General features: G+C 72.5%; 72 protein-coding genes, 4 tRNA genes and 1 pseudogene (1 of these 77 cut by a window edge). 35 read left to right on the top strand and 42 right to left on the bottom strand.

Features of this window, described 5'->3' with window-relative positions; all coding sequences use genetic code 11:
- Positions 1–1,334, bottom strand: the 5' portion of a protein-coding gene (locus CHB94_RS03580; protein ID WP_089335225.1) for a hypothetical protein. 268 nt of this gene lie to the left of the window's left edge; 1,334 of the gene's 1,602 nt are visible here — the first part of the coding sequence; it begins with the start codon at positions 1,332–1,334; its stop codon lies beyond the left edge, outside the window.
- A 375-nt stretch (positions 1,335–1,709) separates the two neighbouring features.
- Between CHB94_RS03580 and CHB94_RS24960 the strand changes: the two genes are divergently transcribed.
- Positions 1,710–1,877, top strand: a complete 168-nt coding sequence (locus CHB94_RS24960; protein ID WP_176445399.1) for a hypothetical protein — start codon at positions 1,710–1,712, stop codon at positions 1,875–1,877.
- A gap of 42 nt (positions 1,878–1,919) precedes the next feature.
- Here the strand turns inward: CHB94_RS24960 and CHB94_RS03575 are convergent, their stop codons facing one another.
- From CHB94_RS03575 to CHB94_RS03435, 32 genes and pseudogenes are all read right to left on the bottom strand, one after another.
- Positions 1,920–3,353: an SGNH/GDSL hydrolase family protein gene (locus CHB94_RS03575; RefSeq protein ID WP_089335224.1), complete on the bottom strand. Its 1,434-nt coding sequence runs from the start codon at positions 3,351–3,353 to the stop codon at positions 1,920–1,922.
- Between the two features lie 25 nt (positions 3,354–3,378).
- Positions 3,379–4,695 (bottom strand): PBSX family phage terminase large subunit, encoded by a 1,317-nt coding sequence (locus CHB94_RS03570; protein WP_089335223.1) that lies wholly within the window; start codon positions 4,693–4,695, stop codon positions 3,379–3,381.
- 16 nt (positions 4,696–4,711) lie between these two features.
- Positions 4,712–4,879 (bottom strand): hypothetical protein, encoded by a 168-nt coding sequence (locus CHB94_RS24955; RefSeq protein WP_176445398.1) that lies wholly within the window; start codon positions 4,877–4,879, stop codon positions 4,712–4,714.
- Between the two features lie 33 nt (positions 4,880–4,912).
- Positions 4,913–5,395 (bottom strand): hypothetical protein, encoded by a 483-nt coding sequence (locus CHB94_RS03565; protein WP_089335222.1) that lies wholly within the window; start codon positions 5,393–5,395, stop codon positions 4,913–4,915.
- Positions 5,395–5,631 (bottom strand): hypothetical protein, encoded by a 237-nt coding sequence (locus CHB94_RS03560; RefSeq protein WP_089335221.1) that lies wholly within the window; start codon positions 5,629–5,631, stop codon positions 5,395–5,397. Before CHB94_RS03560 ends, CHB94_RS03565 begins: the two co-directional genes overlap by 1 nt.
- Entirely contained in the window at positions 5,628–5,870 is a 243-nt protein-coding gene (locus tag CHB94_RS03555) for a hypothetical protein (RefSeq protein WP_089335220.1), read from the bottom strand. Before CHB94_RS03555 ends, CHB94_RS03560 begins: the two co-directional genes overlap by 4 nt.
- Positions 5,867–6,439, bottom strand: a complete 573-nt coding sequence (locus CHB94_RS03550) for a WhiB family transcriptional regulator (protein WP_176445397.1) — start codon at positions 6,437–6,439, stop codon at positions 5,867–5,869. The genes CHB94_RS03555 and CHB94_RS03550 overlap by 4 nt, the downstream gene beginning before the upstream one ends.
- A complete protein-coding gene (locus tag CHB94_RS24950; RefSeq protein WP_176445396.1) occupies positions 6,436–6,762 on the bottom strand; it encodes a hypothetical protein in 327 nt (108 codons plus the stop codon). The genes CHB94_RS03550 and CHB94_RS24950 overlap by 4 nt, the downstream gene beginning before the upstream one ends.
- Entirely contained in the window at positions 6,759–6,893 is a 135-nt protein-coding gene (locus tag CHB94_RS25965) for a hypothetical protein (RefSeq protein ID WP_254920374.1), read from the bottom strand. The genes CHB94_RS24950 and CHB94_RS25965 overlap by 4 nt, the downstream gene beginning before the upstream one ends.
- 56 nt (positions 6,894–6,949) lie before the next feature.
- Complete coding sequence (locus CHB94_RS24945; RefSeq protein ID WP_089335218.1) at positions 6,950–7,198, bottom strand: hypothetical protein; 249 nt, start codon at positions 7,196–7,198, stop codon at positions 6,950–6,952.
- Positions 7,195–7,908 (bottom strand): hypothetical protein, encoded by a 714-nt coding sequence (locus CHB94_RS03540; protein WP_089335217.1) that lies wholly within the window; start codon positions 7,906–7,908, stop codon positions 7,195–7,197. The genes CHB94_RS24945 and CHB94_RS03540 overlap by 4 nt, the downstream gene beginning before the upstream one ends.
- Positions 7,905–8,219 carry a hypothetical protein gene (locus CHB94_RS03535; protein WP_089335216.1) on the bottom strand — a complete coding sequence of 105 codons (315 nt, stop codon included), beginning with the start codon at positions 8,217–8,219 and terminating at the stop codon, positions 7,905–7,907. The genes CHB94_RS03540 and CHB94_RS03535 overlap by 4 nt, the downstream gene beginning before the upstream one ends.
- A 106-nt stretch (positions 8,220–8,325) precedes the next feature.
- Positions 8,326–8,724 (bottom strand): hypothetical protein, encoded by a 399-nt coding sequence (locus tag CHB94_RS03530; protein ID WP_089335215.1) that lies wholly within the window; start codon positions 8,722–8,724, stop codon positions 8,326–8,328.
- Positions 8,721–8,960, bottom strand: a complete 240-nt coding sequence (locus CHB94_RS03525; protein WP_089335214.1) for a hypothetical protein — start codon at positions 8,958–8,960, stop codon at positions 8,721–8,723. The genes CHB94_RS03530 and CHB94_RS03525 overlap by 4 nt, the downstream gene beginning before the upstream one ends.
- Positions 8,957–9,298: a hypothetical protein gene (locus CHB94_RS03520; protein ID WP_089335213.1), complete on the bottom strand. Its 342-nt coding sequence runs from the start codon at positions 9,296–9,298 to the stop codon at positions 8,957–8,959. Before CHB94_RS03520 ends, CHB94_RS03525 begins: the two co-directional genes overlap by 4 nt.
- On the bottom strand, positions 9,295–9,852 hold the full coding sequence (locus tag CHB94_RS03515) for a hypothetical protein (RefSeq protein WP_089335212.1): 558 nt from the start codon (positions 9,850–9,852) through the stop codon (positions 9,295–9,297). The genes CHB94_RS03520 and CHB94_RS03515 overlap by 4 nt, the downstream gene beginning before the upstream one ends.
- On the bottom strand, positions 9,849–10,337 hold the full coding sequence (locus tag CHB94_RS25960) for a WhiB family transcriptional regulator (protein ID WP_089335211.1): 489 nt from the start codon (positions 10,335–10,337) through the stop codon (positions 9,849–9,851). Before CHB94_RS25960 ends, CHB94_RS03515 begins: the two co-directional genes overlap by 4 nt.
- Positions 10,338–10,631: 294 nt before the next feature.
- A pseudogene (locus tag CHB94_RS26650) lies at positions 10,632–11,063 on the bottom strand (DNA cytosine methyltransferase); the annotation flags it as partial.
- Entirely contained in the window at positions 11,060–11,539 is a 480-nt protein-coding gene (locus CHB94_RS03500) for a hypothetical protein (protein WP_089335210.1), read from the bottom strand. The pseudogene CHB94_RS26650 and the gene CHB94_RS03500, both read right to left, overlap by 4 nt.
- Positions 11,536–11,811, bottom strand: coding sequence for a hypothetical protein (locus tag CHB94_RS03495; RefSeq protein WP_089335209.1), 276 nt, complete (start codon positions 11,809–11,811; stop codon positions 11,536–11,538). Before CHB94_RS03495 ends, CHB94_RS03500 begins: the two co-directional genes overlap by 4 nt.
- A gap of 154 nt (positions 11,812–11,965) precedes the next feature.
- Positions 11,966–12,373 (bottom strand): hypothetical protein, encoded by a 408-nt coding sequence (locus CHB94_RS03490; protein ID WP_089335208.1) that lies wholly within the window; start codon positions 12,371–12,373, stop codon positions 11,966–11,968.
- Entirely contained in the window at positions 12,373–12,708 is a 336-nt protein-coding gene (locus CHB94_RS03485; RefSeq protein WP_089335207.1) for a hypothetical protein, read from the bottom strand. The genes CHB94_RS03490 and CHB94_RS03485 overlap by 1 nt, the downstream gene beginning before the upstream one ends.
- The gene (locus tag CHB94_RS03480; RefSeq protein ID WP_089335206.1) at positions 12,705–13,058 is read right to left on the bottom strand and encodes a hypothetical protein; all 354 of its coding nucleotides are present in this window, start codon (positions 13,056–13,058) and stop codon (positions 12,705–12,707) included. Before CHB94_RS03480 ends, CHB94_RS03485 begins: the two co-directional genes overlap by 4 nt.
- Positions 13,055–13,573: a WhiB family transcriptional regulator gene (locus tag CHB94_RS26930; RefSeq protein WP_438264915.1), complete on the bottom strand. Its 519-nt coding sequence runs from the start codon at positions 13,571–13,573 to the stop codon at positions 13,055–13,057. Before CHB94_RS26930 ends, CHB94_RS03480 begins: the two co-directional genes overlap by 4 nt.
- A 176-nt stretch (positions 13,574–13,749) precedes the next feature.
- A complete protein-coding gene (locus CHB94_RS03470; protein WP_089335204.1) occupies positions 13,750–14,265 on the bottom strand; it encodes a hypothetical protein in 516 nt (171 codons plus the stop codon).
- On the bottom strand, positions 14,262–14,621 hold the full coding sequence (locus tag CHB94_RS03465) for a hypothetical protein (protein ID WP_089335203.1): 360 nt from the start codon (positions 14,619–14,621) through the stop codon (positions 14,262–14,264). The genes CHB94_RS03470 and CHB94_RS03465 overlap by 4 nt, the downstream gene beginning before the upstream one ends.
- Complete coding sequence (locus tag CHB94_RS03460) at positions 14,618–15,538, bottom strand: ATP-binding protein (protein ID WP_089335202.1); 921 nt, start codon at positions 15,536–15,538, stop codon at positions 14,618–14,620. The genes CHB94_RS03465 and CHB94_RS03460 overlap by 4 nt, the downstream gene beginning before the upstream one ends.
- Complete coding sequence (locus CHB94_RS03455) at positions 15,535–15,765, bottom strand: hypothetical protein (protein ID WP_089335201.1); 231 nt, start codon at positions 15,763–15,765, stop codon at positions 15,535–15,537. Before CHB94_RS03455 ends, CHB94_RS03460 begins: the two co-directional genes overlap by 4 nt.
- Positions 15,762–15,980 (bottom strand): hypothetical protein, encoded by a 219-nt coding sequence (locus tag CHB94_RS03450; RefSeq protein ID WP_089335200.1) that lies wholly within the window; start codon positions 15,978–15,980, stop codon positions 15,762–15,764. Before CHB94_RS03450 ends, CHB94_RS03455 begins: the two co-directional genes overlap by 4 nt.
- On the bottom strand, positions 15,977–16,450 hold the full coding sequence (locus tag CHB94_RS03445) for a DUF6197 family protein (RefSeq protein ID WP_089335199.1): 474 nt from the start codon (positions 16,448–16,450) through the stop codon (positions 15,977–15,979). Before CHB94_RS03445 ends, CHB94_RS03450 begins: the two co-directional genes overlap by 4 nt.
- 74 nt (positions 16,451–16,524) lie before the next feature.
- On the bottom strand, positions 16,525–16,884 hold the full coding sequence (locus CHB94_RS03440; RefSeq protein ID WP_089335198.1) for a hypothetical protein: 360 nt from the start codon (positions 16,882–16,884) through the stop codon (positions 16,525–16,527).
- Positions 16,881–17,084: a helix-turn-helix transcriptional regulator gene (locus CHB94_RS03435; protein WP_176445394.1), complete on the bottom strand. Its 204-nt coding sequence runs from the start codon at positions 17,082–17,084 to the stop codon at positions 16,881–16,883. Before CHB94_RS03435 ends, CHB94_RS03440 begins: the two co-directional genes overlap by 4 nt.
- A 308-nt stretch (positions 17,085–17,392) precedes the next feature.
- Between CHB94_RS03435 and CHB94_RS03430 the strand changes: the two genes are divergently transcribed.
- From CHB94_RS03430 to CHB94_RS03420, 3 genes are all read left to right on the top strand, one after another.
- Positions 17,393–17,788, top strand: a complete 396-nt coding sequence (locus CHB94_RS03430) for a hypothetical protein (protein ID WP_089335196.1) — start codon at positions 17,393–17,395, stop codon at positions 17,786–17,788.
- A gap of 128 nt (positions 17,789–17,916) precedes the next feature.
- Entirely contained in the window at positions 17,917–18,093 is a 177-nt protein-coding gene (locus tag CHB94_RS24940) for a hypothetical protein (protein WP_176445393.1), read from the top strand.
- A gap of 80 nt (positions 18,094–18,173) precedes the next feature.
- Complete coding sequence (locus CHB94_RS03420; protein WP_089335194.1) at positions 18,174–19,319, top strand: tyrosine-type recombinase/integrase; 1,146 nt, start codon at positions 18,174–18,176, stop codon at positions 19,317–19,319.
- Between the two features lie 16 nt (positions 19,320–19,335).
- Here the strand turns inward: CHB94_RS03420 and CHB94_RS03415 are convergent.
- From CHB94_RS03415 to CHB94_RS03400, 4 genes are all read right to left on the bottom strand, one after another.
- Positions 19,336–19,407 (bottom strand) — tRNA-Val (locus CHB94_RS03415).
- A 53-nt stretch (positions 19,408–19,460) separates the two neighbouring features.
- A tRNA-Cys gene (locus tag CHB94_RS03410) sits at positions 19,461–19,531 on the bottom strand.
- A gap of 41 nt (positions 19,532–19,572) precedes the next feature.
- Positions 19,573–19,644, bottom strand: a tRNA-Gly gene (locus tag CHB94_RS03405).
- 95 nt (positions 19,645–19,739) lie between these two features.
- On the bottom strand, positions 19,740–20,207 hold the full coding sequence (locus tag CHB94_RS03400) for an SsgA family sporulation/cell division regulator (protein WP_176445392.1): 468 nt from the start codon (positions 20,205–20,207) through the stop codon (positions 19,740–19,742).
- Between the two features lie 193 nt (positions 20,208–20,400).
- Here CHB94_RS03400 and CHB94_RS03395 point away from each other — a divergent pair, with 193 nt between their 5' ends.
- The 23 genes from CHB94_RS03395 to CHB94_RS03285 all read left to right on the top strand — a co-directional run bounded on the left by CHB94_RS03395 (position 20,401) and on the right by CHB94_RS03285 (position 41,520).
- Complete coding sequence (locus CHB94_RS03395) at positions 20,401–21,048, top strand: sigma-70 family RNA polymerase sigma factor (RefSeq protein WP_254920373.1); 648 nt, start codon at positions 20,401–20,403, stop codon at positions 21,046–21,048.
- Entirely contained in the window at positions 21,045–21,830 is a 786-nt protein-coding gene (locus tag CHB94_RS03390; RefSeq protein ID WP_089335192.1) for an anti-sigma factor, read from the top strand. Before CHB94_RS03395 ends, CHB94_RS03390 begins: the two co-directional genes overlap by 4 nt.
- Before the next feature lie 26 nt (positions 21,831–21,856).
- Positions 21,857–22,321 carry a TIGR02611 family protein gene (locus CHB94_RS03385; protein ID WP_254920372.1) on the top strand — a complete coding sequence of 155 codons (465 nt, stop codon included), beginning with the start codon at positions 21,857–21,859 and terminating at the stop codon, positions 22,319–22,321.
- A 56-nt stretch (positions 22,322–22,377) separates the two neighbouring features.
- Positions 22,378–22,449: transfer RNA gene (locus CHB94_RS03380), tRNA-Val, on the top strand.
- 143 nt (positions 22,450–22,592) lie between these two features.
- Positions 22,593–22,991: an HNH endonuclease gene (locus tag CHB94_RS03375; protein WP_176445391.1), complete on the top strand. Its 399-nt coding sequence runs from the start codon at positions 22,593–22,595 to the stop codon at positions 22,989–22,991.
- 10 nt (positions 22,992–23,001) lie between these two features.
- Complete coding sequence (locus CHB94_RS03370) at positions 23,002–23,553, top strand: MOSC N-terminal beta barrel domain-containing protein (protein ID WP_089335190.1); 552 nt, start codon at positions 23,002–23,004, stop codon at positions 23,551–23,553.
- Between the two features lie 167 nt (positions 23,554–23,720).
- A complete protein-coding gene (thrS, locus tag CHB94_RS03365; RefSeq protein WP_089335189.1) occupies positions 23,721–25,748 on the top strand; it encodes a threonine--tRNA ligase in 2,028 nt (675 codons plus the stop codon).
- Positions 25,749–25,762: 14 nt separating this feature from the next.
- Positions 25,763–26,335, top strand: coding sequence for an HIT family protein (locus CHB94_RS03360; RefSeq protein ID WP_254920371.1), 573 nt, complete (start codon positions 25,763–25,765; stop codon positions 26,333–26,335).
- The gene (gene pgsA, locus CHB94_RS03355) at positions 26,336–26,974 is read left to right on the top strand and encodes a phosphatidylinositol phosphate synthase (RefSeq protein WP_089335188.1); all 639 of its coding nucleotides are present in this window, start codon (positions 26,336–26,338) and stop codon (positions 26,972–26,974) included.
- Positions 26,971–27,906, top strand: coding sequence for a phosphatidylinositol mannoside acyltransferase (locus CHB94_RS03350; RefSeq protein ID WP_089335187.1), 936 nt, complete (start codon positions 26,971–26,973; stop codon positions 27,904–27,906). The genes pgsA and CHB94_RS03350 overlap by 4 nt, the downstream gene beginning before the upstream one ends.
- Complete coding sequence (locus CHB94_RS03345) at positions 27,906–29,114, top strand: glycosyltransferase family 4 protein (RefSeq protein WP_089335186.1); 1,209 nt, start codon at positions 27,906–27,908, stop codon at positions 29,112–29,114. The genes CHB94_RS03350 and CHB94_RS03345 overlap by 1 nt, the downstream gene beginning before the upstream one ends.
- A 14-nt stretch (positions 29,115–29,128) precedes the next feature.
- Positions 29,129–29,677: a LemA family protein gene (locus CHB94_RS03340; RefSeq protein ID WP_089335409.1), complete on the top strand. Its 549-nt coding sequence runs from the start codon at positions 29,129–29,131 to the stop codon at positions 29,675–29,677.
- 37 nt (positions 29,678–29,714) lie between these two features.
- Positions 29,715–30,617 carry a pyridoxal 5'-phosphate synthase lyase subunit PdxS gene (gene pdxS / locus CHB94_RS03335; protein WP_089335185.1) on the top strand — a complete coding sequence of 301 codons (903 nt, stop codon included), beginning with the start codon at positions 29,715–29,717 and terminating at the stop codon, positions 30,615–30,617.
- The gene (gene pdxT / locus CHB94_RS03330) at positions 30,614–31,264 is read left to right on the top strand and encodes a pyridoxal 5'-phosphate synthase glutaminase subunit PdxT (protein ID WP_217899151.1); all 651 of its coding nucleotides are present in this window, start codon (positions 30,614–30,616) and stop codon (positions 31,262–31,264) included. Before pdxS ends, pdxT begins: the two co-directional genes overlap by 4 nt.
- A 100-nt stretch (positions 31,265–31,364) precedes the next feature.
- On the top strand, positions 31,365–32,117 hold the full coding sequence (locus CHB94_RS03325) for a YebC/PmpR family DNA-binding transcriptional regulator (RefSeq protein WP_089335183.1): 753 nt from the start codon (positions 31,365–31,367) through the stop codon (positions 32,115–32,117).
- A 244-nt stretch (positions 32,118–32,361) separates the two neighbouring features.
- Complete coding sequence (gene ruvC / locus CHB94_RS03320) at positions 32,362–32,931, top strand: crossover junction endodeoxyribonuclease RuvC (protein ID WP_089335182.1); 570 nt, start codon at positions 32,362–32,364, stop codon at positions 32,929–32,931.
- Positions 32,928–33,566 (top strand): Holliday junction branch migration protein RuvA, encoded by a 639-nt coding sequence (gene ruvA, locus CHB94_RS03315; RefSeq protein WP_089335181.1) that lies wholly within the window; start codon positions 32,928–32,930, stop codon positions 33,564–33,566. The genes ruvC and ruvA overlap by 4 nt, the downstream gene beginning before the upstream one ends.
- Before the next feature lie 28 nt (positions 33,567–33,594).
- Positions 33,595–34,728 carry a Holliday junction branch migration DNA helicase RuvB gene (gene ruvB / locus CHB94_RS03310; protein ID WP_089335180.1) on the top strand — a complete coding sequence of 378 codons (1,134 nt, stop codon included), beginning with the start codon at positions 33,595–33,597 and terminating at the stop codon, positions 34,726–34,728.
- 160 nt (positions 34,729–34,888) lie between these two features.
- Complete coding sequence (yajC, locus tag CHB94_RS03305) at positions 34,889–35,227, top strand: preprotein translocase subunit YajC (protein WP_089335179.1); 339 nt, start codon at positions 34,889–34,891, stop codon at positions 35,225–35,227.
- A 28-nt stretch (positions 35,228–35,255) separates the two neighbouring features.
- Positions 35,256–36,983, top strand: coding sequence for a protein translocase subunit SecD (secD, locus tag CHB94_RS03300; RefSeq protein WP_089335408.1), 1,728 nt, complete (start codon positions 35,256–35,258; stop codon positions 36,981–36,983).
- The gene (gene secF, locus CHB94_RS03295) at positions 36,980–38,320 is read left to right on the top strand and encodes a protein translocase subunit SecF (protein ID WP_089335178.1); all 1,341 of its coding nucleotides are present in this window, start codon (positions 36,980–36,982) and stop codon (positions 38,318–38,320) included. Before secD ends, secF begins: the two co-directional genes overlap by 4 nt.
- Positions 38,317–38,931, top strand: a complete 615-nt coding sequence (locus CHB94_RS03290) for an adenine phosphoribosyltransferase (RefSeq protein ID WP_089335177.1) — start codon at positions 38,317–38,319, stop codon at positions 38,929–38,931. The genes secF and CHB94_RS03290 overlap by 4 nt, the downstream gene beginning before the upstream one ends.
- Positions 38,932–39,198: 267 nt before the next feature.
- Complete coding sequence (locus tag CHB94_RS03285) at positions 39,199–41,520, top strand: RelA/SpoT family protein (RefSeq protein ID WP_303395975.1); 2,322 nt, start codon at positions 39,199–39,201, stop codon at positions 41,518–41,520.
- Between the two features lie 303 nt (positions 41,521–41,823).
- Here CHB94_RS03285 and CHB94_RS03280 read toward each other — a convergent pair whose 3' ends face one another.
- Entirely contained in the window at positions 41,824–42,633 is an 810-nt protein-coding gene (locus tag CHB94_RS03280) for a peptidylprolyl isomerase (RefSeq protein ID WP_089335175.1), read from the bottom strand.
- Between the two features lie 154 nt (positions 42,634–42,787).
- On the opposite strand from CHB94_RS03280, the gene CHB94_RS03275 reads away from it, so the two are divergent.
- The 7 genes from CHB94_RS03275 to CHB94_RS03245 are packed head-to-tail and all read left to right on the top strand — an operon-like array spanning position 42,788 to position 51,078.
- Positions 42,788–43,471, top strand: a complete 684-nt coding sequence (locus tag CHB94_RS03275) for an MBL fold metallo-hydrolase (RefSeq protein WP_089335174.1) — start codon at positions 42,788–42,790, stop codon at positions 43,469–43,471.
- Positions 43,468–44,733 carry a histidine--tRNA ligase gene (gene hisS / locus CHB94_RS03270; protein ID WP_089335173.1) on the top strand — a complete coding sequence of 422 codons (1,266 nt, stop codon included), beginning with the start codon at positions 43,468–43,470 and terminating at the stop codon, positions 44,731–44,733. Before CHB94_RS03275 ends, hisS begins: the two co-directional genes overlap by 4 nt.
- Positions 44,733–45,716 (top strand): aldo/keto reductase, encoded by a 984-nt coding sequence (locus CHB94_RS03265; RefSeq protein ID WP_089335172.1) that lies wholly within the window; start codon positions 44,733–44,735, stop codon positions 45,714–45,716. Before hisS ends, CHB94_RS03265 begins: the two co-directional genes overlap by 1 nt.
- Positions 45,717–45,763: 47 nt before the next feature.
- Positions 45,764–47,539, top strand: coding sequence for an aspartate--tRNA ligase (aspS, locus tag CHB94_RS03260; RefSeq protein ID WP_089335171.1), 1,776 nt, complete (start codon positions 45,764–45,766; stop codon positions 47,537–47,539).
- Between the two features lie 58 nt (positions 47,540–47,597).
- Entirely contained in the window at positions 47,598–47,972 is a 375-nt protein-coding gene (locus CHB94_RS03255) for an effector-associated constant component EACC1 (RefSeq protein ID WP_217899149.1), read from the top strand.
- Positions 47,973–47,975: 3 nt separating this feature from the next.
- On the top strand, positions 47,976–49,979 hold the full coding sequence (locus CHB94_RS03250; protein WP_089335169.1) for a caspase family protein: 2,004 nt from the start codon (positions 47,976–47,978) through the stop codon (positions 49,977–49,979).
- A 10-nt stretch (positions 49,980–49,989) separates the two neighbouring features.
- Positions 49,990–51,078, top strand: a complete 1,089-nt coding sequence (locus tag CHB94_RS03245; RefSeq protein ID WP_089335168.1) for a pyridoxal-phosphate-dependent aminotransferase family protein — start codon at positions 49,990–49,992, stop codon at positions 51,076–51,078.
- A 99-nt stretch (positions 51,079–51,177) separates the two neighbouring features.
- Here CHB94_RS03245 and CHB94_RS03240 read toward each other — a convergent pair whose 3' ends face one another.
- The 4 genes from CHB94_RS03240 to CHB94_RS03230 all read right to left on the bottom strand — a co-directional run bounded on the left by CHB94_RS03240 (position 51,178) and on the right by CHB94_RS03230 (position 53,738).
- Entirely contained in the window at positions 51,178–51,798 is a 621-nt protein-coding gene (locus CHB94_RS03240) for an endonuclease domain-containing protein (protein ID WP_254920370.1), read from the bottom strand.
- Positions 51,795–52,046, bottom strand: a complete 252-nt coding sequence (locus CHB94_RS25945; protein WP_254920369.1) for a hypothetical protein — start codon at positions 52,044–52,046, stop codon at positions 51,795–51,797. Before CHB94_RS25945 ends, CHB94_RS03240 begins: the two co-directional genes overlap by 4 nt.
- Before the next feature lie 163 nt (positions 52,047–52,209).
- Positions 52,210–52,809 (bottom strand): TIGR03086 family metal-binding protein, encoded by a 600-nt coding sequence (locus CHB94_RS03235; RefSeq protein WP_089335167.1) that lies wholly within the window; start codon positions 52,807–52,809, stop codon positions 52,210–52,212.
- A 68-nt stretch (positions 52,810–52,877) separates the two neighbouring features.
- Complete coding sequence (locus CHB94_RS03230) at positions 52,878–53,738, bottom strand: aldo/keto reductase (RefSeq protein WP_089335166.1); 861 nt, start codon at positions 53,736–53,738, stop codon at positions 52,878–52,880.
- Between the two features lie 35 nt (positions 53,739–53,773).
- Between CHB94_RS03230 and CHB94_RS03225 the strand changes: the two genes are divergently transcribed.
- Positions 53,774–54,229: AAA family ATPase (locus tag CHB94_RS03225; RefSeq protein WP_141137408.1), on the top strand; the 456-nt coding region annotated here is incomplete at its 3' end.

The raw sequence follows: 54,229 nt of genomic DNA, 5'->3' as shown, positions 1-54,229 counted from the left end.
GTCTCGCACGACGCCGACAGCTCCGGCGCCCAATACCGCTGCTTACGGCCCTGGGTGCGCCACGTCTTGCCCTCCCGGATCCGCAGCGCGGTGCCGGACTCGGCGCGGCCCTCGATCTGCAGGCCGAACGTCTGCGGGGAGTAGCCGGCCGTGGAGATGATGTGCTCGGTGAGGGCGACCGTGGTGCGTTCGTGCTGCTCGACGCGAATGTCGAACTGCACCTGCGTGATCGCGTCCTTCCCGGTGAGGCCAGTGAGGTCGGCCATGTTGAGGCCGGTGAGCAGCTCCTGATCGACGTCGAACCCCCGCGCGGCACCGGTGGTCTGCCCGGGGCGGGCGCCGACGGGGGTGAGGAACTCGTCGGGCACCATCAGGCGGGCCTGGCCCAGGCGGAGGTCCCGCATCCACGACGTCCACGCCTCATCGAGGGCGTCGAGGAACGGTTCGCAGCCGGCGTAGTCGGATCGGCCGATCGGGTACTTGCGGTGCTTCCGGTTGGGCAGCACGTTCGGCACGAACCGGGGCATGATGCCGGGCTTCCCGCCGGTGACCTCCACCGGCAGGGCGACCTCGGGCATGAAGCCTTGGGTGGCGGGGTGGTCGGTCAACGCCACCTGCCGGCCCAGCGTCACCCCGGTGCCGACGTAGAGGCCGTGGAGGATGACGCCGGGCTCGTGGCGTTCGAGGTGCCGCCACACCTCCCCGCCTTCGCGGTGGACCTCTTCGACGAAGGTGACGGCGTGCAGGATCCCGTACCGGAAGTCGGGGATGGCCCGGTCGGGGTCGACGACGGTGAGGATCGGGTGGTCGGCGGCGGCCTTGTCCCACAGGGGCCGCAGGTACACGCCGCCGGTGGCGGCGCACACTTCGCCGGCTTCGAGGAGGCGGTTGGCGAGGCCCAACGTGTCGGCGAGCTCGTCGAGGCGGTCCTGCGCTGCCACGGTGTCGGCGGTGGTGAGCCGGGAGTCGGCGGGCCAGGCGGCCAACTCACCCTCCCCGCCGCTGCCCGCGGCGCGCCGCTCATACGCCCGCGCCAGGCCCACGTCAGGGATCAGCAGGTCCGGTGGCTCCCCGAACAGCAGATCCGCGGACGTGGACGCGATGTCGGCGGCCAGGGTGGCGTGCAGCTGCGCCGTCGCCCGGGTCGAGTCGGGGCCGATCTTCCGCCGGGACCAGAACGAGCGCCGTCCGGTCGTGCCCCCGCCCTGCGTGGTGTCGGCCAACTTCCCGGTGTCCCCGGACCACCAGGCCGCCCACGCGGCCTGGTCCTTGACGTAGGGGGCGATGTCCGCCGGGGGCCACGGAGTGGAGGCGGTGGACTGGGGCAGCGGCACCCGCCCAGCGTCAAGCGGCGGGTGTCAGCCGGGCGGGGCAGTAGCCCAGGGCGGCCCCCTCTGGGCGAGTGGGTGCGGGGTAGCGTCCCCTGGCGACACAGGGGGGTCCGTTGCTGCGAAGGGCGCTGCACACGTTGGCGGTACTACTGATAGCCGCCGGGGTGACCCTGGTGTTCCTGCCAGTTCACGCAGGCGCGGTGGACTGCGGGTCTGCCGCAGTCGATCTGGTCGAGGCCGCTTCGACCGGCGACTGCAACGCGCAGCTACACCATCGCCTGGGAGCCAGCTGGGGAGTGACCTGGGTTGGTGTAGCTATTGCGGTCGTACTGATCATGCTTCCGCAGTGGTTGAGGCCGTCGAGTAGCATCCCGCGCCGTGGAGGAACAGGCGCGGAAGCTGCTGGACTTGACGCTGGAGTACCAGGAGTCCGTGACGATTCGGCGTGACTGGCCGAGGCTGGCATCGCCTGCCGGCCGGGAGCCCTCTGAGGTGGCCGAGGAGTACGTCGCCACGCTGCGGGCGCTACTGAACGACCCGGCGTGAGCCGGGGGGCTCGCTGTTGTCACGCCGGATCAGGGCCGAAGGCTAGGCGGCGCCGAGCTTCGTCAGGTCGAGCACGGTGAGCTGGCCGACCTGGGAGGCGAGGCCGGTGCCGAGCGTGCCCGCGTTGTGAATCACGTTGACGCTCATGGCGGTGGTCCCGGCGGGGATCGTCTCCTCGACGTAGAAGACGCCGGTGCCGCCCGCGCTGAGAGCGGCGACAGGCCGAACGCTGTTGGGGGTGCCGCCGGTGAAGTTGAGCTGGATGCTCAGTGTCTTGGTCGAGGTGCCCTGCTCGTGCAGGAACCGGCCGCAGAAGGCGATCCGGTCCCCGGGCTGCCAGGTGCTCGTGCCGGTGGCGGGCAGGTTCATGGCGAAGAACGCTTGGGCGTCGTCGGTGGACACCATGCGCTGCCAGTTGCCCAGCGCCGGGGCGGTGGCGGCGACGAGGCTGGCGGTGGCGTTGGCCGTCCAGGATGTCGAGTCGGCCTTGCCGTTGGCGTCGCCGTCGGTGAGGAACAGGGCGTTGGGGACGAGGTTCTTGCTCTCGCTGGTCTGGTACCCGGCCATTGGGGGTGTCCACAGGGGTAGTCGGGGTGCGAGCAGGTCGGCGAGGGCCTGGCCGAGCACCTTGTTCCCGGCGGCGTTGGCGTGGACCCCGGAGGCGTCGCGCAGCGCGGCCTGGATGAGGCCCGTGGCGGGGTCCACCAGGTTGGTGAAGGTCTCCAGGAGTGGCACCCCGACGTTGGCACACCAGGTGCGAAGCCAGGCGTTCGCCGCGTCGGTGTTGCCCTTGGCGCCGGTGCCATTCGGTGCGGCGGGGAGGACGGTGCCGAGCACCGGCAGCGCCCCGGCGGCCCGCACGCGGGACACCAGCTCCTTGACGTTGGCCTGGTAGGTGGTGAACGGCACCCCGTTGGTCGGGTTCATGTCGTAGGTGCCCGCCAGGTACACCACGACGTCCGGGTCGGCGGCGAGCACGGTGCCGAGGGTGGTGAGGTGCTGGGCGGTGGAGGTGGTGCCCACCCCGCCGTTCCACACGTACTGGAAGCGGGCACCGGACAGCCAGTGCGCCCATGACAGTGGCTCGGTGGGGGACAGCGCGCGGGGGCTGTTCGTGGACGTGCCGACGGCGTGCGACTCGCCGTGAATCGCCACCCGGACCCCACGGGTGACCGGCACGAAGGACTTGGCGATCGCGCCGAGGTCCGTTCCGGGGTCCCCGAGGTCCTCAGCGACGGCTAGCACAGAGGCCGCCCTCAGGGCGAGTGACGCCGGTGACGTCGGGTCGTCCAACTCGTCGACCGTGACGAAGTCCGCCGGGACCGGCGCGGGCGTGGCGGCGTTGTAGGCGTCGATCGCGGCCTGCACCTGCGAGGCGTCGATCAGCTGCCAGCCGTTGGCGGTGAGCCGCTGCGCGAACAGGCCCCCGTCGTCGGCCCACTGCGGCCAGCCGGAGGGGGACAGGTACCAGGCCATGCGGCTGAGGATCAGCGCCCGGGTGTCAGGCGGCCAGGGCGCTGGCCTGTAGCCAGGGCCGCCACACGGGCCGAGAGACCTGGCAGCTGTACCTCAGTGCGTCGCATCCGTGGTCGTCGACCTTCGCCGGCTCGTCCAGGCCCTTGGCTTGCTTCTTCTCGTCCCACACGTAGCCCAGGAGCTCCCGCTCGAGCTCCGGGGCGGCTGGCTGGCCGCGGTCGTCGGCGAGGAACAGCAGCCTTCGGGCGGCGAGCAGGGAAGACACGTTGCGGATCCCGTCGACGACGGCGTTCTCCGCTTCGACGAGGCCGGTCCAGCCGTCGTTGCGCAGCTGCCGCCGGAACGACGCCGCGGAGGGGTCGACGGCGGTCCGTTCGGGCCACACCGGGCCGGGCCGGGCGTCGGGGTGCGCACCGTCGGGGAGGGGCAGCCCGGCGCCAGCGTCCAGCCACGCCCGGATCCGCTCGGACTGCTCGGCGTCGGACAGGGACCGTTGGGCGCGGCCGTCGTGCCGCCACTCCCCGCACACGTACAGCCGCTCATCCGCCCCGAGGCCCAACAGGACGGCGTGGGTGGGGTTGGAGGTGCCGTAGTCCACGCCCATCCACCAGCGGCCCACCAGCAGGCGGCGGACCTGGCCCCAGTGAGCGCGGTGCACGCCGCCCGAATCGAGGTCGAGCATGTCGTAGATCGCGCCCTCAGCGGCGACCCACAGGCCCTGGACGAACCGCTTGTAGAACAGGCCCACGTTCTCGGCCTTGATCGCCGCCACGTAGTCGGCGGTGAGGGCGGGGTTGTCGTCGAGGGTGAAGTGCCAGGTGGCCATGTCGAGCTCGCCGGCGCGGTCGAGGTACTCGCGCTTGAGCCAGTGCGCGGGGCTGTCGGGGTTGGTGGTGGCGAACAGGCGGGCGCCGGGCACCGAGAGCCGGTACAGCAGCTGCCCCCAGAACGGGCGGGAGACGAGGGACGCCTCGTCGACGTAGGCCAGGGCCAGGGTCAGGCCACGCAGCCGACCCTCACTCCTCGCGTCGTTGGCCCCCATGACGTGCACCAGCCGGCCCAGGATCACCGCCGTGGGGGCACCCCGCGTGTACTGCACGGCGGAGGGGGCGAGGGTGCCGAACAAGTCGGCCATGGGGTCGATGACGTTCCGGGCGACGGTGTCCCGCGTCTTGCCGATGATCGCCACCGGTCCCTTGGGTCCGGTACGCAACGCCTCGAGGAACGCGATGATCGACGACAGGGTCTTACCGGAGCGGACGGAGCCTTCCCACAGGTTGATGCGGGCGCCGGCTTCCCGGATGGACTGCTTCTGCTTGGCCGACAGGTGAGCGGACCTCACCTGTCGGCCGCCACCGTCAGGTCTGGCGCAGGATCTTGTACGCCTGCACGAGCTCGTGCGCGGCCTGGGCGTGCGCCAGCGCGTGGGCTGCCACTGCGGCCCTGCCGGCGGTGTCCACGTTGGAGCGGATGGCGGACAGCAGCAGGTTCTCGACGTCGGACTGGGACGGGGTCGACTGGGTCATGCACCGACCGTAGCGTGACGTGACTCACCGTCGTCAGCCGCCCCGGATGGAGTCGACCAGGTCCCGGATCAGCCCCGCGGCCTCCTCCACCCCGCCCCCCATGTCCAGCTTCTCCAGGTCCGCGACCCGCTGCACCGCGATCCCCACACTCGTCATGATGTTGCGCTGCTGCTCGAACGTCGGCTGCGGCAGGTCGATCGAGTTGTGCGTGTTGTCCTTCCCCCCGAAGTTGTGCATCGTGCACGGCTGCCACAGCTGCGCCCGCAGTCGGTGAGCGTCCTCCACCAGCAACGACTTCAGCTCCGCCCGGCGGGCCGACGTGTCCGCGTTCCGGGCCTCCGTCGCGCGTTTCGTCGCCGTCCGGTCGAAGGCGCCGTCGATGCCTTCTTGGGTGGCGATGGTGGTGACGGTGGAGGGGGAGACGCCGTGTTCGCGGGCGATGGCGTTGCGTTGGCCGCCGGCGCGGATGGCGTCGGCGATCGCGGCGCGCTTGGCCGGGTCGAGGGGTGGGGGCATCAGCGGAACGCCGGACCGCTGGTGTCCAGCTCGTCCGTGGTCGGCAGCGGGTAGCGGCCGGTGCGCTGCGAGTCTCGGCGGAGCTTGCACACCTTGCGGTAGTGAGACAGCAGGTCGGAGGACCGCCAGCCCAGGGCGAAGAGCGCAGCAACGAGGAGGAGGGGCCAGACGGCGCCGGAGAGGTAGCCGGCGAGGAAGGTGGCGTGGTCCCAGCCCGCGCGGAATCCGTCGGTCATGCGTACTGGTCCAGTCTCTTGATCTCGTGGTGGGGCACGAGGAAGGCGCCGTTGGGGTGGTAGCCGCAGACGTAGTCCAGTGCCCGCGCGTACCGGCGTTCGGCAGCCAGCTCGCGGTGACGGGCCCTGTCCTCGGCGGTGCGGAAGTCGTCCTGGATGGCGGCTGGGAGGGTGGCCAGGACCTGCTCGTGCGTGAACACGCCGTCGTGGTCGCGCGGCACGAAGTTGGCCAGGCTCATGCGGCCACGGTGCGACCACCGGTGTCAGCCGGTCGCAGCAGGGCGTGCGCTGGTAGCCCGTCGGTGAACAGCACGTACTGGCCCGGGTAGGCGCGCCTGCGGCCGTGACCGAGGACCAGGACGAGCGCCGGTGGCGGGATGACGGCGGCCTTGCGGGCCGCGGTGCGGGCGCGCTGCTCAGCGACCCACCGGCGGTGCGCTTCGAGGCACGGGCGGCAGGCTTTGCCGTCGGGCCCGTCGGTGCAGCCGGCGATGTAGCGGGCCCGGGTGCCGTGCTGGGCGGCGCCGGGCTGCGGGTAGCCGTGCCGGCGGGCGATGCGCCTGCGGTCGGCGACGGTCAGGCCGCCCCACACGCCGTGCCCGATGCCTGCCTGCAACGCTTCGAGGGCGCAGGGGTGGCGGACTGGGCAGCGGGCGCAGACGAGGCGGGCGAGGGCGTGCTGGGTGGCCTGCTCCGCGGCCGTGAGGTGCTCGGGTGGATGCCATGGGTCGAGGTCGCGGCCGGAGATGCCTTGGCAGGCGGCCTGCCGCGTCCAGTCCGGGGGGCGGAGGAGAGTCGGGCTGCTCACTGGGTGGCGTCCACCAGTGCCGTCAGCTCGTCGTGCGGGAGCGGGGTGTGCACTCGGCGGAAGGTGCGGTCGTCGGGGACGGCGAAGTCCCCGGTGACCCGGTCGCGGGTGAGCCACTGGCCGAGCTTTGCGATGGTGAAGATGCCGCCCGGCCCGGCGGGCACCAGCAGCCCCCGCCCGGCCAACGCGGGGTGGCGGTGGGCGGACTCGAGGCCGTGTCCGCGCAACCACAGCTCGGCGGCGTGCAGGTCCCGGAGCTCCACCAGCTGCAGGGCCTCGACGGTGGACGGCTGCCGGGTCCACAGGCTGATGCCGGCGCTCACGCGGACGCCTGCGGGGTGTCGACGTCGTGGGGGCAGCAGTCCCCGAATCCCCACACTCGGATCGCGTAGCCCAGGCCGATCGCGGCCAGTGTCGCGATGGCGCCGGCCGTCCAGCCGATCAGATCCCTCACCAGAGTCCCCCTCCGTCGTTGCGGTCTGCTTCGACGGTGTCGCGGGGTGTGACAGGTCAGGGTTCGTAGTGGATGGGTGCCCGGTAGATGGCGGGTTGTCCGTCGGCGTGCCGGCCGGTGCTCTCGGGTTCGGTTCCGGTCAGGTGTTCGGCGATGGACTGGCCGAGGGCCAACGCCTGGTCGGCGGTGTCGTCCACCCGGTCGAGCTGCTCGCGGGGCGCGTAGACGGCGTACAGGGCGATGCCGAGGGCGGCGAGGGTGAGGATGGTCAGGGCGGCGAGCCACACCTGGGCGCCGGCGCTCACCGGTCGCCGTCCAGCGCGCGGCGGACCACGCTGACGTCGACATACGCCGAACTCTCGTAGCCCCGGTAGAGGGCGAGCACGTGCTCGACGCGCTTCACCGCCTGCCGGTCGGCCACCAGCGGCGCGAGTCCAGGCAGGGTGAGCAGTGAGTCGGCGCGCTCCCGCATGAGCTGCTGCTGCACCGGGTGCGCTTCGTCCCACGGCATCGCGGCGTTGGCCGGGTCGGGGTCCTGATCGCCGTCGTTCCATCGGTCGTTCCACAGCCACCGCGCGATCTGCTCCCGCAGTTCCTCCACACCCTCGGCGTTGTCACGCGCGCGCACATTCCCGCGGTCGGTATTCACGTCGCCGCCGGTCGGGTGTGAACTGTCGGCGGCCTGCCCGCCCGGAGAGACAGCGGGGCGGGTGATCGCCGCGTCGTTGTCGAGCTCGCGTTCGTGCGCGGCGAAGCGTGAGCCGAGACTCCCACCCCGAGAGACAGCGGGGCGTACGGGATGCCGCTGGTGGTTGCCGTCCATGCGAAGCCCGTACACCTCGCCCGCGTTGTCGGCCTCGGCTGCCGGGGCGGCGCTGTACCTCCGCTGATCGCCGCAGAGCTGGCACGTCCAGACAACTCCGCTGACCGACCATGAGCCGTGCGGACAGTCGGCCGGGCGGTACGGAAACTGCCGCTCCCCGTCCCGGGCGGTGATGGGCTCGTCGGCGATCATCGGTTCGCCTCGCGAGACTGCTCGGTCGGCTCGTACCGCTCGCCGTTCCAGTGCCCCCGGCCCTCGCGGCAGTTCGGGCACACGGCGTGCGTCGGGCACTCCGGCAGCGGCAGGCTGTGGAGCGCGGGCAGCAACTCGCGGTGGATGACGGCGTGCGGCGAGTACGGGCGGGCGTGCGGGGACAGCCCCACGGCGAGCAGAAGCGCCCGGACGTCGTTCTGCATCACGTCCTCCGGCGACTCCCAGGGGGCGACGCACTCGCTCGCCGGGTGAGTCTCGCGGGTGTCGCAGCCGCAGGTGCCGACGTTCATCGGACGACTCCGATCAAGCGTCCGACGAGCGACCACCAGGTGACCCGACACTCGGAGCAGCGAATTTCGTGGACAGCGGCGCGGGCGCGAAGGGGTAGACGGGCGCTCATGGCTTCTCTCCGGTGGGTTCGGTGACGGGAGGGGCGAGAGCGGGCCAGGTGAAGCCCGAGTCCGAGTGCTCGTGGTCGCCGTCGTGGCCGCTGCTGCGGGAGCACGAGAGCCAATCGCCGTAGGACTCCACGAAGTGCCAGTCCGGGGCGCGCTCCTCTTCGCCACACGGGTCGGGCAGGAAGTCGCCCAGGCCGACCGACTGGCGGCCCCGTTCCTCGGCGTCGGCGATGAGCCGGGACACCACGGGGGCCAGCACGTCAGCGATGGCGAGCCGCTGGGAGCGCGTGAGCATGGCGTAGGGCGAGGGGATGCGATTCCAGTCCCGCAGCGCCTCGGCCAGGAGGTCGCGCACGTCGTCTCCGGCGGTGCCAGGGGCGGCAGCGGGCCGGGTCACGACGACGCCCCGAGAGCGCCGCGCAGGCCGTCGGGCACCTCGACGCCGTGACGGGCCCACGCCTCGCGGATCTCCTCGACGCGGCGCTGACGGCGGGTCAGCTCTCGCTCTTCGTCGTCGACCAGGTCCCGCAGCTTCTCGACGATCAGCTCCTGCGCTGCCACGTCGGCCTCGTGGTCGGCGATCAGGGCGGCGACCTTGACCGGGTCCGGCTTCCAGTTCGGGTCGATGCTCACCGGGCACCTGCCCCGGGGTCCACGCCGAGCGCCGCTTCGAGTCGGGCCACGATGCGTCCGAGCCGGTACACGGGCACGTCGGAGCCGAGCGGGTAGGACGCCTCCAGCTCGGCGAACTCGCGGACGGCCTGGAGGAGCGGACCGAACGCGTTGTGCTCGGCGACAATCGCGGCGGCGTCGGCGTGGTCCTGGCAGTCGACAACGAGCCGCTCTTCGTCGCCGGAACGGCCGTTGTAGACCTCGCCGGGGTACTCCCCGTCAACCTCCCACCTGCCCGGTGTTGCGGCGTCGTGGGCGTGGTCGAGAGCGGCCAGGTGAGCGAGAACGGCGGCGGTCACGACTGGCCCCCGGCACGCTGAGCCTCACGCTCGGCGCGACGCTGCGTCTGCCGCTCGATCGCCTCGGCCCGCGTCGGGAACGACCGGATCCGCTTGGCGTCGATGCCCTGCCCGTTCAGCCAGTCCCACAGCATCTCGTCGAGGCAGTCGCCGGCGTCGAGGATCTCGCCAAGCTCGCGGACGACGTCGTCGCTGACGTGCCGCAGCAGGAACCAGATCGAGAACTGGTCGACCCACTCGGAGTGCTCGGCGATGTAGTCGTGCATCTCCTCCGGGGTCTTGCTGCTGAGCGACGGGTTGCTGACCAGATGCCAGGACAGGCCCCGCTGCGCCCACGCCCGGGCGGCCTCGGCACGCGCCCACTCTTCGGCCGTACCGGTTCGGTAGCCGTCCGGCTGAGCCATCGGGTGGGGGACCATCTCGTGGGGATAGACGATCGGCCCGGTCGGGGTGAGCGGCTCCTCGGCGAACGGGACACGCTCGTTGCGCGCCGCGTCGAACTCCGCAAGCTTCTCCAGCTCGGCCGGGGTGAACTCCTCCAACGGCATGGTCACGACGCGATCCCTTCGGTCGGTAGCGGCAGGTACAGCTGGCCGGGCCAGGCGGTGGTGCGGCCCCGGCCGGTGCGGTGGTCGAGGACTGCGATCAGCAGACCCCCGGTCGTGACAGACCAGCGGCGCTCCGCGCGCCACCCGGCCATGTAGACGCTGTTGCCGCGGCGGCAGTCCGGGCAGCGGCAGCCGGCGACGTAGCCGGACCGCTGCCCGTGCTGCGTGGCCCCGTGGATCGACGGCCGCGGCAGCCCACGACCGGCCGCGGCAGCCCGCCGCTCGGCCGGGGTGAGGCCACCCAGCACCCCGTGCGCCTCCCCACGCGCCAGGGCGTCGTCGAGGCACACGTCGCGCACCAGGCAGCCGGCGCACACGCTCTTGGCCTCCGCCACGCCCGCGGGGTGCTCGGCGAACCACAGTTCCGGGTCCGGGTACGTGGCGCACCGCCCGCGCAGCTTCCACGCCTCCAGGTGCCGCAGCGACGTCACGAGACACCTCGCTCGGCCGCGACGATCAGCCGGCCGATGTGCTCGGCGACCTGGGGGACGACGGCGTTTCCGAGGGCTCGACGTCGGTCCACCCCGGGAGGGAACCCCATGAGCCACTCGACGAACTCCGGATTCGGTGGACCACCAAGTGCGTCGCCGAGATCGACTGAGGTCTTCGAGTTCGCCATGCGCCGGATTAGTGCCGCTTCGCTCAGCCCCCCACGGGCACCGTCCTTCGCCTTCGGGGTGGGCAAGGATGAACAACCGGCGACGTGGGTGTGGGGCGCCCATCTCGCAAGCTGAGACGTAGCCAGCCCGTGGCCGGTAGCCGATGGCTCGGAGATCGGCGAGGACAAGAGCAAGTCCTCGCCGTCGCAGACCGGGCACGTTCTCGGCAATGACCCACGTTGGGCGGAGCTTGTCGACGACATCGCGCATGGGGTCCCAGAGCCAACGGGGGTCGGCCTGCGCCAGCCGGCGGCCCGCATCGGAAGTCGGCTGGCAGGGGAAACCTCCGGCCACAACATCAACTCGTCGTCGGGGCTGGGATCGCCACCAGTCGACTGCTGTGCGGACGTCGTCATGCTTCGGTACCTCCGGCCAGTGCTTTGCCAGCACGCGCCGGCAGAACGGGTCGATCTCGACTTGCCCGACGGTGGTCATCCCGGCCCGCTCCAGGCCGAGCTCAAGGCCGCCGATGCCGGCGAACAGGGACAGGACGTTCATGCCGCCCGCCCGTCGGCGCCGAACAGCACCACGTACCCGTCGACCCGCAGCAGCACCGTGCGGCCGTCCCGCAGCGTGCAGGCCCGGGAGACGGGGTCGGCGCCGGAGCCGAGCAGCCAGCCCTGCTCCATGGCAGCCACCCGGTTCCGTTCGATCCAGCCGTGGCATCCGCGGGTGCCGTTGCCACACACCGCGAGGAGGTTCGCCGGGTCGTGGATGTCCACCGCGCGGGTGCCGCCCATCCGCCTCGGCCGGCGGTGGTGGATCGACCGGCCGGTCACGTTGTCGAACCAGCCCGCGCGCAGCCGGCACTCCGCCGTCGCCCCCACCTCGCACCGGTCCCCTGAGCGGGCGTACACGGCGTGGCGCACCCACAGGGGCATGTCGGGGGACTTCGACGGCTTGGGCGGTGTCTGGCGGGGCCCGCGGGCCTTCCGGGCGAGGGGCTTCCCCCGCTTCAGCGGCTTGCGCTTCACCGGGCACCGTCCGCGAGCTCGGGCCGGTGGCCGCGCTTCTCGGCGAGCACCTCACGGGCCTTCGCCAGCTCCGCCTGGGCGACGGCCGACGGGGCGACCCGGCGGGGCGGGGGGCCGTCGACCAGGGCCGGCCACGGCCGCCACCCCGCACGCAGCAGGTCCTCGACCAGCCGCTTCGCGGACTCGGCCGGGTGGGGGACACCGAGCTCGGTGAACCGGTCGGCGATGCGCTGCTCGGTCTTGGCGACCATCGCCGCCTGCTGCGGGGTCATCGGGGTTCTCCCGCGACGCGCGCGTTGCTCACGTAAGACGCCCTCTCAGGGTGAGTAGTTCTTCCGTTAGTCCCGTCCCGTCCCGTAGGAGTCGCGGCCGGGACGGCGGTGGGAGTCGCAGATGGGAGTCCCACGTGGGATCGCAGATGGGAGGTCATCGGACGGCCCTCAGCCCGTCGGCCGGCCGCTTCCAGCAGCCGCAGGACTCCCCGTGGTGGCGGACGCAGTTGCCCTTGCGGCTGGCCTCCCGCTTCTTGCCGCGGATCACCTCCGACGTCGACGACGCCTGCTGGTACTCGTCCCAGCCGTGGATGAACCAGCCGTCGTCGGTCTCGTCCCACAGGCCGACCGCCACCAGTGCGGTGGCGTCAGCGCGGCGGCCATGCACCCGGGGCAGCGCGGCCGCGGGGATGAACCCGTCGGTTCCATGCCGGCCGGAGTAGGCCAGCCCGCAGCAGTAGACGAACGCGGCGGCCTGGCCTCCGCGGCGGGCGATCAGGGCGAGCACCTTCGGGTTGTCCGGGAGGTCGGTGTCGAACCGGATCCACGGCAGCCCGGCCATCAGGCCGCCTCGACGTCGGCGTGCAGCCGGGTCTGGTGCCGCCGCAGGGAGTCCTCCTGCAGCACCTCACCGCAGTCCCGGCAGATGGTCAGCCGCCGGCCCGGAGTGAAGCCCTCCCGGGAGGGCACCGGCCCCTCAACGGTCCAGGCGAGCAGGTCCGCCGGGCGGGCGTCCGGGTCGACCATCGCCGCCAGGACGATCGCCAGCCGATACAGGTGCCCGGGGGAGAGGGGGGCGAGGATGGCGGCGACGTCGTCGGGCCCGTAGTCCCGCACCGTGCCGACCAGCTCTGCGGCGATCGGCACCAGGTCCTCAGCGAGGCGCTCGTCGGTCACGCAGCACCCCGCTGGGTGCGGCGGAGGTGGCGTCGACGCTCGTGCTCGGCCAGCTCGGACCAGGGGAGCCACCCGTCACCGTCGCAGCGAGTGCACTCCCGACCGCAGCCGTCGCACTCCCCGGTCGTCCAGCAGTCCGGGCACTCGACCCGCGGGTCCGCTGGGCTCTCCTCGGCAGGCTGCTCGCGAACGGCCAGCTCCCACGGGTGCGGAGAGTCGACCTCCAACAGCGCCCGCCACGCGGCCCGCTCGTCGGGCAGGCTGCTGGCCAACCACTCGCCGGTGTGCTCGTCGAGCACTCCCCAGCGGGGGGCTGCAGCCGCAGTGGCCTGGTCGAGCGGGGCGCTCACGCCGCACCCCGTCGGGCGCGCTGGGCCGACCGGATGCGCTGCACGGTTCGGGAGCTGATGCCGAGCTCCCGGGCGATCTCCGCGGCGGACATGCCGTGCGCGGTGAGAGTGCGGATCGCCTCCTGCGCCTCGGCCGTCGTCCACCGGCGCGGCCCGCGCACCTGACGCCGGATCGGCGTCACCTCCGCGGGGCGCTCGGCAGGCTCAGGGGCCACGGCAGGCCGTGGCTGGCGGGCGCGGCGGCGTTGTGCCTGTTCGGTGGCGTACTGCTTGCGGCGTGCGTTCAGGGCGCGCCGCTCCCGCTCCGACAGCCCGCCCCACACGCCGTGGCGCTCGTCCCGCTGGAGCGCGAAGTCGAGGCACGCGGCCTTGACCTCGCACAGGCCGCACAGCTTCTTCGCGTCCTTCGTGCTGCCGCCCTTCTCCGGGAAGAACAGCTCGCTGTCGACCTGGGCGCAGAGGGCATCGTCCCGCCACGACCAGCCCTCGTCGTCGAGGCCGAGCAGGGCGGCCAAGTTCCGAACCTGGGCCGGTGTGTAGTTGGTTGCTGACTGAGCGTGCTGGGCTGTGGGCATGGTTCGGCCCGTCCCCGTTCGCTGCACGGTTTTCCCCCTTGGGTGAGCAGCTACTTCGCGGTCTAGGAGTGGTGGCCCGGCGCCGGACGACATACGTCCGGCGCCGGGCGGTTCGGTCAGCGGGCGGTGGCCGGCATCAACTGCAGGCGGCGCGCGGCCAGCGCCTCAGCCACCAGGGCATCGGCCTCCGCGGTCGGCTTCACCGTCAGCGTCGGTGACCCGGTGCGGACCTCGACGCCCTTCACCTCGAGCAGCTCCGAGGTCTCCGGGTCGACCCAGCCGCCGTCGGCCTTCACCGACGCCAGCAGCGCCTGCACGAACGCCGGCCGCACGCTGCGGGTGGTGATCACCTCGCTGGGGCAGTGCTCCTCCACCCAGGCCAGCAGCGCCTCGGGGTCGACCACCGAGGCGGTCTCGCGGGCCTTGGTGAGCTGCACGAACCCCAGCAGTGACTCCTTGTCGGCCGGGTCGAGCAGGCCGGAGTAGCGCTCGCCGACGACCAGCTCGGCGCACATCTCGTCCCGCAGCTTCCGGTCCTCGACGGCGATCCAGTCCTTGAGGACCCGCAGGGCCAGGAGGCGGGTGGCGCGGTCGTGCGCGGTCAGCGCCGGGGGGTTGACGGTGGCGGTCATGCCTCCACCGCCTGCGGGGCGTAGCCGGCCGGGTAGGTCGGCAGCTTCGGGCGGCCGCAGTACACGGCCAGGTGGACGCGGTAGCCGTCGACGTCCAGCCGGCCCTGCCGGGTGTAGTTGCCGCTCCCGTCGGCCAGTGACGGCGGGAACCCGTAGGCGTCGGCCAGCATGTTGACGGCGGCCGTGTTCTGCCTGGGGATCTGCACGGACACGTGGAACTCCCCGGACGAGTAACGGGTGAGGGAGACGTTCACCGGGCTCAGGTCGTTGAGCGCGCAGTCCTGGGTGATCTCGTTGAACACGTCGAGCAGCGCGTCGCGGTGCTCGAGAGCGGGGTTCGTGGTCGGGGTGGTCATGCCGGCTGCTCCTCAGCGGTCGTGGTGCGGTGGGCGTTCTTGAGTTCCTCGCCGCGGGCCCGGATCAGCTCGCCGAGGGTGGTGGTGTCACCGGTGCCGTCGATGACGGCGGCACCGTCCAGGCGCTTGCCCTTCACCTCGCGGTACAGGGCGCCGAGCTGCTCGAAGGTGACGTGGATGTCGAGGGCGTCGTCGCGGTACTCCAGGGCCGACTTCGGCGGCACCCCGTCGCCGACCCACTTCGCGATCTGCCGCCCGAACTCGCCGTCCGGGCGGCGCACCACCGCGTCAGCGAGCGGGAGGATGCGGGACTTCGACACGACGAGGGTGTGTTCGAGGTCCATGTCGCCGACCAGGTCGAACTCGTACTCGATGCCTTCGCGCTGCTCCGGCTTGGTGCCGATCTTGCGCGGCACCTTCTTGCCCTTTTCGTTCTCCTCGATGACCCACTCGGTCTTCGTGCGCATCGTCACCACGACGTGCCCGGGGTAGCCGAGGAGCGCCTCGATCATCTGGCGTTCCATCGGGCGGGCTTCCTTCCACCCGCCGAAGGAGTTGCCGCCAGCGGAGCGCTTCGCGGCGTTGTCGACCTGCTCCAACATGCCCCCGGACCCCATCCAGAAGTGGGAGAGGGAGTCGACGACCACGCAGCCGTAGCCGGCGGCCCCGGCGGCGGCCAACGCCTTGACGAGGTCGCGGGGGTCGAAGTGGGTCATCTCGAGGACGTCGAAGGTGAAGCCGTCGTCGCCGGCGTACTTCTTCGCCGAGCCGCGCTCGGTGTCGATGACGGCGACCCGGTCGGCAAGCTCGCGGGCGGTGGTGAGGGCGGTCCAGGTCTTCCCGGACCCGGACGGGCCGGCGAGGGCGATGCGGGCGAACGAGCCCTCGCGGGCGGCGGGGGTGAAGGTGAAGCTCATCGGTTCGCTCCGTAGGTGGAGATGTTGTGGACGCCGTCCCAGGTGATGAAGACGTCGCGGGTGAGAAGGCCGAGGAGGAGGCCGGACAGGATCACCGCGGGCCAGAACGCGGCGGCGGTGGAGGCGCGCAGGTGCGCGGCGGCGGGGGAACGGCGCAGACGGCGGACCGTGCGGCGGACACCGGATCCGGCCCGCGGCGACAGCCGGGCCGGCAGGGGGCGGCTCACAGCACGTCTCCCAGGCCTCGCGAGGTGACGAAGTCGACCTCGCCCCAGCTCAGTGTCTTGTGCGGGCCGATCTGCTGCTGCACGGCGTCGGAGACGATCCGCTCGAGGTACTCAGCGGCGTCGGCTTCGGCGCAGTCGGCGTCGACGTTGTACGTCTCGGCGTACTCGTCGACGTCCACCTCGACGACGACCGTCACCTCGATGCGGGCGCTCATGCCGCACCGCCGGTCATGCAGCCGCGGGGGCACTCCACGATCAGCCCGTCCGGCTGCTGCCAGCCGCCCTGCCCGTGGCAGGACGTGCACGGCGCCAGACGGTCAGCGGCGGCCCGCATCGTCGCGGCCACGTGCGCGGCGTCCCGGGCGCACCGGTCGTTCCACAGGCCGATCAGCGGCTCACCGGCCGCCTGGATGCCCTCGGGGTCGAACCGGTCGAGCAGCTCGTCGTGGACGTACGCCTCGAACGCCTCGATCGCGGCCGTGGCCAGGGCGCGCCGGCCGTCGAGAGGCAGCGCGTAGGGGTCGCCGTCCTGGTCGTCCGGGGCCACGATGAGGGCGATCAGGCCACCGGAGCAGCGGCAGCCCGTAGCCGGGTCACGCCAGAACTCCTTGCCCCACGCTTCGGGATGGGCGTCGAGATGATCAGCGGCCGCGCGGAGAACCGCGTCGGCGGTGAGGGTGGGCATTACTCTCTCCTTCTTGTCGGGCTCTCCCCCGGTCTGCCGGGAAGCGGGTGGGGGAGGGCTTGGCCTTGCAGGGGTCAGGCGTCCGGCACGTCCAGCGGGTTGCGTGCGACCCAGGCGCGGCCGGCGTCGGTGGCCACGTAGGCGGCGCGGCGGTCGCGGACGTCGCCGGACTTGCGCACCCAGCCGCCGCGCCGCTCGAGCTCGGAAAGGCGCGGGGCGAGGGAGTACAGGCCACCGGTGGGCTCCCCGAACAGCCAGGCGTACTGCTGGTACACCTCGAGGGCGGTTAGGCCCGTCTCGCCGGCGGTAGCGACCAGCTGGAGCACGCGGCCGCGCAGCTGGCCCGCCTTCGGGGTGATCCGCTGCTGCGCGGCGGCCTCGGTCGCGGTGGCGTGCAGGTGGGCCTGTGCGTACGCCGCGGTCGGGGCGGTCACGCCGACGCCTTGACGGGCATCTCGATGGACTTGATGTAGGCGTCGATGTCCTCGTCGGAGACGCGGGTCTTGGTGCTGCCGGGCTTGGCGGAGATGTTGTAGCGGCGCAGCTTGCCGGCGGCGATGAGGTCGTAGACGTGGGGCCGGGAGCAGCCGAGGCGGGCGGCGGCCTGGGGGATGGTGAGTAGGCGGAGGCTCACGGGCACTCCTTTCCGGTGAATGGTGTCTACACCGACACCTCACACCTTGATGATGCGTCAAGGTGGTGCAGTGGCGGAGTGGACGGGGCTGGCGGAAGTGGTGGCAGCGTCCGAACCGGCGGGTTTGTCTGCTGTCGGAATCGACACTAGACGACACCTTCGACAACGCGCAAGCCGAACACGCACTAGTGTCTCTGCGTGAACCCTCGTCACGGAGAGTGTCTAGACCGACACCCGACGCGGGGCCGCACGCAGGCCTTGCCACCACGCCCCGCGCCCGGCACGCTGCGCTCCCCAGGAGAGCGCACGTGACCGACGACGGGGAGCTCGTGGACCAGCTGCAGCAACTGGTGCTCCGACGCCTGGCCGAGCTGGGCGAGCCTGGCCGGCCCATGTCGGCCAGGCGCGCCGCCGACCGCTCGCGCGGACTGCTGTCCTTCCACACGCTGTACGCGATCGCCCGCGGCGAGCACTCCGGCCGGATCAGCGACCGCGTCGCCGAGGGGCTGGCCACCGCCCTCGATGTGCCCGTGGGTGAGGTGTATGAGGCTGCTGGGGCGCCACGGCCACAAACCCGCTGGCAGTTGCCGCCCACCTTCGACCGGGTCCCCCCCGAACATCGACGGGTGTTCGAGGAGGCAATCGCCCTGTACCTGGTAGCTGAGCAGCGCGGATACGAACGCGGCCGCCGCGACCGGAGCTGAGCCTGTTCGAACGCGAGTTCGATTCCGGGTCAGCTTCCCGCTGGAAATCTGTCACCCAGTGTGTCTACGTTCCCAGCTGAGAGTCACCCTGATGGGGGTGACGCTGGGGGACTGGGGAACCGATGGCCGTGAAGCTTGTCGAAGTGGACTACCTGCCGCACGGCCGGCGGGCGGACTGGCATCAGCACCTCAACCTGGTCACCGTGCTGCGCTCTCTGTCGCCGGCGGAGCGCGCCCAGGCCCTCGCCGACCTGCAAGCCGAAGCGGGCCGCGAGCTGGGCGGCCTGCTTCTCCCAGTGGCGTAGGACGCCCGGAGTCGGCTGTCGCTCTCGACACCCGCTAACCTCCGCCGACGGCATCGACAACGCACGCGCGGAGGTCTCTCGTGGCGTATATCCGCAGGCTGCCCTCGGGCAAGTACCAGGCCACCGTCCGGCACCCGGCCGGGCACAAGGTCACCCGCACCGACCTGCTGAAACGCGTCGTCAAGGCGTGGGCCGACGACCTGGAGGCGCAGTTCCGTCGCGGGGTCACCGAGACCGAGACGGGGCGCAAGACCACCGTGGGGGAGTGGGAGGCCCGCTGGACGGAGGCCCGCAACGTCGAGGCCAACACCGCGGCGAAGAACGCCTCCCACATGCGCACCCACGTGCTGCCGCGGTGGAAGACGTGGCCGCTGGCCTCGATCGGCCGCCTGGACGTCCAGACCTGGGTCAACGACATGACCAAGGCCGGCGCCGGGGCGGACACCGTCGGCGGCGCCTACCGGCTGCTGTCGGCGATGCTGCATGACGCCGTCCTCGAGGGGCTGCTGACGGCGTCGCCGTGCCAGGAGATCGACCTGCCCAAGGTGGTCAAGCCGGAGGCGCGCTGGTTCACTCGCGACGAGTATGACCGCATCCAGCTGGCTCTCGGCGGCCGGACGCTGCGGCGGGGCAAGACCGAGGTGCCCGACCCGCTGGCCCACTCGTGGCAGGCGTACGTGGCGCTCGGCTGCTTCTCCGGGCTGCGCTGCCCAGGGGAGCTCGCCGGCCTGGACGTGCGCCACCTGGACTTCGGCCGGCAGCAGGTGCACGTGCGGCAGGTGCTGACCCGGCACGGGATGAAGCGGTATCCGAAGACGGACTCCTCGAACCGGTGGGTGCCCTTCCCGGACGAGGTTGGGCGGCTGCTGTGGTCGCTGGTCGCCGACCGGCCGTCCGGGCCGGTGTTTCTGTCGCCGACCGGGCTGCGGGTGAACGAGGCGAACTTCCGCAACCGGGTGTGGCGGCCGGCGCTCGAGCTGGCCGGCGTGGACTACGAGGACCCGTACACGATGCGGCACACCGCGGCGTCGTGGTGGATCCAGGCGGGCCTGCCGGACTACCGGGTGGCGCGGCTGCTGGGGCACTCGTCGACGCGGATGGTGTCGACCTACGCCCACCTCGACCCGAACCGGGATGACGACGTGCGCGCGGTCTGGGCTGCTGGCGCACGGGTGGCGCACGGCGAAAACGAGGAGAGCCCCCGTCCGGCGGGACGGGGGCTCTGACCTGCACTTTCTTGCGTGGGCGATACTGGGATCGAACCAGTGACCTCTTCCGTGTCAGGGAAGCGCGCTACCGCTGCGCCAATCGCCCTTCCCGGTCGTGCGACCGGACCCTCCTCCGCGCTCGGGCTCCGCGAGGAGACGAGGTGGAGACGGGATTTGAACCCGTGTAGACGGCTTTGCAGGCCGTTGCCTCGCCTCTCGGCCACTCCACCGCACGCGGGCGCCAGTCTCTCGACCAGCGCCCGAGGTTCCGAGCGGACGACGGGATTCGAACCCGCGACCCTCACCTTGGCAAGGTGATGCTCTACCACTGAGCCACGTCCGCGTTGCGTGGAGAACTCTAACCGACGCCCCTGAGCCCTCCAACCAGGGGGTCCCCGCACTCCCCGCCGTGTGGAGGTGCGGGACCGAACGCGCAGGTCAGCGCCCCGTCGGGTCCGCCCCACCGTTGGACAGGAGGACGTGCAGCTCGTCGTCGAGGTCGAGCAGCTGACTCTCCGAGCCCGAGGGCACCAGGGCCTCGCTCTGCCGGAGGAAGGCCGCCACGGTCGCCCGCGACAGCTCGAACAGCGCCTCGCCGGAGGGCGCGCGCAGGTGGAGGAACAGCACGTCGGTCGCCGCGTGCGCCGGCCACAGCCGGACGTCACCCTCGCCGGCCGGGGCCTCCAGTCCTGCCTGCAGCAGCTCACGGCTGAGCAGCCAGGCGATGCCACCCTCGTCGGGCTCGACCACGCCGTTCTCGTCGCCGACGTCACCGAAAGCGATCCGGACGGCGAACGGGTCGGCCGCGTCGTAGCAGAGCAACGCCGGTACCTCGGTCCACGCCTGCGGACCGACCAGCTGAAGCGTGATGGGGGAGGAGTGCCCGGGAGTCCAACCGCTGCGCATGTCAGATCAACGACCGTCGGTTCTCGAAGTGACGTGGCATTGCACTTCCTTCACATCCGTCACACCCGTCCCATGGGGCGGGGTCTTGTCGCCCCCTGACATGCCCGCAAGGGGTCTGGGCGAACCGTCGCGCGTGGCGGGAGTGAACCGGTGGGACGGGAGTGAACGAATGATCCGTGTGATCATCAGAGCCGTGACCTCCCCGGTGCGGCGTCCCGACGACGGCTCCGGGGACGACGGCTCCGCGGACGCCGAGGTGATGCACCGCATCCGGGCGGGGGACCGCAGCGCGGTCGACGACCTCTACGCGCGGTTCCACCGGCCGGCCTTCGCACTGGCCCGTCGCATCCTGGCCGACGACGCCCTGGCCGAGGACGTCATCCAGGAGGTGTTCCTGAGCGTGTGGCGCCACCCGGCCGCTTTCGACCCGGGCCGCGGCAGTGTGGCCTCATGGCTGCTGGCCGTCGTGCACCACAAGGCGGTGGACGCCGTCCGCCGGGAGGAGTCCCGGCGCCGTCGGCAAGCGCAGGCGGAGGACGAGATGGCGCTCGACGCGCCGATGGCGACGCGCCACGTCGAGGAGGAGGCCTGGTCGCGGGTGGTCGCCGACCAGGTGCGGACCGCGCTGGGCGTGCTCTCGGACGCCCAGCGGGAGGCACTGACCCTCGCCTACTACGGGGGCTACACCCAGCGGGAGGTGGCTGCGCTCACCGGGACACCCCTCGGCACGGTCAAGACCCGCATGCTCGCGGGCATGCGGCGGCTGAAGCAGGAGCTCGGCGGCTCCCAGGGCGGTGGCGCGCTCGGGGACGCCGTCACGGCCGAGGATTCGCGAGCATGACCGAGGACCACGCAGCCTTCGACGAGCTCGCCGTCGGCTGGGCGTTGCACGCGCTCGAACCGGAGGACGAGGCGGTCTTCGCCCGTCACCTGGGCGGCTGCGTGCGGTGTGCGCAGACGGTCGCGGAGACCACCGAGGTGATGGGGGCGATGGCGGCGGATCTGCCGCAGGTCGCGCCGTCCGACGCCTTGGGTTCGCGCGTGCGCGACGCTGTCGCCGGCACCGAGCAGGTGCACCGTCCCGTCGCTCCACCGGTGCCGGCGGCGACTCCTCCCATGCCGCTGCCGCGACGTGGGCGACGGCCCCGCCGGGCGCTCGCGGCCGCGCTGGTCGCCGCCGTGGTCGCGGCGGTCGCCGGGCTCGGGATCTGGACCGTCGTCCTCACTGAGGACCGCCGGGAGCTGCAGGCGACGGTCGCCGAGCAGCGCGAGGTGATGGACCTGCTGCTGACGCCGGGCCGGGCGACGATCGCACCGCTGGCCCGCGACGGCCGGCCGGTCGCCACGGTGGTGGCCCGGGACGACGTGGTGCAGGTGATCACCCACGGGCTCGAGGTCAACGACGCCGGGAGCACGACGTACGTGGTGTGGGGACTCGGTGGAGACGAACCGGAAGCCTTGGGCACCTTCGACGTGGATCGGTCACAGATGAGCCTGCTGGCCGTAGGCTCCGGGCTGACCGGTCTCGATGACTTCGCGCAGTACGGAATCAGCATCGAGCCCGGTCAGGAGCCTCCTTCGGAACCGACGGAGGTCGTCGCGATCGGGCAGGTGACCAGCTGAGCGAACAGGAGACCGCGTCGCGCCCCGTGCCGGCGGAACGAGCGCGGCGGGAGACCTGGTCGGAGCGACGGGCCCGTTACGACGCCGACGAGGTGCACAGCCTCCGCGAGCGGGTGGCCCGGGCGCGCTGGCGACGGCGCCTGGCGGCCCGCCGTCCCCTCGACCACGGCTACCGGGTGGCTGTGGGCATCGTCGGCGGGCTGATCGTGGCCGTCGGGCTCACCACGATCCCGTTGCCCGGTCCCGGATGGCTCACGGTGATCGCCGGCCTCTTCGTCCTGGCCACCGAGTTCACCTGGGCCGAGCGGCTGCTGGAGTACACCAAGAAGCAGGTGAAGCGCTGGACCGACTGGGTCACCGCCCAGCGGATGTGGGTGCGGCTGCTGATCGGGGCGGCCACGGCCGCGTTCGTCTACGGCGTCCTCGTGGTCACCCTGCACGTGATGGGGGTGCCGGACTGGGTACCGGGGTGGGTGCCGCTCTGGCGGTGACCTTCTGGCACAATCGTCAGCGCAGGGCACCGACGGTCTCCGTCGACGGCTGCACCGGGCGATTGGCTCAGTGGTAGAGCGCTTCGTTCACACCGAAGAGGTCACTGGTTCGAACCCAGTATCGCCCACTGGCACGGAGGGCCAGGTCGACCCAGACATGGGTCGGCCTGGCCCTTCGTCGTGTGCGGCCCCTGCGGACTGTGCCCCGAGCGCAGCAGGCCGGTCATCGGACCCGTGCGCCACACCGGCGGCCGGAGGACGATGGTCCCTGATGGCCATGGACCGCACCGCGCGCCTCCGGGCCGCCGTCGAGCGCGACGGTGCCACCTGCATCTGGTGCGGGCGCGCCTTCACGTCCCTCGTCCCGCCGACCACCGAGCACGTCGTCCCGCGGGTGAAGGGCGGGCCGTCCTGGCCGGAGAACGAGGTCGCGGCGTGCCGCCGCTGCAACTGCGAACGCGGGCACCGTGGTCCCGTGGAGTGGCTCGAGGAGTGCCTGCGCCGCGGCTGGGAACCGGACGAGCCGAGGCTGGCGCGGGCACTGGCGCATCTGGTGGACGCGATCGCACGCGAGGGCGGACAGCGACGCGCGCGCCCCTACCTGGACGCCCAACTGCGCCGGATGCGTCGGCGGCCAGCGGCGGAGCGAGCGGATGAGCAGCTGGCCTAGCGTCGGCAGCATGCAGCCGCAGGAACACGCCGTCGGCCGGGTCGAGCGGATCTGGATCTATCCCGTGCGTTCGCTCGCCGGGAGGGAGCTGACGGATGCGGAGGTGTCGCCGGGCGGGCTGGCGGGGGACCGCGCGTGGACCGTGACCGGTGAGGACGGCTCCGTGATCCGGCCCAAGGAGGCGCCGGCGATGCGCGACGTCGCGCCGTCCGGTGACCCCACGGCCGACGCCGGCCGGCTCGCCGCCGTCCTGGGGCGCCCGGTTCGGCTGCAGCCGACGTCGGGAGCGCGCCCGGACGTGGCCCCCGTGCACCTGGTCTCGCGCCAGGCCGTCGAGCGAGCCGCGGCGGGTGAGCTGCCGGAGGGCTGCTCGGCCGAGGACCCGCGGGCCAACCTCCTGCTCACGCTGGACGGGGACGAACGGGCGTGGGTCGGCCGTGACCTGCGTGTGGGCGAGGTCCTCCTGCGGGTCACCCGCACGCCGAAGCACTGCCTGGGCGTCTATGCCGACGTCGTCGCCCCGGGTGCGGTGCGCACCGGGGATCCCGTGCTGCTGGTCTGACCTGGGTCGTGCCGCCCACCCGGTCCCGGGCTGACGTCGTCGAGGTGCTCGACCGGCGGGGTGCCGTCGCAGCGGGCCCGACTGTCGTCCCGAGCCGACCGAGGGCGCGCACTAGGCTCAAGTTGCCTCCCGCCGCCTCCGTCCTTCGATCCCTCCAGGAGCTCCACGTGTCGACCCCGCCCTCGCCAACCGCCGTCGCCCCGATCCGGGTGCCGGCCGGGACGACGGCGCAGCAGGCGCTCAAGGACGCCGGGATCCCGCTCAAGGGCCCCGATGGCGCCGTCGTCGTCCGCGACGTCGCCACCGGCGACCTCAAGGACCTCGCCTGGTCCCCCGAGGCCGACGCCGAGGTGGAGCCGGTCGCCGCCGCCAGCGGCGACGGGCGGGCGGTCATCCGGCACTCGGCTGCGCACGTCCTCGCCCAGGCCGTTCAGGAGCTCTTCCCGGGCACCCGGCTGGGGATCGGACCGCCGGTCGAGAACGGCTTCTACTACGACTTCGACCCGGAGCGGCCCTTCACCCCGGAGGACCTCACCGCCCTCGAGAAGAAGATGCAGGAGATCGTCCGGGCCGGGCAGTACTTCGCCCGCCGCGAGATCAGCGACGCGGACGCGAAGGCCGAACTGGCGCACGAGCCGTACAAGCTCGAGCTGATCGGTCTCAAGGGAGGTGCGGCCGACGACGCGGAGGGCGCGTCGGTCGAGGTGGGCGGCGCCCAGCTGACCATGTACGACAACCTCGACCCGCGCACCGGTGAACGGGTCTGGACCGACCTGTGCCGGGGCCCGCACCTGCCGCGCACCAGCACCATCCCCGCGTTCAGCCTCACCCGGAGCGCCGCCGCCTACTGGCGGGGCAGCGAGAAGAACCCGCAGCTGCAGCGCATCTACGGCACGGCGTGGGAGAGCAAGGAGGCGCACAAGGCCTACCTGGAGCACCTGGCCGAGGCGGAGCGGCGCGACCACCGGCGGCTGGGAGCCGAGCTCGACCTGTTCAGCTTCCCCGACGAGATCGGGTCCGGGCTCGCGGTCTTCCACCCCAAGGGCGGCGTCCTCAAGCGGGAGATGGAGGACTACGTCCGCCGCCGGCACCTGGAGGAGGGCTTCGAGTACGTCGGCACCCCGCACATCAGCAAGGGCGGCCTGTTCGAGACCTCCGGGCACCTGCCGTACTACGAGGACACCATGTTCCCGGCGATGGAACTGGACAACTCGAAGTACTACCTCAAGGCCATGAACTGCCCGATGCACAACCTGATCTTCCGGTCGCGCGGGCGGTCCTACCGCGAGCTGCCGCTGCGCTTCTTCGAGTTCGGCTCGGTCTACCGGTACGAGAAGTCCGGCGTCGTCCACGGCCTCACCCGGGTGCGCGGGCTGACCCAGGACGACTCGCACAGCTACGTCACGCCGGAACAGGCGCCCGGCGAGATCCGCCATCTGCTCTCGTTCGTGCTCGGCCTGCTGCGCGACTTCGGCCTCGACGACTACTACCTCGAGCTGTCCACGCGCGACGACTCCGACAAGTTCATCGGATCCGACGAGGAGTGGGCGGTCGCGACGGCCGTGCTCGAGGAGGCGGCCCGCGAGACCGGGCTGGAGCTGGTGCCCGATCCCGGTGGCGCGGCCTACTACGGCCCGAAGATCTCCGTGCAGGCGCGGGACGCCATCGGCCGCACCTGGCAGATGTCGACCATCCAGTACGACTTCAACCAGCCGGCCCGCTTCGGGCTGGAGTACACCTCTGCCGACGGTGGCCGCGAGCAGCCGGTGATGATCCACTCGGCGAAGTTCGGCTCGATCGAACGCTTCTTCGGCGTGCTCACCGAGCACTACGCCGGTGCGTTCCCGGCCTGGCTGGCGCCGGTGCAGGTGGTCGGCATCCCGATCACCGACGAGCAGGTGCCCTACCTGACCGACGTCGCGCTGAAGCTGCGGGCCCGTGGGATCCGCGTCGAGATCGACGACTCGGACGACCGGATGCAGAAGAAGATCCGGACCGCGAGCAAGCAGAAGATCCCGTTCGTCCTCCTCGCCGGCGCCACCGACGCCGAGGCCGGGGCGGTCTCCTTCCGCTACCGCGACGGCTCCCAGCGCAACGGTGTCCCCGTGGACGAGGCCGTCGAGCAGGTCGTCGCGTGGGTGACCGCGCGGCACAACGCCGACCCGACCGCCGAGACCCCGCTGACAGCCGGATGAGCGAGGACGGATGGGTGGGTGACGAGACGACGTACCGAGTCGCCGTCCCTTCCGACGACGGCGGCCCCGCGACGGTCTTCGAGCATCTGTGGACGCCCTACCGGATGGCCTACATCCGCGGGGAGGGCAAGCCCACCGGCGCCCACGACTGCCCGTTCTGCGTCATCCCGACGATGAGCGACGAGCAGGGCTTGATCGTCGCCCGGGGGACGACGGTCTTCGCCGTCCTCAACCTCTACCCGTACAACGCCGGGCACCTCATGCTGGTCCCGTACCGGCACGTGCCGGACTACACCGACCTCACGCCTGCGGAGGTCGCCGAGCTGGGGGCGTTCACGCAGGCCGCGATGCGGACGGTGCGGGCGGTCAGCGGGGCGCACGGGTTCAACATCGGGATGAACCAGGGGTCGGTCGCCGGTGCCGGCATCGCCGATCACCTGCACCAGCACGCCGTGCCGCGCTGGGGCGGCGACACCAACTTCATGCCCGTCATCGGCCTCACCCGCGTGCTGCCGCAGGTGCTGCGCGAGACGCGGAAGCTGCTCGCGGAGGCATGGCCCGAGGCCGCCGACGACCGGGAGGCCTGAGTGCTCGGCAGCAACGTGCGCCCGGCGGTCGCCCGCTTCTGGGCACCCGTCGTCGCCCGCCTGGCCCGTGCCGGGGTCACCCCGGACATGGTGACGATCACCGGCACGCTCGGCGCGGTCGCGTCCGCGGTCTTCCTGATCGGGAACGGTCGGCTCTTCTGGGGAGCCTTCGCCGTCACCGTCTTCGTCCTGCTGGACATGCTCGACGGGGCGCTGGCCCGTGCCCGTGGCGGCGGGTCGGTGTTCGGCGCGGTGCTGGACTCCACCGGCGACCGGGCCGCCGACGCCGCCATCTTCGGCGCACTGGTCTGGTGGTTCTCCGGTCAGGGGGACAACCGGCTCCTGGTCCTCCTCGCGCTCGTCTGCCTCGTGCTCGGGGTGCTCACCTCCTACATCAAGGCTCGTGCCGAAGGCGTCGGGCTCTCCTGTGACGTCGGCATCGTCGAGCGCACCGAGCGGCTGATCCTGGTCCTGGTGGGCACCGGCTTCACCGGCCTGGGCATTCCGTACGCGGTGCACGTGGCGCTGTGGGCGCTCCTCGTCGGCAGTGCGATCACGGTGGGGCAACGCTTCGTCGCCGTCCGTCGCGCCGCCTCCGGCCGCCCCCTGCCCGTGCCGCCGTCCCCGCCGGCACCGTGAGTGGAACGCTCGCCGCGCGGCTGACCGACGCCGGCTTCGCGGCCGGCTGGCACGCGGTCCGGCTGCTGCCGGAGCCGGCGGCCAGGGGCGCCTTCGACCGTGCCGGACGCTGGGCGGCCGGCCGGGACGGCACGGGTATCCGGCAGCTGCGGGCCAACCTGCGCGTGGCCACCGGCGGCCGGCTGAGCGAACCCGAACTCGCCGCGCTCACCACCCGGGCCGTGCAGTCCTACGCCCGCTACTGGCAGGAGGCCTTCCGGCTGCCGACGCTGAGCAGCGAGCGGATCGTCGCGGGCACGGAGATGGTGGGTCTGGAGCACCTCGAGAAGGCGCGCGCCGGGGGCAGGCCACTGGTCATGGCGCTGCCGCACAGCGGCAACTGGGACGCGGCCGGCGTGTGGTTCATCGACTGGCTGGACGGGCCGTTCATGACCGTCGCCGAGCGGTTGAGGCCCGAGTCGCTCTACGAGCGGTTCCTGGCCTACCGGGAGTCGCTGGGCTTCCGGGTGGTCCCGCTCACCGGCGGGCCCCGGCCGAGCACCGAGGTGCTCCGGGACTGGCTGAGGGCCGGCGGGGTGACCTGCCTGCTGGTCGACCGCAACCTCGGCAGCGGGGGAGTGCCGGTCCAGTTCCTCGGCCGCAGCGCGACGCTGCCCGGTGGGGCAGCGCTGCTGGCGGCGCAGACCGGAGCCGCGCTCGTCCCGGCTGTCTGCCAGTTCACCGAGCGGGGGTGGCGGGTGGTGTTGTCCCCGGAGGTCCCGGTCGACGGCCCCGGCCGGTTGAAGGACCGGGTGGCCGGCGCCATGCAGTCCGTCGCCGACGCGTTCGCCCCCTCGATCGCCGACCGGCCGGAGGACTGGCACATGCTGGGTCGCATCTGGCCGGACGTGCCACCCGATCCGCCGCGCGGTACCGCTGCCGGGGAGGCCTGATGCGGATCGGTCTGGTCTGCCCGTACCAGTGGGACGTGCCCGGCGGGGTCCAGTACCACGTCCGCGACCTGGCCGAGACCCTGCGCGGCATGGGTCACCACGTGGAGATCCTGACCCCCGCCGTGCGGGAGGAGTCCCTTCCGCCTGACGCGACCTTCGCCGGCCGGACGGTGCCGGTCCCGTACAACGGCTCGATGGCCAGCATGCAGTTCGGGCCGGTCTCCGCCGCGCGGGTTCGGCGCTGGCTGCGCGAGGGGAACTTCGACGTCGTCCACGTGCACGAGCCGGCCTCGCCGTCGGTGTCCCTGCTGGTCTGCATGATCGCCAAGGGCCCGATCGTGGCGACCTTCCACGCCGCCACCACGCGGTCGAAGTGGCTGGCCGCCGTGGGGCCGATGGCCCGGCCCTGGCTGGAGCGGATCAGCGGCCGGATCGCGGTCTCCGACTTCGCCCGGCGGGTACAGGTCGAGCACCTCGACGGCGACGCGGTCATCATCCCCAACGGCGTGCACGTCGAGGCGTTCACGCACGGACCGTCCCTGCCCGGCTTCGCCCGTGGCCGCGACGGCCCCACCATAGGTTTCCTCGGGCGCTACGACGAGCCGCGCAAGGGCCTGCCGGTGCTGCTGGAGGCCATGCGCACGGTGGTCCGCCAGCACCCCGGGGCACGCCTGCTGATCGCCGGGCGCGGCGACGCCGCGGACCTCCGTGAGCTGGTCGGCGACGACCTGCGCCCGCACGTCACCCTGCTCGGCGAGCTCTCCGAACCCGACAAGGCCGCGTTCCTGCGGTCGGTCGACGTCTACTGCGCGCCGAACCTGCTCGGCGAGTCCTTCGGCGTCGTCCTCATCGAGGCCCTCGCCGCCGGTGCGCCGATCGTGGCCAGCGACCTGGACGCCTTCGCCAGAGTGCTGGAGGACGGCGCGGCCGGCGTGCTGGTCCGGCGCGGGGACCCGGGCGCCCTCGGTCGGGCGCTCTGCGCCCTGCTCGCCGATCCCGACCGCCGGGCCGAGCTCTCGGAGGGGGGGCCGCGTGCGGCGGCGGCCTACGACTGGGCAGTGCTCGCGCGCCGGATCCTCGCCGTCTACGAGACGGTCGTGCCGCCGGACGGCACCGTGGTCACGGCGGGGGAGGACGACGACTTCCCGGCGGTGCCGCCGGCACGCAGGCAGGCGCGAACGTCACCACGGCGGTGGGCACCCCGCTAGCCTGACGCCCCGTGATGCCCGACGCGTGGATGCTGCTGGCCGGAGCCGTGCTCCTGCTGCTGCTCGCCTGGGTGGCCTGGACCCTGGTCCGGCTCAGCCGCCTGGAGGCGCGGGTGGCCCGCGCCTGGACGGTGCTGGACACCCAGCTGCAGCGGCGCGCCGGGCTGGCCGAGGAGCTGGCACGCCACTACCCGGGGGCGCTGGGCGACCAGCGCGCCGGCGCGCTCGCCGCAGTGGCGGCCGCGGCTCGCGCCCCGGCCGACGGCGACCGGGAGGTGGCCGAGAACGCGCTCGGCCGGGAGCTGCGCGACCTGCCTTCCGACCTGTCCGGGGTCCCGGTGGCGCTCCAGACCGATCTGGCGGGCACGACCACCCGGGTGGGTCTGGCTCGCCGCTTCTACAACGACGCGGTCCGTGACACCCGGGCGCTGCGCCGGCAGCGCCTGCCCCGGCTGCTCCGCCTGCACGCGCGCCGGCCGCTGCCGCGCTACTTCGACATCGACGACCGCCTGGAGCAGGTGGCAGGTGCCGGGCGGGCCGGTCACCGATCGGCCGTACGATGAGGGCTCCTGATCTTCCGTCGATCCGTGAGGCAATCCCGTGACAGCGCAAACCGCCTCCACCGGCACCGGCACCGAGCGCGTCAAGCGCGGGATGGCCGAGCAGCTCAAGGGCGGCGTCATCATGGACGTCGTCACCCCCGAGCAGGCCAAGATCGCCGAGGACGCCGGCGCCGTCGCCGTCATGGCCCTGGAGCGAGTGCCCGCCGACATCCGCGCGCAGGGCGGCATCGCCCGCATGAGCGACCCCGACATGATCGAGGGCATCATCGGCGCCGTCTCGATCCCGGTCATGGCCAAGGCCCGCATCGGTCACTTCGTGGAAGCGCAGGTCCTGCAGGCGCTCGGGGTCGACTACATCGACGAGTCGGAGGTCCTCACCCCGGCCGACGAGGCGCACCACATCGCCAAGAGCGAGTTCACCGTGCCTTTCGTCTGCGGCGCGACCGACCTCGGCGAGGCGCTGCGCCGCATCTCCGAGGGCGCCGCGATGATCCGCTCCAAGGGCGAGGCCGGCACCGGCAACGTGGTCGAGGCCACCCGTCACATGCGGTCGATCCGGGCGGGGATCAAGGCTTTGGGCACCCTGGACGAGACCGAGCTGTTCGTGGCGGCCAAGGAACTGCGCGCACCGATCGAGTTGGTAGCCCTGGTCGCTCGTGAGGGCAAGCTGCCGGTCGTGCTCTTCACCGCCGGTGGCATCGCCACCCCCGCCGACGCCGCGATGATGATGCAGCTGGGCGCCGAGGGCGTCTTCGTCGGCTCGGGCATCTTCAAGTCCGGTGACCCCGCCCAGCGCGCCGCGGCGATCGTCCAGGCCACCACCTTCCACGACGACCCCGGCGTGATCGCCAAGGTCTCGCGCGGTCTGGGGGAGCCGATGGTCGGGATCAACGTCGCCACGCTCCCGGAGAGCGAGCGCTACTCCACGCGCGGGTGGTGAGCACGCCCGTCATCGGGGTGCTCGCGCTGCAGGGCGACGTCCGGGAGCACCTGGGTGCGCTGACCGAGCAGGGTGCCCGCGCGGTCCCGGTGCGCCGTCCCGAGGAGCTGGCCGCCGTCGACGGGCTCGTGCTCCCCGGCGGGGAGTCGACCACGATCGTCAAGCTGGCCGCCCGTTTCGGTCTGCTGGAGCCGTTGCGTGCCGCGGTGCAAGCCGGTCTGCCTGCCTACGGGTCCTGCGCCGGGATGATCCTGCTGGCCGACCGCATCCTCGATGCGCCTCCGGACCAGGAGACGGTCGGGGGTCTCGACGTCACGGTCCGCCGCAACGCCTTCGGCCGGCAGGTGGACTCCTTCGAGTCCGAGGTCGACCTCGGACTCGACGGGGGACCCCTGCGTGCAGTGTTCATCCGTGCGCCGTGGGTGGAGAAGGCCGGCGAGGGCGTCGAGGTCCTCGGACGGGTCGTGGGGGGAGCGGCCGACGATAGGATCGTCGCGGTCCGCCAGGGGAACCTGGTGGCCACGAGCTTCCACCCCGAACTGACCGGGGACCGCCGGGTGCACGCGCTGTTCGTCGACATCGTCCGCCGCCACCTGGCCGAGAGGGCCGGCGCCGACGCCGACGACGAGAAAGGACACGACTCGTGAGCGAGCTTGCGAGCTCAACGGTGAGCACAGCAGCGGGGCCGCGAACGCGGCCGCCCCGCTGGGGGCACCTCCCGCTTGCGGGGGACAGCGAGGAGGTCTCGTGAGCGGCCATTCCAAGTGGGCGACGACCAAGCACAAGAAGGCTGGGATCGACGCCAAGCGGGGCAAGCTCTTCGCCAAGCTGATCAAGAACATCGAGGTGGCCGCCCGCACCGGCGGCGGTGACCCGGCGGGCAACCCGACGCTGTTCGACGCCATCCAGAAGGCGAAGAAGAGCTCGGTGCCCAACGACAACATCGACCGGGCGGTCAAGCGCGGCGCCGGCCTCGAGGCCGGGGGTGTCGACTACCAGTCGATCTCCTACGAGGGCTACGCCGCCGGGGGTGTGGCGGTCCTCATCGAGTGCCTGACCGACAACAAGAACCGGTCGGCCATGGAGGTCCGCACCGCCATGTCCCGCAACGGCGGGTCGATGGCCGATCCCGGTTCGGTCTCCTACCTCTTCTCCCGCAAGGGCGTCGTCGTGGTCCCGAAGACCGACACCGTGGACGAGGACGCCGTGCTCACCGCCGTGCTCGAGGCCGGGGCGGAGGAGGTGCGCGACCTCGGCGACACCCTGGAGGTGGTCAGCGAGCCCGGCGATCTCGTCGCCGTCCGCACCGCGTTGCAGGACGCCGGCATCGACTACGACTCGGCCGAGGCCGGGTTCGTCCCCAGCGTGACGGTCCAGCTCGACGAGGATGCCGCGGGCAAGGTCTTCCGGCTGATCGACGCGCTGGAGGACTGCGACGACGTCCAGAACGTGTACGCGAACTACGACGTGTCCGACGAGGTGCTGGAGAAGGTTGGCTGACGGTGCCGTGAGCATCGCAGGGAGCGCCAGCGACCGAGGAGCGGAGCGGGGCCGGAAGCCGACGCATGGACAAGGTCGGCTGAAAGAGAACCCTCCTGTCCCCAGCACTCGCGAGCTCGCGGCCGGGCCCTGCGGGAGGGCCGTCGGGACGAGGTCACGGAGGCGCGGCGTGTTGCGCTCGGCCCGTCGTCCTCGCGGGCTAGCCTCGGATCGAACACGCGTTCGGCCGACCGAGGGGAGTCACATGCGGGTGCTCGGTATCGACCCGGGCCTCACCCGGTGCGGGTGGGGGGTCGTGGACGGGCGTCCTGGCGCGCGGCCCACGGCGGTGGGGGTCGGCGTGCTGCGCACGATGGCCGAACTGGACCTCGAACTGCGCCTGCTGGAGCTGCACACCGCCGTGACCGCCCTGCTGCGGGAGCACCGGCCGGACGTCGTCGCGATCGAGCGGGTCTTCACCCAGAACAACAAGGGCACCGCGACGGGTACGGCGCAGGCTGCGGGCGTCGCCGCCCTGGCTGCCGCCCAGGCCGACCGGCCGGTCGCCTGGCACACGCCCAGCGAGGTCAAGGCGGCCATCTCGGGCAGCGGCCGGGCGGACAAGGAGCAGGTCGCGATCATGGTCACCCGCGTCCTGGGCCTGACCGAGGCGCCCAAGCCGGCCGATGCCGCCGACGCCCTGGCGCTGGCGGTCTGCCACGCCTGGCGCGGGCCCGCCCAGGATCGGCTGCGCGCGGCCGCTGTCGCCCGCGGGATCGGCGCCCCCGTGCGGCGGACCACCCTCCCGCGCTGGACGGGGGTGGCCGCCCGATGATCGCCTCGGTGAGTGGCCGGGTGTCGGCGGTCTCGCCCGACGGTGCGGTCGTGGAGGTCGGCGGCATCGGGCTCGCCGTCCAGTGCACCCCCGGCACCATCGCCCGCCTGCAGGTGGGGGAGAGCGCCCGGCTCTCGACCAGCCTGATCGTGCGCGAGGACTCGCTGACCCTCTACGGGTTCGCCGACGACGACGAGCGGCAGCTGTTCGAGCTCCTGCAGACCGCGAACGGGGTGGGTCCGCGGCTCGCCCAGGCGGTGCTGGCCATCCATCCGCCGCGCGAGGTGCGCCGGGCGGTCTCCATGGCCGACGTCAAGGCGCTCATGCAGGTGCCGGGCATCGGCAAGAAGGGCGCCGAACGGCTGATCCTGGAGCTGCGGGACCGGCTCGGTTCCACCACGTCGGACACGTCGGTGGACGGCCCCGCCGTCGCAGGCCTCCCGTCGGTGACGCCGGTGGCGCCGTGGCGGGACCAGCTCACCTCCGCGCTGGTCGGCCTGGGCTGGTCGGCCAAGGAGGCCGACAGCGCACTCGCCCAGCTGGCCCCCGTGGCCGACGAGCAGATCGCGTCGACGGGGTCGGTCGAGGTCGCGGTCCTCCTGCGCCAGGCACTGCAGCTGCTGGGGCGGTCGTGAGCGCCCCGCGGGAGCGACAGGGCACAGCATGAGCACGCCCTTCGACCGGCCGCTGACCGGAGGGGTCGACGGGAGCCTGGGCCAGGACGGCGGGGTCTCCTCGCTCGCGGGTGACGAGGAACGGGTCGTCGAGTCCGCGCTGCGGCCGCACTCGCTGCACGACTTCATCGGCCAGCCCAAGGTCGCCCGCCAGCTGGCGCTGGTCCTCGAGGGGGCCAAACGGCGCGGCCGTCCGCCGGACCACGTGCTCCTCTCCGGCCCACCCGGGCTCGGCAAGACCAGCCTGGCCCTGATCATCGGCTCCGAGCTGGGCACCTCGGTGAAGATCACCAGCGGCCCGGCGATCGAGCGCTCCGGTGATCTGGCCGCGATGCTGTCCAACCTGGCCCCGGGCGACGTCCTCTTCATCGACGAGATCCACCGCATCGCCCGCCCCGCCGAGGAATTGCTCTACATGGCGATGGAGGACTTCCGGGTCGACGTCGTCGTCGGCAAGGGGCCGGGGGCGACGGCGATCCCGCTGGAGATCAGCCCCTTCACCCTCGTCGGTGCCACCACCCGTGCCGGGCTGCTCACCGGACCGCTGCGCGACCGCTTCGGCTTCGTCGGGCAGATGGAGTTCTACGAGCCGGCCGAGCTGCAGCAGGTGCTCCGCCGGAGCGCCGACCTGCTGGGGGTCGAACTCACCGAGGACGGTTCGGCGGAGATCGCCGGCCGCTCGCGCGGCACACCCCGGATCGCCAATCGGCTCCTGCGCCGGGTGCGTGACTACGCGGAGGTCGAGGCCGACGGCCGGGTGACCCGCGAGGTGGCCCAGGCCGCCCTCGCGCTCTACGACGTCGACGTCCTGGGTCTGGACCGGTTGGACCGCGCTGTCCTCGAAGCCCTCGTCGTCCGTTTCGGTGGCGGGCCGGTCGGCGTCGCCACGCTCGCCGTCGCGGTGGGGGAGGAGCCCAACACGGTCGAGGAGGTGTGCGAGCCCTTCCTGGTCCGGGCCGGCCTGCTCGCCCGCACACCCCGTGGACGGGTGGCCACCGAGGCCGCGTGGCACCACCTCGGGCACCCCCTGCCCCGCGGCGGCGCCCTCCTGGGAGGGGCCGGTGGGGTCATCGGCGCACCGACGACCCCGGGTGCGTCGTCAGAGACCCTGTTCGACGCATAGACTTCCGATCGCCGGCGCGCAACTCGTTCGGCCGCGGCTGTGCGCGTCCGTCCGGTCGCCCGCGCGCCGTGAACGTGAGGCAACCGACGCACCCCGAGCGGTCCCATCCGGGACCGCACCCACCGCGGAGCTGGATCCGCGGTAGAGAGGCACACCTGTTGTGGAGCAGTACTTTCCGATCATCATCCTGGCCCTGCTGGCGGTCATGCTGTTCGTCCTGCCGGCCCGGCAGCGCAAGCGCATGCAGGCCCAGGCGCAGGCGATGCAGGACTCGCTGACCATCGGGACGCCGGTCATGACCACCAGCGGTCTGCACGGCACGGTCGCCGCTCTCGGGGAGACCACGGTCGACCTCGAGATCGCCCCCGGCGTCGTCGTGACCTTCGCGCGGCCGGCGATCCTCGAGGTGCGCAAGCCCCTGGGGGCCGTCGGTGATGACGGCACCGACACCGGGACGCCCGGCGCGACCGGCGGACGGCCGGCCGACGGCACCCTCTGAGCCGGGGACCAGCGTGGCCAACCGCTCGATGCCGGCAGGACGGTACTTCGCCGCGTTCCTGCTGATCGTCGCCGTCCTGTACGGGCTCATCTACTTCACCGGCACCACCCGCACGCCCCAGCTCGGCCTCGACCTGCGCGGCGGCACGACGGTGACGCTGACGGCCCGCACCCCCGACGGCCAGGCGCCGGCCCAGGAGGACCTGGAGCTCGCGCGCCGGATCATCGAGCAGCGGGTCAACGGCCTCGGCGTCGCCGAGGCCGAGGTGGTCACCGAGGGCGACTCGAACATCGTCATCTCCGTCCCGGGGGACGACGGGGACCAGGCACGTGAGCTCGGGCAGACCGCTCAGCTCCGCTTCCGGCCGGTGATCCAGGGGCCCGAGCCGGTGTCGCCCGCCCCCACCGACAGCGCCGCGCCGACCGACCCCGCCGCGCCCACGGACTCGGCCGCGCCGACCGACCCCGCGCCGACCGACCCCGCGCCGACCGACCCCGCGCCGACCGACCCCGCGCCGACCGACCCCGCGCCGACCGACCCTGCCGCACCGACGGACCCCGCCGCGTCCACCGGGACGGCGGCTCCGTCCGGCGACGCGGTCGAGGACCCGGAGACGGATGCCTCGGGCCCGCCCGTCACCCAGGAGCAGGCCGCCGCCGAGTACGCGACGCTCACCTGCGAGACCGACGCGCAGGGTTCGGTGGACCGTCCGGAGGATTACGTCGCCGCCTGCAGTGAGGACGGCACGGCCAAGTACCTGCTCGGCCCGGCGGTCGTGGAGGGCACCGCCGTCACCGACGCGAGCGCCGGCACGCGTGCGGGCACCGGCGAGTGGATCGTCCAGCTGGACTTCGACCCCGAGGGTTCGGCGGCATGGGCGGCCTACACGGCCGCCAACGTCGGCAGCAGCGTGGGCATCACTCTCGACGGCCGTGTCATCTCCGCACCGACGATCAACTCCGCCATCTCCGGCGGGACCGAGATCTCGGGCAGCTTCGACCAGGAGTCGGCCACGGAGCTCGCCAACCAGCTGAAGTACGGCGCCCTGCCGCTGAGCTTCACCCAGGCCACGGCGCAGTCCATCTCCACCGAGCTCGGCGAGGAGCAGTTGGAGGCGGGCCTGATCGCGGGCGCCATCGGCATCGCGCTGGTCTTCCTCTACTCGCTGGTCTACTACCGGCTGCTGGGGCTGGTGATGATCGCCAGCCTGATCCTGTCGGGCGTCGTGGTCTACGCCTGCCTGGTGCTGCTGGGCCGGGAGATCGGCTTCACGCTGAGCCTCGCCGGGATCGCCGGCTTCATCGTCTCGCTGGGCATCACCGCGGACTCGTTCGTCGTCTACTTCGAACGACTCAAGGACGAGATCCGCGAGGGCCGCAGCTTCCGGTCCGCGGTGCCGCGGGCGTGGGTCCGGGCTCGGCGGACGATCCTCTCCGCCGACGCGGTCAGCTTCCTCGCCGCGGCCATCCTCTACCTGCTGGCGATCGGTGACGTGAAGGGCTTCGCCTTCACCCTGGGCATGTCGACGGTCCTGGACCTGGTCGTCGTCTTCCTCTTCACCCACCCGCTGCTGGCGGTGCTGTCCCGCTTCCGGTGGTTCGGCAACAGCCGGATCTCCGGTCTGGGCCGGGTCGAGCACACCCGCCGGCCGGTCCGCGGACCCGCGGCGGCCGGCCGTGACCTCGTCGGTGCCGGCAGCAGCCCCTCGGGAGCCGGCACCCGGTCCGGCGGCCCGGCAGACAGGAGCACGTCATGACCCGCACTTCCGAGGACGACGGGCCGGTCGACGGATCGGCCGAGCAGGCCGCCGACGAACAGGCGCTGGCCGACGCCGGTCTGCCCGCCGACGGCGGCACCGCTGCGCCCGCGGCCCGCACCGGGAACCGCTGGTCCGGGCTCGGCCACCGGCTCTACAACGGTGAGGCCGGCCTGGACGTCGTCGGCAACAGCCGGCTCATCTACCGGATCACCGCCGTCGTGGTGCTGCTCTGCCTCCTGTCGATGGTGTTCCGAGGATTCAACTTCGGCATCGACTTCGAGGGGGGCAACAGCTTCCGCGTGCCCGGCACCGAGCAGCAGCTCGTGGAGGTGCGCGAGGCGGCCGAGGAGGCCGGCGCCGATGTGTCGACCGCCCAGGTGGTCGGTGGCGACGAGCTGCTCCTGCGCACGGGGACCCTCGACAACGACACCGAGCGCGCCGTCGTCGAGGCGATCGCCGACGCCGCCGGGGTGCAGGCCTCCGAGGTCAGCCCCGAGTCGGTCAGCGCCGACTGGGGTCGGGACATCACCGACCAGGCGCTGATCGCCCTGGCCGTCTTCCTGGTCGCGGTCGTGCTGTTCCTGGCGGTCCGCTTCCAGCCGAAGATGGCGATCGGGGCGATGGCCGCCCTGCTGCACGACATCATCGTGACGGCCGGCATCTACTCCCTGATCGGCTTCGAGGTCACGCCTTCCACGGTGATCGGCTTCCTCACGATCCTGGGCTTCTCGCTCTACGACACCGTCGTCGTGTTCGACAAGGTCGACGAGAACGTCAAGGACCTCGAGCGCAGTGCCCGCATGACCTGGAGCGAGGCCGCCAACCTGGCGGTCAACCAGACGCTCATGCGCTCGATCAACACGTCGGTGATCGCGCTGCTGCCGGTCGCCGGTCTGCTGTTCGTCGGCGCCGGCCTGCTCGGGGTGGGCACGCTCAAGGACCTGGCGCTGGTGCTGTTCGTCGGGCTCGCGGCCGGCGCCTACTCGTCGATCGTGCTGGCGACCCCGATCGTGGCCGACCTCAAGGAGCGGGAGCCGGAGGTGCAGGCACTGCGCCGGCGCGTCCAGGCCCGCCGCTCCTCCGAGGCGCGGTCGGGCGGCCCGCGCGCGGGTGCACCGGCCGGTCCCGTGGCCCGCGCCCGGCGGGCCCGACCGGCCCGGGGCGGTGTCGCGGTCGCCGAACTGCCGGACTCCGTGGAGGCCGACGTCGTCGTGGAGTCGCCGTCGTCGGTCCGTCCGGACAGCGGGAGCGGTGCCACGGCGGCCCCGCGTCCCGGCGCACGCCCGCAGCGTCCCGGCGCCAGGGGACGCCCGCCGGGCAAGAAGCGCCGATGAGCCGGCCCGCCGCCGCCGGTGCGCCGGTGTCCGAAGAGCCACCCCTCGACGAGCTGATCGCCTCCCTGACCGTCGACGTGCCCGACTATCCGGAGCCCGGCGTCCTGTTCCGGGACCTCACCCCCGTCTTCGCGGACGGGCCCGCCTTCCGGCGCATGGTCGAGGGGCTGGCCGCACCGGGCGCCTCGGACCCCCGCGCGGCCGCCATCGCCGAGGCAGCGGGGCCGGACAGCGACGCCGGGTTCGACGTCGTCGTCGGTGTGGAGGCCCGGGGGTTCCTGCTCGCGGCCGCGGTCGCCCTCGGTAGCGGCGTGGGCGTGGTCCCGGTCCGCAAGGCCGGCAAGCTGCCCCGCGAACGGATCGCCGCCGACTACGCCCTGGAATACGGTACGGCGACCCTGGAGCTGCACGCCGACTCCATCCGCCCGGGGTCCCGGGTGCTCGTGGTCGACGACGTGCTGGCCACCGGCGGAACGCTGGGCGCGGCCATCGCGCTGGTCGAACGGCTCGGCGGCATCGTCACCGCGGTCTCGGTGGTGGTCGAGCTCGCCGCGCTCGGGGGACGGCAGCGGCTGGCGCCGCACACGGTGCACACCCTGTGGACCACCTGACCGAGGGAGACCTCGCCCACGGACGGGGTCGTCCGCGGCGCTGCCCCGCTAGCATGGAGAGGGTCATCTCTCCTCGATCGGGCAGGAGTCGCCGTGGCCTCCGACGTAGCCGCAGACGCGGCTCCCGCGCGGCCGGGTGAGCCCGTGACGGCGTCCCAGGGGCCCACCGCGGCAGCGACTCAGGCGGCAGCGACTCAGGCGGCAGCGACTCAGGCTCAGGCGGCCGGCCAGGCGCCTCGTCTTCCTCCGCTGCCCGACCGACCTGCCGTGCGCCGGCCCGACGACGTCGGCACCGAGCCAGGGGATGCCGACAGCGCTCCCCGCCGCCGGGTCCGTGACCGGCTGGCCCGCAGGATCGTCGTCGGTCAGCGCAGCACCGTCGTCCGTCCCGTCCTGGAGCCGCTGGCCGCACTGCACCGCCAGAGTCATCCCAAGGCCGACCTGGCGCTGCTGCAGCGGGCCTACGACGTCGCCGAGGCGGCGCACTCGGGGCAGAAGCGCAAGAGCGGCGACCCCTACATCACCCATCCGCTCGCCGTCGCGACCATCCTGGCCGGGCTGGGCATGGACACCACCACGCTGGTGGCGGCTCTCCTGCACGACACGGTGGAGGACACCGGCGTCACGCTGGATTCCATCACTGCCGACTTCGGCTCCGAGGTCACCCACCTCGTCGACGGCGTCACCAAGATCGACAAGGTGAAGCTGGGCGATGCCGCCCAGGCCGAGACCATCCGCAAGATGATCGTGGCGATGGCCCGGGACCCGCGGGTGCTGGTCATCAAGCTCGCCGACCGGCTGCACAACATGCGCACGCTTCGCTTCCTCCCGCCCGAGAAGCAGGAGAAGAAGGCGCGCGAGACGCTCGAGATCCTCGCCCCGCTGGCGCACCGGCTGGGCATGAACACGATCAAGTGGGAGCTCGAGGACCTCGCCTTCGCCACGCTCTACCCGAAGCGGTACGACGAGATCGTGCGGTTGGTCGCCGAGCGGGCGCCGTCGCGGGACACCTACCTGGCCGAGGTGACCTCCCAGGTCAGCGAGCAGCTGAAGGCGGCCAAGATCGACGCGGTCGTCACCGGCCGGCCCAAGCACTACTACTCGATCTACCAGAAGATGATCGTCCGCGGCCGCGACTTCACCGACATCTGGGACCTCGTCGGCATCCGGATCCTGGTCGACTCCGTCCGCGACTGCTACGCGGCGCTCGGCATCATGCACGCCCACTGGCAGCCGCTGCCGGGCCGCTTCAAGGACTTCGTCGCAATGCCGAAGTTCAACATGTACCAGTCGCTGCACACGACGGTGATCGGCCCGCAGGGCAAGCCGGTCGAGCTGCAGATCCGCACGCACGACATGCACCGCACCGCCGACTACGGCATCGCCGCGCACTGGAAGTACAAGGAGAACGCGAGGGCCGGCGGCAGGCCCAGCGCCGGAGAGTTCGGGGCGCCGAAGGCCGGCTCGCGCGACGACATGCTGTGGCTGCGACAGCTGCTGGACTGGCAGCGGGAGGCGCAGGAGCCCGGCGAGTTCCTCGAGACGCTGCGCTACGACCTCGGCCCGCAGGAGGTCTTCGTCTTCACGCCCAAGGGCGATGTGATCAGCCTGCCTGGCGAGTCGACGCCGGTGGACTTCGCGTACGCGGTGCACACCGAGGTGGGGCACCGCACGATCGGCGCACGGGTCAACGGCTCGCTGGTGTCCCTGGACAGCAAGCTCTCCAACGGCGACGTCGTCGAGGTCTTCACCTCCAAGTCGCCGACCGCCGGCCCGTCGCAGGACTGGCTGAACTTCGTCGGATCGTCCCGGGCGCGCACGAAGATCCGGCAGTGGTTCACCAAGGAGCGCCGCGAGGACGCCGTCGAGGCGGGCAAGGAAGCGATCACCCGCGCCATGCGCAAGGCCGGGCTGCCGCTGCAGCGGCTGCTGGGCGGGGAGGCGCTGTCCACCCTCGCCAAGGACCTGCGCTACGCCGACGTCACCGCCCTGTACGCGGCGGTGGGGGAGCACCAGATCTCCGCGGCCTCGGTGGTGGAGAAGCTCATCACCGCACTGGGTGGGAGCGAGGGCGCGGTCGAGGACATCGCCGAGACCGCCATCCCCACGCGGCGCGCGACACCGCGCCGCACCGCCAGCGGTGACCCGGGCGTCGTCGTGCACGGCATGTCCGACGTCTGGGCGAAGCTCGCCAAGTGCTGCACGCCGGTGCCGGGCGACGACATCCTCGGCTTCGTCACCCGCGGCGGCGGCGTGAGCGTGCACCGCACCGACTGCACCAACGCCGCAGACCTGCAGCGCAAGCCGGAACGGCTGGTCGAGGTGGAGTGGGCGTCGCAGCCCGGATCGGTCTTCCTCGTCGCCATCCAGGTCGAGGCCCTGGACCGGCACCGCCTGCTGTCCGACGTGACCAAGGCCCTCGCCGACGAGCGGGTCAACATCCTGTCGGCGTCGGTGCAGACCAGTCGCGACCGCGTGGCCGTCAGCCGGTTCACCTTCGAGCTGGCCGACCCGGCCCACCTCGGTGCCGTCCTGCAGACCGTGCGCAACGTCGACGGCGTCTTCGACGTCGAGCGCGTCACCGCCTGACGACAGCCCAGGGAGCATCGCAGCGAGCGCCAGCGAGCGAGGAGCGGACCGGGGCGCGGAGTCAGGCCGATGAACCCGCCTGACGACAGCCCAGGGAGCATCGCAGCGAGCGCCAGCGAGCGAGGAGCGGATCGGGGCGCGGAGTCAGGCCCATGAACACCGCCTGAACGAGCTCTCGGGGACCGAAAGCCCCCACAGGCCCCGTCCGGGGCACCGCCGCGGGCCTGCGGAGGCCGGCCGGACTGCCGAAAGGGCTCGAACGGCACCCGCGGGGGAGCGCCATTCGAGCCCTTCAGGTCGTGGTTACGCGGCGGCGACCGCCATGTCCGTGATGGTCACCGGGGTCGCCGGCGCCCCGTCGGTCGTGCCGCCCTCGACCCCGGCTTCGGCGATCTGGTCCAGTACCTCCAGGCCGGGCCCGTCGATGGTGCCGAGGACCGTGTAGTTGGGGTTGTTCTCGAGGCTGTCTCCGTAGACCAGGAAGAACTGGCTGCCGTCGGTGCCCTGCCCGCTGTTCGCCATTGCGATGGTGCCCCGCGGGTACGTCTCGTCGCCGGTGACCTGGGTCGGGAACTCGTAGGACGGTCCACCCATGCCGGTACCGGACGGATCGCCGCACTGCAGCACCTCCAGGCCCGGGGAGGTCGTGAGCCGGTGGCAGGGAGTGTCGTCGAAGAAGTCCTGCTCGGCGAGGTGGACCATGCTCGCTGTCGCGCACGGGGCCTTCGCGCGGTCGAGGGTCAATCCGATGTCGCCCGCGCTCGTGCTCATCGTCACGGTCGTGGTGCCGGTCGTCTCGACCTCGGCCGGCGGGGGCTCGACCTGGGTGAGGTTCGGGTTGCCGCTCTCGTCGGGGGTGAAGTCGCAGGTGCCGTCGCTGCCGTCGACCGTGGCCGCGGTGTCGGTGCCCGGGTCGGCGGAGACGTCGGGGTCGTCGTCGCCCGTGAACACGCCGGTGAGCAGCAGGGCCGCGCCGACCACCACGAGGACGGCGATGGCGCTGGCGACGATGCCCAGGTTGCGGCGGCGCTTCTTGGCCAGTTCGGCGCGGCGCTCCAGTTGGCGCTGCAGGTGACGCTGCGCAGCCTGGCGGCGCTGCTTGTTCGTGGGCACGGATCGAACTCCTCGGACGGACGGGTGCACGCGGGGGCGGCGGTGCGCGATGGGATCGGCCGCTGCCCGCTGGTCGGCTGCCGAGTCTAGGAGGCGGACCTGGGCGGGCCCCGGCAGCGCCGGGCAGGGAGAGCCCCCCGCGTAACCTGCACGAGTGCTCATCCGCTCCTTCCCCGCCGGCGCGTTCGGCACGAACTGCTATGCCGTGGCATCCGGTCCCGGACAGGAGTGCGTCGTCGTCGACCCCGGCATGGACGCCGTCGAGCCCCTGGCCCGGATGCTGGCCGAGGACGGCCTCAAGCCGGTGGCCGTCGTCCTGACCCACGGCCACCTGGACCACACCTTCTCCGTGCTGCCGGTGTGCGACGGCTACGACATCCCCGCGTACCTGCACCCGAGTGACCACGGCATGCTCGCCGACCCCGCGAAGTGGCACGGCCCCCAGCTGGCCCCGCTGATCACCGGCGTCCGGCTGCCCGACCCGTCCGAGGTCCGCCCCCTGGACGACGGCGCGGTGCTCTCGCTGGCCGGCGTCGAGCTGACCGTCCGCCACGCCCCCGGGCACACCCAGGGGTCGGTGATGTTCTCCGTGGACCTGGGCGAGGCGCCGGGCCTGCTGGCCGGAGACGTGCTCTTCGCGGGCTCGGTGGGCCGGGTCGACCTCCCCGGGGGGTCGTGGGACGCGATGCTCCGTTCGCTGCGCGACGTCGTCCTGCCGCTCGACGACGAGACGGTGGTGCTGCCCGGCCACGGCCCGGCGACGACGATCGGCCGCGAGCGGGCGACGAACCCGTACCTGGCCGAGGCCGCCCAGGCGCCGTCGGGACGCGGGCTGTGAGCGGGCTCAGCGCGCCGAAGGGCACGTTCGACACCCTGCCCCCGGACTCCGCACGGTTCCTCGCCGTCCGCGACACGCTGACCGCACCTCTGCGGAGGGCGGGCTACGGCTACGTCGAGACGCCGGTGTTCGAGGAGACCGCCGTCTTCTCGCGCGGGGTGGGGGAGTCCACCGACGTCGTGACCAAGGAGATGTACACCTTCGAGGACCGCGGCGGCCGCTCGCTGACCCTGCGCCCGGAACTGACCGCCGGACTGATGCGCGCCTTCATCGAGCACCGGCTGCACGACGGCGCGCTGCCGGTGAAGCTCTGGACGGTCGGCTCGGCGTTCCGCTACGAGCGCCCGCAGGCCGGCCGCTACCGGCACTTCACCCAGGTGGACATGGAGGCCCTCGGCGTCGACGACCCCGCGCTGGACGCCGAGGTCGTGGCGCTGGGCGTGCAGGGCTTCCGCGATCTCGGGTTGACGGACTTCGAGCTGCTGCTGACCTCGCTGGGCGACGCCACCTGCCGGCCCCAGTACCGGGAGCTGCTCGTCGAGTACCTGGCCAAGCTCGACCTCGACGAGGAGACCCGCCGTCGCGCGGAGATCAACCCGCTGCGGGTTCTCGACGACAAGCGTCCGGAGGTGCAGGCCCAGCTCGACGACGCGCCGCTGATGGTCGACCACCTCTCGGACGAGACGAAGGCGCACTACGACGCCGTCCGGCAGCACCTGACCGACCTCGGGGTCACCTGGACCGAGGCCCCCCGGCTGGTGCGCGGGCTGGACTACTACACGAAGACGACGTTCGAGTTCGTGCACCGCGGCCTGGGCGCGCAGTCGGCCATCGGAGGCGGCGGACGGTACGACGGGCTGTCCGCGGCGCTCGGCGGCCCCGACGTCTCGGGCATCGGGTACGCGGTCGGCGTCGACCGCACGCTGCTGGCGGTGCAGGCCGAGGGCCTGGACATCGGTGTCACGGCGGGGGTCCAGGCGTTCGTCGTCCCGCTCGGCGCCGAGGCCAAGCGCGTCGCCGTCCGGCTGATCGGGCAGCTGCGCCAGGCCGGGATCGCCGCCGACACGGTGTACGGCGACCGCGGGCTCAAGGGCGCGATGAAGGCCGCGGACCGGTCCGGGGCCTCGCACGTCGTCGTGGTCGGCGAGCGGGACCTGGCCGAGGGAGTGGGCCAGCTCAAGGACATGCGGACCGGCGAGCAGCGGCCGGTCCCGGTGGCCGAGCTGTTCGATGCCCTGCGGCGTGCGACGGTGGAGAAGTGATGGAACAGCGACCTCTGGGGCGCACCGGCGCCGACGTCAGCGTGATCGGGCTGGGTACCTGGCAGCTCGGCGGTGACTGGGGCGACGTCGACGACGACGCGGCCGCCGACGTCCTCGACGCCGCGCTCGACGCCGGCGTGACCCTGCTGGACACCGCCGACGTGTACGGCGACGGGCGCTCGGAGCAGCGCATCCGGAAGGCGCTCGCGCCGCGGGCGGAGCGTCCCTTCGTCGCCACGAAGGCCGGCCGCCGCGCCGACCCGTTCGAGGCGGCGCAGTACACGCCCGACAACCTGCGCGCGTGGATCGACCGCTCGCGCCGCAACCTCGGCGTCGACACCCTCGACCTGGTCCAGCTGCACTGCCCGCCGACGGCCGTCTACTCCGACGACCGGGTCTACGACACCCTGGACACGCTGGTCGAGGAGCAGGCGATCGCCGCCTACGGCGTGTCGGTCGAGACGGTCGAGGAGGGCATGACCGCGCTCCAGCACCCGGGCGTGCAGACCATCCAGGTCATCCTCAACATCTTCCGGCGCAAGCCGCTCGAGGAGCTGCTGCCGGCAGCCCAGCGGGCCGGCGTCGGCATCCTCGCTCGCGTGCCGCTGGCCAGCGGCCTGCTGACCGGGAAGTACGACGAGTCGACGACGTTCCCCGCCGACGACCACCGGAACTTCAATCGCCACGGCGAGGCCTTCGACGTCGGCGAGACCTTCTCCGGCGTCCCGTTCGACGTCGGTGTGGCCGCCGCCCGCGCGGTGGCCGAGATCGCCGGTGACGCCGTGCCGACCGCCGCCTTCGCGCTGCGCTGGGTGATCGACCAGCCCGGCGTCACCGCCGTCATCCCGGGTGCCCGCACCGTCACCCAGGTCCGCGGCAACGTCGCGGCCGCCACCCTGGCGCCCCTGTCCGACTCCCAGCTCAGCGACCTCGAGCGCGTCTACGACGAGCGCATCCGCGCCCACGTCCACGACCGCTGGTAGCCCCCGCTCGGTCGACGTCCCACCACCCACCCGAAGGATCCCCACCTGTGCTTCGCACCCACGACGCCGGCACGCTGCGCGCGGCCGACGCCGGAACCACCGTCACCCTCGCCGGCTGGGTGGCCCGCCGCCGCGACCACGGCGGGGTCGTCTTCCTCGATCTGCGGGACGCCTCGGGCTACGTCCAGGTGGTCGTCCGCGAGGAGGAGGCCCACCACCTGCGCAACGAGTACTGCGTCCTGGTCACCGGCGAGGTGCGCCGCCGTCCCGAGGGCAACGAGAACCCCGAGCTGCCGACCGGTGAGATCGAGGTGGCCACGTCGTCCCTGGAGGTGCTGTCGGCCTCGGCGCCCCTGCCCTTCCCGATCGAGACCGACCACGCCGCGTCCGACGACGTCCGCTACAAGTACCGGTACCTCGACCTGCGGCGGCAGGGCCCGGCGAAGGCCCTTCGGCTGCGGTCGGAGGTCAACCGGATCGCCCGCGGCGTGATGGCCTCGCACGGGTTCGTCGAGGTGGAGACGCCGTCGCTGACGCGATCCACGCCCGAGGGGGCCCGCGACTTCGTCGTCCCCGTTCGGCTGCAGCCGGGCAAGTGGTACGCCCTGCCGCAGTCGCCGCAGCTGTTCAAGCAGCTGCTCATGATCGGCGGGCTCGAGCGCTACTACCAGATCGCCCGCTGCTTCCGGGACGAGGACTTCCGCGCCGACCGGCAGCCGGAGTTCACCCAGCTCGACTTCGAGATGAGCTTCGTGGAGCGCGACGACGTGCTGGCGGTCGCCGAGGACGTCGTCCGGGCGCTGTGGCAGGAGCTCGCCGCCTACGACGTGCCCGAGATACCGCGGATGACCTACCGCGAGGCGATGGACCGCTTCGGGTCGGACAAGCCCGACCTGCGGTTCGGCATCGAGCTGACCGAGCTCACCGAGTACTTCGCCGACACGCCGTTCCGCGTCTTCCAGGCGCCCTACGTCGGCGCCGTCGTGATGCCCGGCGGTGGCTCGCAGCCGCGACGCGCGTTCGACGCCTGGCAGGACTGGGCGAAGTCGCGCGGGTCGCGGGGGCTGGCCTACGTGACGATCGCGGAGGACGGCACCCTCGGCGGGCCGGTGGCCAAGAACATCTCCGACGCCGAGCGCGCGGGCCTGGTCGAGGCCGTGGGCGCGAAGCCGGGCGACTGCGTCTTCTTCGCCGCCGGTGCCCGCCGCACCTCGCAGGAGCTGCTGGGCGCGGCCCGCAACGAGATCGCCAAGCGTCTGGAGCTCATCGAGCCCGGCACCTGGTCGTTCCTGTTCGTCGTCGACTTCCCCATGTTCGAGGAGACCGAGGACGGCTCCTGGACCTTCATGCACCACCCGTTCACCTCGCCCACGCCCGAGTGGCGGGAGCGGTTCGCCGACGACAAGGGCGCGGCCCTGTCCGACGCCTACGACATGGTGATCAACGGCAACGAGGTGCTGAGCGGCTCGGTCCGTATCCACGACGCCGGGCTGCAGGAGCGGGTCTTCGAGACCCTCGGCATGTCCCGCGAGGAGGCCCGCGAGCGGTTCGGCTTCTTCCTCGAGGCCTTCGCCTACGGCCCGCCGCCGCACGCCGGCGCCGCGCTCGGCTGGGACCGGCTCTCCGCGCTGCTCTCGGGTGTCGAGTCCATCCGCGAGGTCATCGCCTTCCCGAAGACCGGTGCCGGGTTCGACCCGCTGACCGGTGCGCCGACGCCGATCACCGAGGCGCAGCGCAAGGAGGCCGGCATCGACGCGAAGCCGGAGGAGCCGGCGCTGCCGGGGGAGCCCGGAGCGCCCGGTCCCACGAACCCGGCGCACTGAGCGCCGCGGGGGCGCAAGGCCCTTGTCGGCGGTCCGGTAGCGGCGGACCATCCGGGCCGTGGAGCTCACGGTCGTCCTGCAACCGGATCCGAGCACGGATGCGGAGGACCGGGAGCGCCTCGGCCGGCAGCTGCGCAACGAGTTGCGGGAACTCGACGTCGACGAGGTGACACCGGTCGCCGGCGCGCCGGCGCCGGACGGGGCGAAGTCCGGTGCGGCCGCGTCGCTGACCGAGTGGCTGGTGACCCTCAGCAGCGGTGGCGGCGTCTTCGTGACCGTCATCGCCACGATCCGGGAGTGGCTCTCGCGGCGGGACGGGGCGCACAAGGTCACGGTCACCATCGACGGCGACACCCTGGAGTTGAGCCACGCCACACCGGTCGAGCGGGCCGACCTGATCGAGACCTTCGTCCGACGCCATCAGCCGGCGTGAGCCATGGCCGCCGGCCGCAAGGCGCTGGTCGTCGCCACGTACGAGTACGCGGACGGCGGGTTGCGTCGGCTGGCGGCGCCCGAGCACGACGCGGAAGCTTTGGCCGCGGTCCTCGAGGACCCGGCCGTCGCGGGCTTCGACGTCACGATGCTGGTCAACCAACCGCACCACGTGGTCGGTGAGGCGATCGCGGACTTCTACACCGGGGCCCGGCGCGACGACCTGACGCTGCTCTACTTCACCGGGCACGGGCTGAAGGACGACGAGGGCCGCCTCTACCTCGCGATGACCAACACCCGCCGTTCGGCGCTGATGTTCACCGCCATCTCCGGGGCCCAGCTCAACGACGCGATGGACGCCTCGGCGTCGCGGCGCAAGGTGCTGATCCTCGACTGCTGCTACAGCGGGGCGTTCCCGTCCGGGCGGCGCGCCAAGGCCGACGAGGGCGTCCAGACGCTGGAGCGCTTCCAGGGCAAGGGCCGGGCGGTGCTGACCGCCTCCGACGCCACGCAGTACGCCTTCGAGGGCGACGACCTGCGCGGCACCGGGACGTCGTCGGTCTTCACGCGGTACCTGGTCGAGGCGATCAGCAGCGGCGCCGCCGACCTGGACGAGGACGGCGACATCGCGCTCGACGAGCTGTACAGCTACGTGTACGACCGGGTGACGACCGAGATGCCGCAGCAGCGGCCGAAGAAGCAGGAGGACGTCGACGGGCGGATCCTCATCGCCCGCAACGTGCACTGGACGCTGCCGGTGCACCTGCAGCACGTGATCGAGAGCCCGATCGCCGCACAGCGGCTGAGCGCCGTGCAGGAGCTGGAGCACCTGCACCGGGCGGGCAACGACATCGTCCGCGCGGCGGTCGCGGAGCAGCTGGCCGTGCTGGCCGCGGACGACAGCCGCTCGGTCGCAGCCGCCGCGTCCGGGCTCCAGGAGCGGCTGGGACTCGACGGCGGGACGTCCTCCGAGCGGACCGTTCGCGAGCCCGCAGCCGAGACCCGGGCCGTGCAGGCTCCGGGAGGACCTGCGGCGGTCACCACCGGGGCCGCCTCGGGTGTCTCCGGTCCGGCGAGGAGACCTCCGGTGACCGCGAAGGCGCCGCCACCCGACGCCTCGGCCACGCCGAGGAGATCCGCGACACCCGCGGGCCCGACGGTGGACGGGCGCACACGGGGTCGAGCGGCCGGGCCGGACGACGCAGCACAGGCGCAGCCCCCGGGGGCGCTCCCGCTCCTCCTGACGGTCACCCTGGTCGGCGGCGTCCTCCTGCTGCTGTCGCGGTTCCTGGTGTTCGAGAGCACGTACACGGTCGTGGCCGCGGACTTCCAGAACGGCATCCACTGGATCTCCTGGGTGATCGGGGCGGGGTTGCCGCTCCTGGTCGCCTTCCAGTTGCTGGTCGTGCGGGGAACCGCCGCGTGGGGGGTCGCGCTGGCCGGAGGGATGGTCGGCGGTGCGGCTCTGAGCCAGCTGGACCTGGTGCTGGCGACCTGGGCCTACTTCCGCACCCCGGAGACGAGTGAGATGCCAGGGCCGGGGTGGTGGGCGACGCTGCTCGGCGCCGTCGTCCTCCTGGGCGGCGCGGTCGTGGTGCTCCGGCAACCGTCCCTGCGCGCCCGCCCGGGAGTCCGGAGCGACTGGCGCGCCTTCAGCGGTGTGCTGCTCGTCGTCGGTGGCCTCGCGGCCTGGCTGACCGCGCAGGACGAGGCGTCGCCGTGGCTGACGTTCAACGAACCGGCGCTGCTGTTGGCCGCCGTCTGCTTCCCCGTGGTGGTCCTGGACCTCGACCGCGCCCAGCGGTTGTTCGGGCTGGCCACCGCGACCGTTCTCGCCGTGTGGGTGGCATCGGGCCACGTCCAGGCGCTGGTCATCGACAACTTTCCGGTCGACGCCCGAGCGACCGTGGTGGCACTGGTGTCGGTCGTCTGCTCGCTGGCCGGTTGCTACCTCTCCCAGGCGCGCACGGGCCGGCGGCTCGAGGGTGACCCGATCGGCTCCCGATAACGTCGGGGGCATGTCGCTGCGCGCCCGTACCCTCCTCGGACCCGGACCGTCCAACCCCTACCCGGAGGCCACGGTGGCCCTCGGGCAGCCGCTGCTCGGGCACCTCGACCCGGTGTTCCTGGCGATCCTCGACGAGACCTCGGACCGGCTCCGGCACGTCTTCGGAACGGCGAACCGCCGCACTCTGCCGCTGTCCGCGACCGGCTCGGCGGGCATGGAGGCGGCGTTCGTCAACACCGTGGGCCCCGGCGACGTCGTCGTCGTCGCGGTGAACGGGCTCTTCGGCGAGCGCATGGTCGAGGTCGCCTCCCGGTGCGGCGCCCAGGTCGTCCGGGTGGACCACGAGTGGGGACAGCCGGTCGACGCCGAGCGGGTGCTGGCCGCGCATCCCGCCCCGAAGGTGATCGCCGCCGTCCACGCCGAGACCTCCACCGGCGTCCGGTCCGACCTCGAGCCGCTCGGGGCCGGCAAGGGCGATGCGTTGCTGCTCGCCGACTGCGTGACCTCGCTCGGTGGCATCCCGGTCCAGCTGGACGACTGGGGTGTCGACCTGGCCTACTCCGGCTCGCAGAAGTGCCTGGGTGTCGCACCCGGCCTGGCGCCCTTCACCATCAGCGATCGGGCGTGGGGGCGGCGGATCGGGAAGCCGCAGAGCTGGTACCTCGACCTCGGTCTGCTGGGTGGGTACGCAGGCGAGGCCACGGGGTCCGGCCGGACCTACCACCACACCGCGCCCACGGGCATGGTCGTGTCCCTGCATGCGGGCCTGGGCCGGATCCTCGACGAGGGACTGGACGCCGTCCACGCCCGCCACGAGGAGGCCGGACGGCTGCTGCACGCCGGCCTGCAGGAGTTGGGGCTCGAGCTGTTCGCCGCGGAGGGGTACCGGCTGCCGGAGCTGACCACGGTGAAGGTGCCCGACGGCGTCCACTCGGCCGCCGTGCGCAAGGAGCTGCTGGAACGCTTCGACATCGAGATCGGCGGGGGAGTGGGCGCCCACGCGACCACGGTCTGGCGGATCGGGCTCATGGGCGCCAACGCCACCCCCGACAAGGTGGCGCTCGTGCTGGCCGCGCTCGAGGACGTCCTCGGCCGCTGAGCGTCGCTGCCGTCGAGTGAGCAGTTCCGGTCGCTCGGCCGGGCGTGTCGGCCCGTGTCGGCGACACCAACTGCTCAGTCGGCTGGTCGGCGCTGAGCTTCACCAGGTGGCGCCCCGGCTGACCAAGGCCCGACGCGTCCGCTCGACGACGGCGTGGAGGCGTCCCAGGACGCCGCGTCCGAATCGCAGGACGAGCCAGCCGTCGGCCGCCATCAGCGAGTACCGCTCGAGGTCTCGGTCGAACTGGCCGCGTTCGGCATGGTGCCGGCCTTCGTACTCGAGGGCGACCTTCCAGCGCGAGTAGCCCAGGTCGGCGTGCGCGACGGGCCGTCCCCGCACGCTCAGGACCGGCACCTGGACCTCCGGGTCGGGGAGGTCGCTGTCGATGAGCGCGTACCGGACCAGGCTCTCCGGACGCGAGGCAGCCGACGGGGTGAGCAGCGGTGCCAGCCGCCGGGCGAACACGATCCCGCGTGCTCCCGATGCCCGCTCGAGGCGACGGGCCAGGGCAGTCGGGTGCAGGTGACCTCGCCGCATGAGGTCGTCGCCGACGGCCAGCAGTTCCGGTGGTGGCACCAGCGTGGCGAGGTCCAGCCAGGTCTGCGGTCCGCTGGTCAGCGGCAGCCCGCGGTGGTGGACGACGTCCTCGTCGGTCAGGTCCCGGACGTGCGCGCGGACGCGGCGCCGCCGTGGTCGGTAGACACCCGGCGGCAGACTCACGGCCAGGGCCAGTCGTGCGGCACGGGTGCACCGAGCAACGCGGCCGCCGTGGCGTGCGAGAAGACGGCCGCCGAGGGCAGGACCGGGAACAGCGCACAGCACGCAGCGAACACGCCGAGCGGCACCGAACGGGAGACGTAGGCGCCGCGACTCACCCGGACTCCGTCCGTCCTGAGCTGCGACCTGGTCAGTCCGGCGGCCAGTGCCTGCTGCCGGGTGTAGGAGGGCGGCAGCTCCGAGGAGTCCATCTGCGGAGCGTCGGGCGTGCGTGACCGTCGATGGGGACCGTTTCGCCATCCGTGGACAACGGCGGGACGTGTGGATCCACCGGCTGAGCAGTAGTGGTCGGTCGTGCGGGCGTGTCCACGCGTGTCGGCGGCACCAACTGCTCACTCGGCGGCCTGACTGCCCTCAGCCGGCGGGCGGCCTCCAAGCGGGGTCGCGACCGAGGAGGCCGAGCGCCCGGTGCTGGAGCGGGGCGTCGTCGGGCACCTCGACGACCGGGCCGAAGACGGTGACGCCGGGGCCGAACGCTCCAGGCACGCGCATGACGTCGGGGATCTCCTGCAGGGCCGGCCACATGCGCTCCAGCTCCGCCGGGTCGATGGTGTCGTCCTGACCGGTGGCCCGGGCCAGGTCCCAGCGGTGCAGCACCATGTCCTCGCTGACCACCCGATCGACCATGTCCGCCCCCGGCATCGTGCCCGCGGGGCTCTCGGTCACCTGCCCGGCGAGGTCGGGATCGTCCAGGACCGCCTCGACGTCCGCCCGGGCGGTCCGGAAGGCGGTGAGCGGGTCGGCGTCCACGTCCGCGGGCGTCGGCTGCCTGCCGTACGGCCGGAGCATCACGGAGTGCATGTCGACGACGTGCCGTACGACGTCCCGCGCGTCCCATTCGGCGCAGGGTGACGGCCGGCCCCAGCCCTCCTCCCCGACGGCCGCGACCGTCGCCTCGAAGGCGTCCGCCCGCCGGCGGTACCGCTCGGCGATCTCGCTTCTGCCGGTGTCCATCCCGCATACCTCCCGGATCGTGCGGTGCTCGTACGCAGACGACTGCGCGGATGCACCGCAGTCATCGGTCAGCCGGCGTTCAGGCGGGCCAGTTGGTCGGAAGTGAGCGTGAGGTCGGCGGCCGCCGCGGAGTCCTGGATGGACGCCGCCCGTGAGGCCCCGGGGATGGGCAGCACGACGTCGGCCTGCGCCAGGTGCCAGGCCAGCGCCACCCGGTACACCGAGACGCCCAGCTCGTCGGCGACCTCCGCGAACGCCGGGGCGGCGGAGTCCAGCGAGCCGGCCGCGCTCACGCCCCCGAACGGGCTCCACGGGATGAAGGCCAATCCGTGCGTCGCACAGTGCTCGAGCTCGTCGGCAGAGAACCGCCAGCCCGGCGAGAACTGGTTCTGCACGCTCACGAAGGCGTCACCGATCACCGAGCGGGCGACGTCGATCTGCGCGATGTCGGCGTTGGAGACCCCGACCATGCGCACCAGCCCGTGGTCGACCAGCGCCCGCAGCGCGCCCATCGACTCCTCCCACGGCGTCTCGGGGTCGGGCCGGTGGTACTGGTAGAGCCCGATCGCGTCCCCACCCAGCCGTCGCAGCGAGTCCTCGGCGGCCCGGCGCAGGTAGGCCGACGAGCCGTCCAGGCCCCAGTCCGTGCCCTGGCGGGTGTGGCCGCCCTTGGTCGCGACCAGCACGTCCGCCGCACCGGGGCCGTAGGACGCGAGCGCCTCGGCGACCAGCGTCTCGTTGTGCCCGAACTCCGACTCGTCGCGGGCGTAGGCGTCGGCGGTGTCGATCAGCGTCACCCCGGCGTCCAAGGCGGCGTGGACGACGCCGACGGCGTCCTCCCGTGAGGGCCGGTCGGACTTGGTGGAGAGGGGCATCGCTCCGAGGCCGATCGCGCTGACCGTCACGTCCCCGATGCGTCGCTTCTTCACGGGCATGTCGTGCCCCGCGGGTAGCGTCGGGAACCGTGACATCGCTGTTCGACGCGCCAGAGGAGGGCGGGCCGGCGCCCGTCGACCCGGGCGCACCGCTCGCGGTGCGCATGCGGCCCCGCGCGCTCGACGAGGTCGTGGGCCAGCAGCACCTGCTCGGTGACCGGGCCCCGCTGCGGCGGCTGGTGGAGTCCGACGAGCCCATGTCGCTGGTCCTGTACGGCCCGCCGGGCACCGGCAAGACGACGCTCGCGCACGTCATCTCGCTGGCCACCAAGCGGCAGTTCGTGCAGCTCTCGGCGCTGGACTCCGGCGTCAAGGAGGTCCGCGCGGTCATCACCGCGGCCAAGCGGGAGCTCACCTACGCCGGCCGTCGCACGGTGCTGTTCATCGACGAGGTGCACCGCTTCTCCAAGACCCAGCAGGACTCCCTGCTGTCAGCGGTCGAGGACCGGATCGTCAGCCTCATCGCGGCCACCACCGAGAACCCG

It is taken from the genome of Blastococcus mobilis (assembly GCF_900188025.1).
GTDB classification, from domain to species: domain Bacteria; phylum Actinomycetota; class Actinomycetes; order Mycobacteriales; family Geodermatophilaceae; genus Blastococcus_B; species Blastococcus_B mobilis.
This window is presented reverse-complemented; position numbering and strand designations above follow the sequence as displayed.

Coding starts and splice junctions, on each gene's coding strand:
- secF (WP_089335178.1), top strand. CDS start 36,980: ATGACCCGCACTTCCGAGGACGACGGGCCGGTCGACGGATCGGCCGAG.
- CHB94_RS03540 (WP_089335217.1), bottom strand. CDS start 7,908: ATGATCGCCGACGAGCCCATCACCGCCCGGGACGGGGAGCGGCAGTTT.
- CHB94_RS03575 (WP_089335224.1), bottom strand. CDS start 3,353: ATGGCCTGGTACCTGTCCCCCTCCGGCTGGCCGCAGTGGGCCGACGAC.
- CHB94_RS03340 (WP_089335409.1), top strand. CDS start 29,129: ATGCCCGACGCGTGGATGCTGCTGGCCGGAGCCGTGCTCCTGCTGCTG.
- ruvC (WP_089335182.1), top strand. CDS start 32,362: ATGCGGGTGCTCGGTATCGACCCGGGCCTCACCCGGTGCGGGTGGGGG.
- CHB94_RS03235 (WP_089335167.1), bottom strand. CDS start 52,809: ATGGACACCGGCAGAAGCGAGATCGCCGAGCGGTACCGCCGGCGGGCG.
- CHB94_RS03265 (WP_089335172.1), top strand. CDS start 44,733: ATGGAACAGCGACCTCTGGGGCGCACCGGCGCCGACGTCAGCGTGATC.
- CHB94_RS03565 (WP_089335222.1), bottom strand. CDS start 5,395: ATGCCCCCACCCCTCGACCCGGCCAAGCGCGCCGCGATCGCCGACGCC.
- secD (WP_089335408.1), top strand. CDS start 35,256: ATGCCGGCAGGACGGTACTTCGCCGCGTTCCTGCTGATCGTCGCCGTC.
- CHB94_RS03250 (WP_089335169.1), top strand. CDS start 47,976: ATGGCCGCCGGCCGCAAGGCGCTGGTCGTCGCCACGTACGAGTACGCG.
- CHB94_RS03535 (WP_089335216.1), bottom strand. CDS start 8,219: ATGAACGTCGGCACCTGCGGCTGCGACACCCGCGAGACTCACCCGGCG.
- CHB94_RS03560 (WP_089335221.1), bottom strand. CDS start 5,631: ATGACCGACGGATTCCGCGCGGGCTGGGACCACGCCACCTTCCTCGCC.
- CHB94_RS03465 (WP_089335203.1), bottom strand. CDS start 14,621: ATGACCACCCCGACCACGAACCCCGCTCTCGAGCACCGCGACGCGCTG.
- CHB94_RS03290 (WP_089335177.1), top strand. CDS start 38,317: ATGAGCCGGCCCGCCGCCGCCGGTGCGCCGGTGTCCGAAGAGCCACCC.
- CHB94_RS25945 (WP_254920369.1), bottom strand. CDS start 52,046: ATGGACTCCTCGGAGCTGCCGCCCTCCTACACCCGGCAGCAGGCACTG.
- CHB94_RS03555 (WP_089335220.1), bottom strand. CDS start 5,870: ATGAGCCTGGCCAACTTCGTGCCGCGCGACCACGACGGCGTGTTCACG.
- CHB94_RS03460 (WP_089335202.1), bottom strand. CDS start 15,538: ATGAGCTTCACCTTCACCCCCGCCGCCCGCGAGGGCTCGTTCGCCCGC.
- CHB94_RS03450 (WP_089335200.1), bottom strand. CDS start 15,980: ATGAGCGCCCGCATCGAGGTGACGGTCGTCGTCGAGGTGGACGTCGAC.
- CHB94_RS03400 (WP_176445392.1), bottom strand. CDS start 20,207: ATGCGCAGCGGTTGGACTCCCGGGCACTCCTCCCCCATCACGCTTCAG.
- CHB94_RS03370 (WP_089335190.1), top strand. CDS start 23,002: ATGCAGCCGCAGGAACACGCCGTCGGCCGGGTCGAGCGGATCTGGATC.
- CHB94_RS03495 (WP_089335209.1), bottom strand. CDS start 11,811: ATGACCCCGCAGCAGGCGGCGATGGTCGCCAAGACCGAGCAGCGCATC.
- CHB94_RS24955 (WP_176445398.1), bottom strand. CDS start 4,879: ATGACCCAGTCGACCCCGTCCCAGTCCGACGTCGAGAACCTGCTGCTG.
- CHB94_RS03490 (WP_089335208.1), bottom strand. CDS start 12,373: ATGGCCGGGCTGCCGTGGATCCGGTTCGACACCGACCTCCCGGACAAC.
- ruvA (WP_089335181.1), top strand. CDS start 32,928: ATGATCGCCTCGGTGAGTGGCCGGGTGTCGGCGGTCTCGCCCGACGGT.
- CHB94_RS03470 (WP_089335204.1), bottom strand. CDS start 14,265: ATGACCGCCACCGTCAACCCCCCGGCGCTGACCGCGCACGACCGCGCC.
- CHB94_RS03445 (WP_089335199.1), bottom strand. CDS start 16,450: ATGCCCACCCTCACCGCCGACGCGGTTCTCCGCGCGGCCGCTGATCAT.
- CHB94_RS03375 (WP_176445391.1), top strand. CDS start 22,593: ATGGCCATGGACCGCACCGCGCGCCTCCGGGCCGCCGTCGAGCGCGAC.
- ruvB (WP_089335180.1), top strand. CDS start 33,595: ATGAGCACGCCCTTCGACCGGCCGCTGACCGGAGGGGTCGACGGGAGC.
- CHB94_RS03390 (WP_089335192.1), top strand. CDS start 21,045: ATGACCGAGGACCACGCAGCCTTCGACGAGCTCGCCGTCGGCTGGGCG.
- CHB94_RS03245 (WP_089335168.1), top strand. CDS start 49,990: ATGTCGCTGCGCGCCCGTACCCTCCTCGGACCCGGACCGTCCAACCCC.
- CHB94_RS03345 (WP_089335186.1), top strand. CDS start 27,906: ATGCGGATCGGTCTGGTCTGCCCGTACCAGTGGGACGTGCCCGGCGGG.